We start from the raw sequence: 57,034 nt of genomic DNA, 5'->3' as shown, positions 1-57,034 counted from the left end.
TGGAGCACAAGATAAGCATGAGGCACTTTTCCCCATTTTGTGTCCTCCGCGCCTGAAACGCCGGCTTCTGCAACAGCCGGATGAGAAAGCAGCACAGACTCCACTTCAGCGGGATAAATATTTTCTCCGCCTGAAATGATAAGATCTGATCGCCTGTCTAATACATATAAAAACCCTTCACTGTCCAAATAACCGAGATCGCCTGTTTTCAGCCAGCCATTTTGAAAGGATGCTTTATTTGCGCTTTCCCGGTTGAAATAGCTTTTCATGACATTCGGGCCTTTCACCATAATTTCACCGTGTTCAAACGGCTCACACGCTTTTCCGTCCCGCTCAATTTTGATTTCGCATGAAAACAGCGGTTTTCCTGCTGATCCGAGCTTTTCCATACTGAATTCCGGCGAGAGAGTAACGATTTGTGAGCACGTCTCCGTCATTCCGTATGATTGAAAGACGGGGAAGCCTTTCTCTCGGCATTCTTCCAGCAAAGGAAGCGGCGCAGGACCTCCGCCGAGCAGGATGCATCTGAGGGATGACGGGCAGTAGCTTATTTCTGCTAAAAGACTTGCCAGCATTGTCTGCACCGCAGAAATAATCGTAACTTGATGCCTGTCGATAGAATCCAATACATCACTTACGGAAAAACGCTGGTGAAGCACGACCGTCATTCCGTAAATCACAGATTTAAATAATGCGGACAGTCCGCTGATATGAAAGAGCGGCAGCGTGATAAGCCAGCGGTCTTGTTCTGTTATACCCAAATTAAGAGCAGAAGACACCGCACTGAAATAATGATTTCCAAACGTTTGCTGAACTCCCTTGGGCTTGCCGGTTGTCCCGGAGGTATACATGAGAGTCGCCGTTGCGTCCATTTGCATGTATGGCTCAATTTCAATATCCTGTGCATCTTCTTTTACCAGTTCATCCACATTAACGGTTTCAACCATATGCTCATAATCCTGCATGTCAAAACTTTCATCCGTCAGTAAAAAGCGGGCGCCGGAATCCTCCAGCTGGAACAGCCTTTCATGTTTAGACAGCTTTGTATTGAGCAGCACCGCTTTTACGCCGAGCAAAAAGCACGCGTGTACGGCATATACCATCTCCGCCCGGTTTCCGAGCAGAAGAGCCGCGGTGTCCCCTTTTCGAAAAGAATGAGCGGAAAGCTGGGACGCCATTCGTTTGGATGCGGCAAATAATGCAGCAAATGTCACGGTTTGATCTCCATAAATGAGAGCGATTCTCTCAGGTGTTAGCTGTGCCCGTTGCAGGAGCCAGTTGGGCTGTTCTGTCAGCATGTCATCATCTCCGAGGTAAAATTACTTTATTGAAAAGAAAACAGCTTGGACCGCAATGGCTCAAGCTGTTCGTTTCATACGTATCTGCTGATCACGGAAAACGCGGGAATTGACCGAAATCCGGTTTGCGTTTTTCCTTAAAGGAATCACGGCCTTCTTTTGCTTCATCAGTTGTGTAGTAAAGAAGGGTTGCATCCCCTGCAAACTGCTGAATTCCAGCAAGTCCGTCTGTGTCCGCGTTAAACGCAGCTTTAAGAAAACGAAGTGCGGTCGGGCTTTTCTCAAGCATTTCTTCACACCATTTAATCGTTTCTTCTTCAAGCTGTTCCAAAGGAACAACTGTGTTGACAAGTCCCATATCCAGCGCTTCCTGCGCGTTGTACTGACGGCACAGGTACCAGATTTCACGGGCTTTTTTATGTCCTACGATTCGAGCCAGGTAGCCTGAACCGTAACCTGCGTCAAAGCTTCCCACTTTAGGGCCGGTTTGTCCAAAAATCGCATTGTCGGCAGCGATTGTCAAATCACATACGATATGAAGCACGTGTCCTCCGCCGATCGCATATCCGGATACCATCGCAACAACAGGTTTCGGGATGACGCGGATTAAACGCTGAAGATCCAATACGTTTAAACGCGGAATTTGGTCGTCGCCTACATAACCGCCGTGTCCGCGCACTTTTTGGTCTCCGCCAGAACAAAACGCTTTGTCTCCGGCACCGGCAAGCACGATAACGCCGATGTTTTGATCATCTCTCGCGCGAGCAAATGCATCAATCATTTCAGCAACCGTCTTAGGGGTAAACGCATTATGTACCTCAGGGCGGTTGATAGTTATTTTTGCAATACCATTATACGATTCATACAGTATTTCATCGTATGTACGTTCAGTTTTCCATTCTACAGCCATGATATGACCTCCTCTATTTTTCCATATGAACGAGTTATAAGTTTGTTAAAAACCCACTCACTATTTTACCAAAAAAACGCGGCTGTTCCACATGCACTGTATGGCCTGCTTCAGGAACAATCTCTATTCTACTAGATGGAAGCTTCTTATGCACCTCTTGATTAATGGCGCAAAACTTTTCGTCCCATTCTCCGCAGATGAGAAGCACAGGCGCCGCAATATCTTTTAACCGGCTCCACCAGGAAGGCTGAGAACCGGTGCCCATACCGATTAAACTGTTGGCCAGTCCAATGTTATTATTTCTCAGACGGCCCGACCGTATCCTTTGCCGAACGTCTTCAGCAAGCCGCTGCTGCGTCGAAAACAAAGGGATGCCTTCCCAATAGTCCACAAAGGCTTTGATCCCGTCACGCAAAATAAAATCGGCAAGCTTCCGATCCCGCAAGATTCGTTCTTTCCGTTCCCCGAGGGTTTTAAGGCCGGGTGTCGTGCTTTCGAGCACAAGCGCTGATATCCGTTCGGGGTATGTCATGGCAAAGGAATATGCAAGCCTTCCCCCCATAGAATAACCAATAAGTTTCACTTTGTGAAGTTTTAAATGATCAAATATTTCGGCAAGGTCTGAAACTTGCCGGCTCGTGCTATACCTTTTTCCATTCAGCGGGGCATCACTTTCTCCGTGTCCTAAGCAATCAATTTTGATGACACGGGAATCAGGCAGCAACTGGTCCAGAAAGGCCCAGGATTGTTTGCTGCCGGTAAACCCGTGCAGACAGACTATGGTATCAGAAGCATTCGGCCGATCATCTGTCACAGCATAGCGGACGCCGTCTGCAACAGTTATGCTTACAGTTCCCATTGTTTTTTCACTTCCCGCACAGCCTCATTCAGCATATCACGATGAAGCTGAACTCTTGATTGGCGATCAGTCTTGATTTCTATAATGTGAAGGCCGGGCTTGTCAGCCTGCGGTGCGTATGATGCTTTAAATTCATCCCACGAAGCCGGGCATGAATACGTGCCCCCGTAAAGCTCAGCCGCATGCTTGAAATCAAGCCCGGTCGGCGTGCCGAACAAATCTTCAAAGTGTGTCTTTTCAGATGCCTGCGGCAAAAATGAAAAAATCCCTCCGCCGTCATTGTTCACGAGGATCACAGTAAGCGGAATACCCAGTTTTTTAGCCGCCAGCAGCCCGTTTAAATCATGATAAAAAGACAAATCCCCGATCACGAGTGTCACAGGTGCTTTTGTTCCTTCACAAACACCCATGGCAGAAGAGACAACACCATCAATCCCATTTGCGCCACGGTTTGAATAGATACGGAAATTGCGGTCCTGATTTTCGAAAAACGTATCGACATCCCTGATTGGCATGCTGTTTCCGACAAACAGCGAGCTATTTTCAGGCACAAGATGCTGGAGGATTCGATAGAGGTTGCCCTCAAATGAAACCTCTTCACTGCTGACCGTTTGCAGATATTCACGGAAACGCTGATTCACGATCTGCCATTTTTCCAGCCATTCCGATGTTCGATCCATTCCAGTATGTTCAGCCATGATCGCGTCGGCAAAACTAGACGGGCTGCAGTGAATCATATGTGCGCTTGCCTGTGTCGGCTCTCTCCAGCCGCCATCCTCATCAATCACAATCTGCTGAATGGCCGGGTCATCCTTCAGCCACAAAAAAACCGGCTTTGAAACAGGCATCGGTCCGAAACGGATCACGACATCAGGCCGCAGTGCTGACTTCAGCTCATCATCTTTCAAAAATGAGTCATAAGCATCTATAACGGTGCTTTTATCATGGACGCCGTTCCGCAGGTTAGACAGCGGGTCAGCTAAAATTGGATAATGCAGCGCTTTTGACAACTCCACAATTTTTTGCTGATCAGCATCACTGTGGAGTTCCCCGCAGACAATCATGCCTTTTTCGGCCTCTTTCAACATCATAGCCACGTCAGACAGAGAGTCCCGGTCCACGGATTGCGTACCCGTTTTCACTGACACGTGACGCCCAGTTCTCATTCTTTCAAACGGCTGATCAGAAAGGTCAGGCATCAGCGGCTCACGAAGAGGTACATTCACGTGCACAGGCCCCATTGGACGCTTTTGCGCTTCCCCGGCGGCACGGCCTGCCAGCGTTCGGATATATCTCAGCATATGCGGCGACTCTTCGGGAAGAGCAGAGTCTGTGAAAAACTTAACAAAGTTACCGAATAAGAAGTGCTGATTAATGGCCTGCGGTGCGCCTACTTCACGCAGCTCGTGCGGCCGATCAGCAGTTAACACTATAATCGGTACTCTTGAATAATGGGCTTCAATCACAGCCGGATAAAAGTTGGCCGCGGCTGTTCCTGATGTGCAAATCAGAAGCACGGGACGCTGCTGTGCTTTTGCCAGCCCTAATGCAAAAAATCCGGCAGATCTTTCATCAATTTGGATATGGACGTTGATATCAGGATGCGCGGCAGCAAGAATAGCCAGCGGAGTAGATCTTGAGCCCGGACAAACGACAGCGTCCGTAATTCCGGAAAGGGCGAATTCATCAATAAAGCTTCCGATGTAATGAGTAATCGGGTTCACTGTCAACGTCTCTCACCTCCCAGTGCAGAGATCATCGGCTTTAACTTAATCTGTGTTTCTTCGTATTCCGATTGCGGTTCAGAGTCTTCCACAATGCCGCACCCGGCAAACAGGCGTGCTGTGCTGCCTTCAATCAGCCCTGAACGGATGGCAACAGCAAATTCTCCGTTATCCTGACTGTCAATCCAGCCGACAGGAGCCGCATACCAGCCGCGGGACATCGGTTCGATCTCTCTGATCACTTCTACAGCTTTTTTCTGAGGTGCTCCCCCAAGCGCCGGTGTGGGATGCAGTTTCTCAATTAAGTCAAAAAGCGAAGCAGACGCGTGAAGCTGTCCGACAATTGGCGTAAATAAGTGCTGGACGCTTTTCGTTTTGTACAATACAGGTTCGTCAGGCTTTTCAACGTCAGAACAGCTTGATACAAAAGCGTTATGAATCATGCCTACAACAATATCATGCTCCAGCAGATTTTTCTCATCGTTTAATAATTCAAGGCCGATGCGGCGGTCTTCTTCTTCATCGGAGCCGCGCTTTATGGAACCTGCCAGACAAGTAGACATGACAGTGTTGCCGTCTCTTTTGATCAGTCTTTCCGGGGATGCGCCGACAAAGGTTTTGCCTTCTTGTTCGATTGCAAAAACATAGCTTGTCTGCTGATCGGTCAAAAGCGTTTTAAGCACCGGTTCCATTTTGACCGGACCGTCAAACGTGAGCAGCAGCTCTCTGGCAAGAACCACTTTATCATATTGATTCTCTTTAATTTGGCTTGTTGCCGTTTCGATTGCTTTCAGCCAATCAGACTTATCCAGCTCCTGAGATGCTGTCATCACAGCCTGATCTTCTTGATTTAAATCGGGGACCATAAATTCCGCTGCAAAAGCTTTTAAGCCTTCCAAAACAGCTTCTGCATCATCTTCTCCGCTGACCCATCTGTTGACTGTTAAAAACGAACTGTCATTAGACATTGTCAGCATAAGCGAAGGCACAAAGAAATCCCCTTCCGAGAAATGGTCCCATTGAGTACCTCTTTCTTCGTAAGGGTCAAAGGAAAAGCCTCCGAATAAGACAGGTCCCACTGCAGGATGCTGCAGCTTTTCTTCTTCATAAATATGAAAAGCCGTCTTTTTAAAGCGCTCCCATTGTTCAAAAACCTCGCGATACCGCTCGTCGTTTTTTTGATTCGTCTGGAAAACAGCTTCTTTGCCAAGACCGACTATTGTCAATTCACTTTCAGGTTCTGACCAAAAAAATCGATTGCCTGTATATTTTTTTGCTCCGTAATTGAAAAATGATAGAGGGTCAAGAGACTCAATTTGTCTCGAATAGCTTATTAAGACAGCATGGTTGACTTCTTTGGCTTTATGTAATGCATGTAGAACTTCCTTTCGGAACGTACGCTGCACCGTTGTCACCATGAGACATTCCTCCATAATTCTTAAAATGCTTTTAATACCATACACCTGTGTCTACATTGTGTCAAATACACAGATCATGCAGTCCAAATGGCCTGCCTTACCTATTATAAACCTAATTGCAGAAATGAAAAAGAAACAAACCTTAAATTTCTTTCTCCACTGATAGCAAAGCTTGTATCCGCTTACCATATAAGGAAAATCTCCTATATTCCTCCACAAGGGATTTATGAAAGTTCTCAGGCGATCTGTCCATACTAAAGGTATGCATTACAGAGAAACGAGGCGATCATATTGCTTACAAACGAACAGCTTCAGCATTTAAAAAAGGAACTTGAACAAACGAAAGAAGATATATTGAACCGCTTCAAAGACAATGACCATTTTCAGCTCAATTCCGCTTTTCCATATGATTCGTGGGGTGAGCTTTCTGCTTATGACAATCACCCAGGCGATCAGGCGACAGAGCTTTATGAGCGCGAAAAAGACATTGCTCTTGATTTGCATGAACGGGAGCATCTCCGGGACATTGAGCATTCATTGAAGGCGATAGAAAACGGCACGTACGGGATTTGTGAGGTCAGCGGAAAGGAAATTCCTTATGAACGCCTAGAAGCGCTTCCGACTGCTACAACGCTCGCGGAATATTCATCACAGGATGTTGTTTCCAAAGACCGTCCGATCGAAGAAGAAACACCCTTCGGGCAATTTGAATTTGACGATGATGAAGAAATCAGAGCGCCTTACGACAGTGAAGATTCCTACCAGGACGTTGAAAAATACGGAAACTCAGAAACACCGCAGGACATGGAAAATCCGCCGCTCAACTATGATGATATGACGATGAATGCCGAAGAAAATATCGGCAATACAGAATCATATGAGAATTTCATTGCCACAGATATTACCGGCAAAGAAATTACAGTGTATCCAAGCAGGGCACATGAACGTTATGAGGAAGAGCTGGATGAAGAAGGCATCATGACGACGTTTGGCGATCTCCATGCAGATTGAACCCCCAGGCAAAGGGGGTTCTCTTTTGTGTTTTCATAAATGACCGCATTACAGCAGCTCTCTACATCATCTCTCCCGCATATCAGGAGTTTGATCTATCCAAGTTAAAGGGTAAAGCTACATGTAAAATAAATACATACCGGAGGGAAATATATGAAAAAGATGTTCGGCGCAATCGTAGTTTTTATCATTACATACGCACTGTTTTCAGCCGCAGACTTTCTATTTCCGATCGACCAAAGTTGGTATCATTCACTGAAAAAGCCAGACTGGACGCCAAGCGGGTCAACGATCGGCATCATCTGGGCCGTCCTGTTTGCACTGATTTCTCTTTCAGCTGCCATTGTTTTTGCCAAATGTTCATTTAAAAAAGCCAAAAGCTTTTGGCTGGCGTTTTTGATCAATTATGTGCTTAATCAGGCATTCAGTTATTTTCAGTTTACGCAAAAGAATCTCCTTGCCGCATCCATTGACTGCCTGCTTGTCGCCATAACAGCGCTGGTTGTAATCATCATTGCAAAAGTATACAGCAGGGCCGCAAGCTGGCTTCTAGTGCCTTATTTTTTATGGAGTGCCTTTGCAACTGTCTTATCCTTTACGATCTATTCAATGAATCTTTGAACAAAAAAAGCCGCTCAAACAGCGGCTTTTTTACATCATCGGCTTAATTCTCCAAATGTGTTTCGCATATTCGTGAATCGTCCGGTCGCTTGAAAAATAACCTGAATGGGCAATGTTTAAAATCGAACGCTCTGACCACTTTCGCCGATCTTGATAATCGGCTTGAATACGCTCCTGGGCATCCGCGTATGAACTGAAATCCTTCAATACAAAATACTCGTCATTATGCGGCAGCAGCGAATCATAGATGGATTCAAATTCATCGGCTTCACCTTCAAAAAAACCGTTGATCAGCTGATCTGCTACCTGCCTGATTCTGCGGTCATGCTGATAATACTCCCTTGATCTGTAGCCTCCGTTTTCCTGGTAGGAAAGAACGTCATCCGCTTTCAAACCAAAAGTGTAAACACAATCAGTTCCGACCCGTTGCAGAATTTCAATATTCGCCCCGTCATGCGTGCCGATTGTCAGCGCGCCATTCATCATAAACTTCATATTTCCTGTACCGGACGCTTCCTTGCTTGCAGTCGAAATTTGTTCACTTACATCTGATGCCGGAAAAATCTGCTCCGCCATAGAGACCCTGTAATTTTCTAAAAAAACGACCTTGAGCAGCTGCCTCACCGCCGGGTCATAATTTACTTTCTCCGCAACGGAATGAATCAGTTTAATAATTTTCTTCGCGTAATGATAGCTTGGTGAAGCCTTTGCTCCGAAAATAAAGGTTTGCGGATAAATAGAAAATCCCGAATCCTCCTTCAGGCGGTTATACAAATACATAATATGAAGAACATTCAGCAGCTGCCGTTTATACGCATGAAGCCGTTTCACCTGTACGTCAAATATGCTGTCCGGATTTACAGCCACTCCGGCCGTGCAAAAAATCAGATCAGCAAGCTCTTGCTTTTTTCTGCTTTTGTTGTTTTGGAACTGCTCAATAAAAGCGGGATCAGTAGCGTATGGTTCCAGCCGAATCAAGGATTCAGGCTGTTTTATCCATTCATCGCCTATCGCATCCGTTATCATCGCAGACAAGCCGGGATTGGCTTTTAACAGCCAGCGCCTATGGGCAATTCCATTTGTTTTATTGTTAAACCGATTCGGAAACATCAAATGAAAATGACGCATCTCTCGTTCCTTTAGAATGTCGGAATGAATTTTGGCAACTCCGTTTACACTGTAGCTTCCCACTATTGCGAGATGAGCCATTTTGACAACTCCGTGCGCCGTAATCGCCATATCCTCTATCCTTTTCCAGTCACCGGGATACTTCTCCCAAACCGCTCTGCAAAACCTCTCATTAATCTCTTCAATAATCATATACATTCGTGGGAGCAACGGCTTAAATAAATGAATCGGCCATTTTTCAAGCGCTTCTGACAGTGTCGTATGATTCGTATAGGAAATTGTATGTACCGTGATATGCCAGGCATCTTCCCAGCTCATGTTTTCTTCATCAAGCAAAATCCGCATCAGTTCAGGCACAGCAAGTGCAGGATGGGTGTCATTAATATGAATGCTTACTTTTTTATGCAGACCATATAATGATTGATTCGTTTTGCGGTAATTGTTCACAATGCTTTTTAAACTTGCACATACTAAAAAATACTGCTGCTTCAGCCGTAATATCTTACCCTCGTCATGCGTGTCATCAGGGTATAAAAATTCAGATACAGCTTCTGTTTCCCGTTTATAAGACAAAATATTGCCGCCATGATAATGCGCATAAGGTTCGGCGTTCCAAAGTCTTAATGTGTTGACTGTGCCCGTATCGTATCCGATGATCGGGATATCATAAGGAACGGCGGTAATGATTGTTGCTTGCTCATGACGAAAATGCAGACGGCCGTTTTTTTCAGTCATATGCACCTCGCCCCAAAACGGCACGTCAACCGCTTGATCAGCATTTCTTACTTCCCACACATTTCCGTTTTTCAGCCATTGCTCAGGCAGCTCAACCTGATGCCCGTCAACAATTTTTTGTTCAAATAAACCATGCTTATAGCGAATCCCCATCCCATGCCCAGGCAAGTTTAACGAAGCCAGAGAATCTAAGAAACAAGCTGCCAATCGCCCCAGACCTCCATTCCCAAGCCCTGCATCACTCTCCATATAAAGGATCTCGTCTAAACTGATGCCGATCTCTTTCAGACCCGCTTCCACTACATCCCGAATACCGAGATTCATTAAATTTTGTTCAAGGAGCTGTCCGAGAAGAAATTCAATCGACAAATAGTATGTCTGCTTTCCGGAATTGGACCTGCTTCTTTCATTTGTCTGGATCCAATCAGCGCTGATGTACTCTCTGATCATATTGCCTAAGGTTTTATATTGATCAAGCCTGGAAGAGTCCTTAAAGCTTTTCCCGCACGTCATTTCCAGACGCTTTAAAAATAAGGCTACAAAGCGTTCTTTACTCGAGAACATCCCGTCCACTCCTTGTCACATGCTCGAAAATGCGCTGATACTGTTTGGCTGATTGTTTCCAGCTGTAATCTGCATTCATTGCGGTCTTCATGATGCTCTTCCATACATCCTTTTGGCGATAAAACGACAGCGCCCTCTCGATCGTAAATTTCAGATCGTGAGCATTAAAGGCTGAGAACGTAAAACCGTTGCCTGTGCCCTCTTCCTCCCGGTAGGAACGGACAGTGTCATAGAGCCCGCCTGTTTCTCTGACAATCGGAATAGCGCCATATTGAAGCGCGATCATCTGCCCCAGGCCGCACGGCTCAAATTTCGACGGCATCAGAAACAAATCCGAGCCCGCATAAATCTGATGGGCAAGCGGCTCATCAAACCCAATATACGCCCTGCATTTATCGTGAAATGCAAATTCAATGTACCGGAAGTAGTCCTCAAATTCCCGTTCCCCCGTACCGAGCACAATCAGCTGTATGTCTCTCTCCTCCAGCAGCTCGTGCATCATTCTCTTAACAAGATCAAGCCCCTTCTGTTTGGTCAGCCTTGTTACCATACTGATCAGCGGAATATCTTTTCGTTCCGGAAGGCCCATCCGCCGCTGGAGCTTCGTTTTATTTTCTTCCTTTAAATCAAGACGTTCAGGATCGTAATGCATCTCAATATACGGATCGCTCTCTGTCTGATAGAAAGAGTCATCAATACCGTTTAAGATCCCTGTTAAATCTTTTTCCCTATGCTGCAAAACTGGCTCAAGCTGCTCGCCGTAATACGGCGTTAAGATTTCATTTCTATAAGTCGGGCTCACCGTTGTTACATGATCAGCAGCGAGAATCCCTGCTTTCATAAAATTAACAAATCCATTGCATTCTAATCTCTCATAATGAAAATGACTCATGTCCAGACCGAGCAAGTCATGTGTCACCTCAGGCGGGAATATACCTTGAAACTGCAAGTTATGGATCGTGAGCACACTTTTCATCTGCTTATAAAAAGGGCGCTTGCTGTATTCCTCTTTCAACAAGTAATTGACCATCGCTGTATGCCAGTCATGAGTATGAATGATATCGGCTTGAAAACTCACTGCTTCTGCCGCTTCCAGCACAGCTCTTGAAAAATAAGCAAACCGCTCCCCATCGTCAAAATGCCCGTACAGGGAATCCCTTGAGAAATAATATTTATTGTCGATAAAATAATAATTCACACCATCTTCAGCCAAATGTTCAATCCCGCAATATTGCTGACGCCAGCCAACAGCAACCGTACATTCAGCTGTTTTCTTCATACGCTTTTTCCAAGGATCAGGAATTTGACTGTATTTCGGCATGATCACCGCTACGTCGTTCCCAAGACGAGAAAGCACTTTGGGCAGCGCGCCGGCCACATCGGCCAGGCCTCCTGATTTTACAAACGGAGTACATTCTGAGACAGCAAATAACACCTTCAAGAATTCATCAGCTCTCCTTGCACCAAACCTTTTTTTAATACGAGCGGCTGCTCCTCCGTTCCCGCAGCTTCAGTTGTATTGCCGATTTTGACATCTTTATCAGCAATCACCTGCTCCAGCAAACAATCCTCACCAATCTGCGTTTTTTGCATAATAATGCAGTTTTTCAGCTTTGTGCCTTTCCCGACATGCACCGCCCTGAACAAAATGCAGTTTTCGACCTCCCCCTCAAGCACACAGCCGTTTGCCACTAAAGAATTTCTAACAGTGCTGTTCTTCCCGTATTTCGTTGGGGGCTCATCCTTCACTTTTGTATAAATCGGCTGCTGAGGCAAAAACACCTGCTGCCAAAAACGCGGCTGAATAAGCTCCATACTGTGGGTATAATACTTTTCTACAGAATCAATAACAGCTGCATACCCCGAATATTCATATGGGCAAATGGTCAATGCGGGGGCTTCTTTTTCAACAACCTCCTGAATGGTTCTGTATCCTTTTTCAATATGTCCGTAAATCAGATCTTTCAAGAGTTCAGAAGACATGATATAGATTTGCAGCGACTGACCGTCCTGAAAGACCTCGGTAATGTCACAGCCCGCCTCCTGATGTCTTTTCAGCACGTATTGAAATTGAATGTTGCATACAGTATGGCTGTTGGTGATGACGGCATATTGCTGTGTGCTTCTATGAAAGTAATCAAGATGATCAGAAAACTGGCGAAATGAACCGAATTCATTATACTCATCATGCAAATGCGGTGACGGAAAAAAAAAGAGGCCGTCCTTTTTTCGGTGCAAATCCCATTCCTTCCCTGCTCCAAGATGATCCATAAGAGACCGGTAGCGATATTTCGGAAAAATCGCCACACTCCTAATGTCCCCATTCACCATATTGGACAGCATAAAATCTATCAAGCGGTATCTGCCAGCAAAAGGAATCGCACCAAGCGACCGCTGTGCGGTTAAATCCTGAAGAGAATGCTTATATGTGGTTTCATCTATAACACCTAACATTTGATTATTGATCAACTGATTCTGCCTCCTCTTCAGTCATTAAATCAATTCTTTCTCTACAAATTCCTCCGAAACAAGCAGTACCTCCTGAATGTCTTTTTCAGATTTAATCACTGCGCCATCCGGAAGCACTAAGCCCTTGGGCACGATAGCATTCTCAATCACGACATGCTCACCGATTGTCACATCCGGCATAATCACTGAACGCTTGACCGTTGCGTGCTTACCGACGGTGACACCTTGAAATAGAACGGAGTGAGACACATTCCCATAAACAACACACCCCTCATTCACAAGTGAGTCATGAACCTGCGCCTCAGGCGAAATAAATTGCGGAGGCTGATTCGGATTGACAGAGTAAATCTTCCAATTGCGTTCAAACAGCCTTAGCTCAGACTGGTCTTTCAGCAAATCCATATTGGCTTCCCATAAGCTCTGCACCGTGCCGACATCCTTCCAATATCCTTTAAACGGATAAGCGGAAAGCTTCTTTTTCTCCTCCAAAAGCAAAGGAATGATGTCTTTGCCGAAGTCATGGCTTGAATACGGATTCCGGTCATCCATCTCAAGGTATTGCTTCAAGAGCGGCCAATTGAAAATATAAATACCCATGGATGCCAAATTGCTCTTTGGAAATTTAGGCTTTTCATCAAAATGTGTGATTATCCCGTCTTCATTTGTCTTCATGATGCCGAATCGGCTCGCTTCTTCCCATCCTACTTCAATCACGGAGATGGTCACATCCGCTTTCTTTTCAATATGAAAATCAAGCATTTTGCCGTAGTCCATTTTATAAATGTGATCGCCTGATAAGATCAGCACATACTCAGGATCGTACTGGTTCAGGTAATTGAGATTTTCATAAATTGCGCTTGCCGTCCCTTTATACCATTTCACTTCGGATGACTCGGCATAAGGAGGCAATACCGTAACGCCGCCATTGTGCCTGTCAAGATCCCATGCACTGCCAATGCCAATATAGGAATTCAGCTCCAGCGGCTGATATTGCGTTAAGATGCCTACTGTGTCTATGCCTGAATTCGAACAGTTGCTGAGCGTAAAATCAATAATCCTGTATTTTCCCCCAAAAGATACGGCCGGTTTTGCCATGTTTTTTGTTAATCCGCTGAGACGGCTGCCCTTCCCGCCGGCAAGGAGCATAGCCACACATTGTTTTTTCATTCATTTATCTCTCCTCTTTTTTTCACCGCCCGCATAATCGAAATGCCATAAGGGGGGATTGTCATTGTGATATAGCACGGTTTGTGATGAACAGCTCCAGCTTTGGCTGCCAACGGCTTTTTATTCAATTGACCTGAGCCCCCATATTTTTCATTGTCACTGTTCAACACTTCGATATATTGGGTAAGAAAGGGAACGCCAACATCATATTGATGATAGACCGAGGGTGTAAAATTACATAAGATGATAAGCGCCTCACCGTGCCGTCTGCCATACCGAATAAAAGAAAAGATTGATTGCTCCTCATTGTGGACATCAATCCATTCAAATGACTGAGCACGATGGTCATTTTCATAAAGGATTTTGCTTTTTTGATAAAAGCGGAGAAGATCTTGAGTAAAAACACTTGCTTTTTGATGCATGGGGAAGGAGTTCAAAAACCAATCAAGCTGTTCTGTATCTTTCCATTCATCGAATTGGGCAAATTCTGATCCCATAAAAATGAGTTTTTTTCCGGGATGAGCCGTCATATAACCGAGTAAAAGCCGATATTGGGCAAATTTCTGCCAATAGTCGCCAGGCATTTTATGAAGAAGTGATTTTTTTCCATAGACGACTTCGTCATGAGAAAATGGCAATACAAAATGTTCACTAAACGCATAAAGCAAGGAAAAAGACACAAGCTGATGGCAGTGCCGCCTTTGTTCAGCAGGCGTCTCCATATATTTCAGCACATCATTCATCCAGCCCATATTCCATTTAAAATGAAAGCCGAGTCCCCCTTCCTCAACAGAACCTGTTACTTGAGGCCATTCGGTGGAATCTTCCGCTATCATCATGACATGCGGATATGCCTCTCGCATTGTTTGATTTAGCTTTTTTAAAAATTCAACTGCATAGAGATTCGTATGGCGTTCATCCTGATTTGGCCAATACAGCATATTAGCCACGGCATCGACCCTAAAGCCATCTATATGATAGAATTCCGCCCAGTACAACGCATTAGAAATTAAAAAACTATGAACTTCCGGTTTTCCTAAATCAAAGTTAGCGGTGCCCCACAGCCAGTTCTCCCTGTCACGCTCTTTTTGATATTCGTAAAGAGGCGCTCCATCAAACATATAAAGCCCATGCGAATCTTTACAAAAATGTCCGGGGACCCAATCAAGTATGACGCCGATGTTTGCCTGATGGCATTCATCAACAAACCTCATCAAATCATGAGGCGTGCCAAATCGGCTTGTCGGGCTGTAATACCCCGTTGCTTGATAACCCCAAGAGCGATCATAAGGATGTTCATAAACGGGCAGCAGCTCGATATGGGTAAATCCCTGCTCTTTGATATAAGGAATAAGAAACTGGCCTAATTCTTCATAGGAGTAAAGCGTGCCATCGGGATGCTTCTTCCATGAACCAAGATGAAGCTCATAAATAAAAACCGGCTTTTCATATATCGTTTTAGCTTTCTGCTTCTTCTGCCACTTTTGATCATGCCAGCTGTACCCTGCAAGATCGTAAGTAAGAGACGCCGTATTCGGTCTTACTTCTGAATAAAAAGCATACGGGTCTGCCTTCAGCATGGTCTCACCGCTATTTGTCACGATTTCATACTTATATCGTTCCTTTTCTTTCAAACCTGGAACAAATAACGTCCAAATGCCATGATCATTAACTTTCTGCATAACATGAAGCTCACCTGACCAGCTGTTAAAATCTCCAGCCACTCGAACTTCTGACGCATGCGGCGCCCACACACAAAATTCATACCCGCTTTGGCCATTCAGCTCGCGATAATGCGAGCCAAACAGCTGATAGCTTTTAAACAGACTGCCTTCGTGAAAAAGATAAACATCATGTGCTGTTGGGCTGGCAGCGGCCATGTAATCATCCTTTCTGACATCATAGTTTTCATTTATATTATTTATTCGTAGAAATAAAAAAAAGCCCTTTCTAGAAAGCGCTTATATTTATTGACATAAAACTTCATTTTCTGAAGAAAAACAAAAGATATGGAGTTTTTTGTTGTAAATTTGATATAGAATAAAAAACAAAATCAGACGCATATCATATAGTTTTAGAAAACAAAAAAACCTTGCAGGATATGCAAGGTTTCAGGATGACCCGTACGGGATTCGAACCCGTGTTACCGCCGTGAAAGGGCGGTGTCTTAACCGCTTGACCAACGGGCCGTCATGGCGGAGAAGGAGGGATTTGAACCCTCGCGCCGCTTACACGACCTACACCCTTAGCAGGGGCGCCTCTTCAGCCACTTGAGTACTTCTCCATATGGCTCCACAGGCAGGATTCGAACCTGCGACCGATCGGTTAACAGCCGATAGCTCTACCACTGAGCTACTGTGGAACGTAAAAGTCATGGTATGGTGGGCCTGAATGGACTCGAACCATCGACCTCACGCTTATCAGGCGTGCGCTCTAACCAGCTGAGCTACAGGCCCATGACGATATAGAAATGGAGCGGGTGATGGGAATCGAACCCACGACATCAGCTTGGAAGGCTGAGGTTTTACCACTAAACTACACCCGCAATTTTTTGGGGCGATTGATGGGAATCGAACCCACGAATGCCAGAGCCACAATCTGGTGCGTTAACCACTTCGCCACAACCGCCAAAATATATATATTTGTAAATGGTGGCTCGGGACGGAATCGAACCGCCGACACACGGATTTTCAGTCCGTTGCTCTACCAACTGAGCTACCGAGCCTTATTATTTAAATGGCGGTCCGGACGGGACTCGAACCCGCGACCTCCTGCGTGACAGGCAGGCATTCTAACCAACTGAACTACCGGACCATTTTAATTAGTTGCACCCATCGGGCGCTCCTTATTTAAAAGGATATATTTGTTTGGTTGCGGGGGCAGGATTTGAACCTGCGACCTTCGGGTTATGAGCCCGACGAGCTACCGAACTGCTCCACCCCGCGATGATAAAATGTAAGAATATATATGGCGGAGGAAGAGGGATTCGAACCCCCGCGGGCTTTGACACCCCTGTCGGTTTTCAAGACCGATCCCTTCAGCCAGACTTGGGTATTCCTCCGTATTGTGGTGGACCTTGTAGGACTCGAACCTACGACCGGACGGTTATGAGCCGTCTGCTCTAACCAACTGAGCTAAAGGTCCTTTGGTAGCGGCGGAGGGGATCGAACCCCCGACCTCACGGGTATGAACCGTACGCTCTAGCCAGCTGAGCTACACCGCCAAATCATATATTGAAATCAAGTGGAGCCTAGCGGGATCGAACCGCTGACCTCCTGCGTGCAAAGCAGGCGCTCTCCCAGCTGAGCTAAGGCCCCAAGAATGGTCGGGAAGACAGGATTCGAACCTGCGACCCCATGGTCCCAAACCATGTGCTCTACCAAGCTGAGCTACTTCCCGATTTCATGTAGATCATGGCGCGCCCGAGAGGAGTCGAACCCCTAACCTTTTGATCCGTAGTCAAACGCTCTATCCAATTGAGCTACGGGCGCAAATTATAATGCCGAGGGCCGGACTTGAACCGGCACGGTAGTCACCTACCGCAGGATTTTAAGTCCTGTGTGTCTGCCAATTCCACCACCCCGGCATGGATGGTATAGTTGGAGCGGAAGACGGGATTCGAACCCGCGACCCCCACCTTGGCAAGGTGGTGTTCTACCACTGAACTACTTCCGCAGAAATGATGCGGATGAAGGGACTTGAACCCCCACGTCTGTAAAGACACTAGAGCCTGATTCTAGCGCGTCTGCCAATTCCGCCACATCCGCAACATATAAATGGTGAGCCATGAAGGACTCGAACCTTCGACCCTCTGATTAAAAGTCAGATGCTCTACCAACTGAGCTAATGGCTCTTCTTACAAGAGACTTGAATATTATATCATATAAAAGTGGTGCCGGCAAGAGGACTTGAACCCCCAACCTACTGATTACAAGTCAGTTGCTCTACCAATTGAGCTACACCGGCTCATATGTAAACATATTATGTATAGTAAGAATGGTGGAGGATGACGGGCTCGAACCGCCGACCCTCTGCTTGTAAGGCAGATGCTCTCCCAGCTGAGCTAATCCTCCATAATTGCACTAACGTGCAATTGCTTGGCGGCGTCCTACTCTCACAGGGGGAAACCCCCGACTACCATCGGCGCTGAAGAGCTTAACTTCCGTGTTCGGCATGGGAACGGGTGTGACCTCTTCGCTATCGCCACCAAACAATTTGAGAGTGTTCTCTCAAAACTAGATAACAGGTGTGACATCATTAGAAATTAGGTTAAGTCCTCGATCGATTAGTATCTGTCAGCTCCATGTGTCGCCACACTTCCACCTCAGACCTATCAACCTGATCATCTTTCAGGGATCTTACTTCCTTGCGGAATGGGAAATCTCATCTTGAGGGGGGCTTCATGCTTAGATGCTTTCAGCACTTATCCCGTCCGCACATAGCTACCCAGCGATGCCCTTGGCAGAACAACTGGTACACCAGCGGTGCGTCCATCCCGGTCCTCTCGTACTAAGGACAGCTCCTCTCAAATTTCCTGCGCCCGCGACGGATAGGGACCGAACTGTCTCACGACGTTCTGAACCCAGCTCGCGTACCGCTTTAATGGGCGAACAGCCCAACCCTTGGGACCGACTACAGCCCCAGGATGCGATGAGCCGACATCGAGGTGCCAAACCTCCCCGTCGATGTGGACTCTTGGGGGAGATAAGCCTGTTATCCCCGGGGTAGCTTTTATCCGTTGAGCGATGGCCCTTCCATGCGGAACCACCGGATCACTAAGCCCGACTTTCGTCCCTGCTCGACTTGTAGGTCTCGCAGTCAAGCTCCCTTGTGCCTTTACACTCTGCGAATGATTTCCAACCATTCTGAGGGAACCTTTGGGCGCCTCCGTTACCTTTTAGGAGGCGACCGCCCCAGTCAAACTGCCCACCTGACACTGTCTCCCCGCCCGATAAGGGCGGCGGGTTAGAAGGTCAATACAGCCAGGGTAGTATCCCACCGATGCCTCCACCGAAGCTGGCGCTCCGGTTTCCAAGGCTCCTACCTATCCTGTACAAGCTGTACCAACATTCAATATCAGGCTGCAGTAAAGCTCCACGGGGTCTTTCCGTCCTGTCGCGGGTAACCTGCATCTTCACAGGTACTATAATTTCACCGAGTCTCTCGTTGAGACAGTGCCCAGATCGTTGCGCCTTTCGTGCGGGTCGGAACTTACCCGACAAGGAATTTCGCTACCTTAGGACCGTTATAGTTACGGCCGCCGTTTACTGGGGCTTCAATTCGCACCTTCGCTTACGCTAAGCGCTCCTCTTAACCTTCCAGCACCGGGCAGGCGTCAGCCCCTATACTTCGCCTTACGGCTTCGCAGAGACCTGTGTTTTTGCTAAACAGTCGCCTGGGCCTATTCACTGCGGCTCTCTCGGGCTTGCACCCTAACAGAGCACCCCTTCTCCCGAAGTTACGGGGTCATTTTGCCGAGTTCCTTAACGAGAGTTCTCTCGATCACCTTAGGATTCTCTCCTCGCCTACCTGTGTCGGTTTGCGGTACGGGCACCTCTCACCTCGCTAGAGGCTTTTCTTGGCAGTGTGGAATCAGGAACTTCGCTACTATATTTCGCTCGCCATCACAGCTCAGCCTTATGGGAAACGGATTTGCCTATTTCCCAGCCTAACTGCTTGGACGCGGATATCCAATACCGCGCTTACCCTATCCTCCTGCGTCCCCCCATTGCTCAAATGGTGAGGAGGTGGTACAGGAATATCAACCTGTTGTCCATCGCCTACGCCTTTCGGCCTCGGCTTAGGTCCCGACTAACCCTGAGCGGACGAGCCTTCCTCAGGAAACCTTAGGCATTCGGTGGAGGGGATTCTCACCCCTCTTTCGCTACTCATACCGGCATTCTCACTTCTAAGCGCTCCACCAGTCCTTCCGGTCTGGCTTCACAGCCCTTAGAACGCTCTCCTACCACTGTTCGAAGAACAGTCCGCAGCTTCGGTGATACGTTTAGCCCCGGTACATTTTCGGCGCAGAGTCACTCGACCAGTGAGCTATTACGCACTCTTTAAATGGTGGCTGCTTCTAAGCCAACATCCTGGTTGTCTAAGCAACTCCACATCCTTTTCCACTTAACGTATACTTTGGGACCTTAGCTGGCGGTCTGGGCTGTTTCCCTTTCGACTACGGATCTTATCACTCGCAGTCTGACTCCCAAGGATAAGTCATTGGCATTCGGAGTTTGACTGAATTCGGTAACCCGGTAGGGGCCCCTAGTCCAATCAGTGCTCTACCTCCAAGACTCTTACCTTGAGGCTAGCCCTAAAGCTATTTCGGAGAGAACCAGCTATCTCCAGGTTCGATTGGCATTTCACCCCTACCCACACCTCATCCCCGCACTTTTCAACGTGCGTGGGTTCGGGCCTCCATTCAGTGTTACCTGAACTTCACCCTGGACATGGGTAGATCACCTGGTTTCGGGTCTACGACCACGTACTCATGCGCCCTATTCAGACTCGCTTTCGCTGCGGCTCCGCATCTTCTGCTTAACCTTGCACGGGATCGTAACTCGCCGGTTCATTCTACAAAAGGCACGCCATCACCCGTTAACGGGCTCTGACTACTTGTAGGCACACGGTTTCAGGATCTCTTTCACTCCCCTTCCGGGGTGCTTTTCACCTTTCCCTCACGGTACTGGTTCACTATCGGTCACTAGGGAGTATTTAGCCTTGGGAGATGGTCCTCCCGGATTCCGACGGAATTTCACGTGTTCCGCCGTACTCAGGATCCACTCTGGAGAGAACGAAGTTTTGACTACAGGGCTGTTACCTCCTATGGCGGGCCTTTCCAGACCTCTTCATCTACCTCGTTCCTTTGTAACTCCGTATAGAGTGTCCTACAACCCCAAGAGGCAAGCCTCTTGGTTTGGGCTAATCCCGTTTCGCTCGCCGCTACTCAGGGAATCGCATTTGCTTTCTCTTCCTCCGGGTACTTAGATGTTTCAGTTCCCCGGGTCTGCCTTCTCATATCCTATGAATTCAGATATGGATACCACTCCATTACGAGTGGTGGGTTTCCCCATTCGGAAATCTCCGGATCAAAGCTTGCTTACAGCTCCCCGAAGCATATCGGTGTTCGTCCCGTCCTTCATCGGCTCCTAGTGCCAAGGCATCCACCGTGCGCCCTTTCTAACTTAACCGTTAAAAAGAATCACTATGTGATATCTTGTGTTACTAATTGAATGTGATGTCTACTGTTATCTAGTTTTCAAAGAACACGTTTCGAAGGAATGATCCTTCAAAACTAAACAAGACAGGGAACGTTCTGTTTATAAGACCCAAGGTCTTATATTCCGTAAATATCCTTAGAAAGGAGGTGATCCAGCCGCACCTTCCGATACGGCTACCTTGTTACGACTTCACCCCAATCATCTGTCCCACCTTCGGCGGCTGGCTCCATAAAGGTTACCTCACCGACTTCGGGTGTTACAAACTCTCGTGGTGTGACGGGCGGTGTGTACAAGGCCCGGGAACGTATTCACCGCGGCATGCTGATCCGCGATTACTAGCGATTCCAGCTTCACGCAGTCGAGTTGCAGACTGCGATCCGAACTGAGAACAGATTTGTGGGATTGGCTTAACCTCGCGGTTTCGCTGCCCTTTGTTCTGTCCATTGTAGCACGTGTGTAGCCCAGGTCATAAGGGGCATGATGATTTGACGTCATCCCCACCTTCCTCCGGTTTGTCACCGGCAGTCACCTTAGAGTGCCCAACTGAATGCTGGCAACTAAGATCAAGGGTTGCGCTCGTTGCGGGACTTAACCCAACATCTCACGACACGAGCTGACGACAACCATGCACCACCTGTCACTCTGCCCCCGAAGGGGACGTCCTATCTCTAGGATTGTCAGAGGATGTCAAGACCTGGTAAGGTTCTTCGCGTTGCTTCGAATTAAACCACATGCTCCACCGCTTGTGCGGGCCCCCGTCAATTCCTTTGAGTTTCAGTCTTGCGACCGTACTCCCCAGGCGGAGTGCTTAATGCGTTAGCTGCAGCACTAAGGGGCGGAAACCCCCTAACACTTAGCACTCATCGTTTACGGCGTGGACTACCAGGGTATCTAATCCTGTTCGCTCCCCACGCTTTCGCTCCTCAGCGTCAGTTACAGACCAGAGAGTCGCCTTCGCCACTGGTGTTCCTCCACATCTCTACGCATTTCACCGCTACACGTGGAATTCCACTCTCCTCTTCTGCACTCAAGTTCCCCAGTTTCCAATGACCCTCCCCGGTTGAGCCGGGGGCTTTCACATCAGACTTAAGGAACCGCCTGCGAGCCCTTTACGCCCAATAATTCCGGACAACGCTTGCCACCTACGTATTACCGCGGCTGCTGGCACGTAGTTAGCCGTGGCTTTCTGGTTAGGTACCGTCAAGGTACCGCCCTATTCGAACGGTACTTGTTCTTCCCTAACAACAGAGCTTTACGATCCGAAAACCTTCATCACTCACGCGGCGTTGCTCCGTCAGACTTTCGTCCATTGCGGAAGATTCCCTACTGCTGCCTCCCGTAGGAGTCTGGGCCGTGTCTCAGTCCCAGTGTGGCCGATCACCCTCTCAGGTCGGCTACGCATCGTTGCCTTGGTGAGCCATTACCTCACCAACTAGCTAATGCGCCGCGGGTCCATCTGTAAGTGGTAGCCGAAGCCACCTTTTATGTTTGAACCATGCGGTTCAAACAAGCATCCGGTATTAGCCCCGGTTTCCCGGAGTTATCCCAGTCTTACAGGCAGGTTACCCACGTGTTACTCACCCGTCCGCCGCTAACATCAGGGAGCAAGCTCCCATCTGTCCGCTCGACTTGCATGTATTAGGCACGCCGCCAGCGTTCGTCCTGAGCCAGGATCAAACTCTCCGATAAATGGATCGCAGATTAAGTTCACCACATCCTGTGGCAACATCTGCGTGATCTGCATCGTGCAGACCTCAGTTTGACTGACTACGCACATTGCTGTGCGATTTATAATAAAACTTGAATTAACAGGTACGTTTTGTCTTGTTTAGTTTTCAAAGATCATCACCGCTCTCAATGAAGCAGCTTTACCAATATAACACTCAGCTTCTTAATTGTCAACAACTTTTTTAAAAGTTGTTTAAAGCTTCTTGTTTTGTCTGCTGTTCATCAGCGACGTTTAATAATATAACACCTATAATTATTTATTGCAATAGTTTTTTAAAAAAATCTATAAAACAATAAAACTGTAATCTTTCTTTATTCTATCTAACTTGTAATGCTTTATAAAACATTTATCTATTAAAGAACATTTACTACAGGCAATGTCATCTTGTTGTTTTAACCTTTTTCTTGTATAGTAGAAACGAACTAAATATCCGATGACCACAAGGGGAGCATAAAAGCTGAGAGTGAGCGGTTTCGTTCTGACCCTTTGAACCTGTTAGTTAACGCTGGCGTAGGGATGTGGCAAAGTCAAATGAATTGCAGATTGTAAAGCAGTGCGTGGAACTTTCCTCATCCTTCCGCGTGCTGCTTTTTTGTTGTCCTTTTGGATTGTCTATCGATGGAAGGGGATTTTTATGGCTCAATCAAGACAACTGGTACGTCTTATTGAAATTGCAATCATGACTGCTGCTGCTGTCATTTTAGACATCGTTTCCGGAATGTTCCTCCGTATGCCTCAAGGAGGGTCGGTATCCATCATGATGATTCCGATTTTTTTGATTTCTTTTCGCTGGGGAGTTAAAGCGGGGCTTACAACCGGTCTATTGACAGGTCTCGTTCAAATTGCGATCGGAAATCTATTTCTTCAGCACCCTGTTCAGCTGTTGCTTGATTACATGGCAGCGTTCGCCGCTGTCGGCATAAGCGGCTTTTTCGCTTCCGCTGTCCGCAAATCCGCCTTATCAAAAGCAAAAGGGAAATTGATCGTATCAATTATTTGCGCAGTTTTTATCGGCAGTTTTCTGCGTTATGCTGCACACGTGATTTCAGGGGCTGTATTTTTCGGCAGCTTTGCACCAAAAGGAACGCCGGTATGGCTCTACTCATTAACTTATAATGCTACTTATATGATTCCGTCATTCATCATCTGTGCGATTGCCCTTTGTTTATTGTTCATGACAGCTCCGCGCTTGCTGAAAACCGAAAAGGCTTAATCTAACAACCCCCAGCGGCCGTTCCGCTGGGGGTTGTTTTTTATCTTCCGTTAAGCAGATTTTTTAATGAAGCAAGATCCGGCCAGCCGAATCCTATTTCTTTCATGCTTTCTCCTGCGATTTCAAAACTATCCTCGGCTGCTCTTTCAGGTGAAAACGACTGATAAAAATTAATCGAAGGATTCTCTTCTACGACCCAAACAAACATGCTCGTAAAGCCCTGATCAAGCAAAAAATCTGTACCCTTTGTCAAAAGCGCTCTGCCTGCACCTTGCCGCTGTTTTTCTTTTAAAAGGTAAATGGCATACAACTCTCCGTCATAGCCTTTCTGCTCTGAACGAATTGAACCAAAAGATGCAAAGCCGAATACCGAGCCTTTTTCATCTTCTGCCACAAAAACCCCCTTTAATGAACGGCTTTTCCATTTGGCTTCAAAATCCTTGTAGTTCAAACCATTTAAGTATTCAGCGGAGACAATGCCGCTGTATGTTGTCACCCAGCTGTCAACATGCACTTTTGCGATTGCCTTTATATCATCTAGTCGTGCTTCTCTTATAGTCACCATTCATTCTCTAATCCTTTCCGCAATGGTTATTCAGATTTTTGAACAGGTTTTGTTTCTTTTAATTCATTTGTCAGTTCGTTGATGCTCTGTTTGATGTTGCCTTTTCCTGAAAAGTTCTCAATCATTTCTTTTACGTCGATTCCCGAAGACGCTTTTAAGCTTTCTTGCAGACTGGACATTAAATTTGTCGCATAGCTTGTGACTTTGTTGGCGCCGCTTGAATCACCGTTTCCTCCTGTATCAACAACGGTGATCTTATCAATATTTGAAAGCGGTGCTGATACCTGTTTCGCGTATTCCGGAAGCATTTTGACAATCATATCGAAAATCGCAGCCTGACCGTACTGCTCAAAGGCAGCGGCAATTTTTTCTTTCGCTTCCGCTTCCGCAAGACCTTTTAAGCGAATAACCTCAGCCTCTGTCTCACCTTTTGCTTTTTCAGCTTCTGCTTTTGCAAGGCCGTCAATTCTGACCCTTTCAGCTTCAGCCTTCGCCATCGCTTCTATGCTGTATTTCTTGGCATCGGCTTGGGCTAGCTGTTTGGCTTTTTCAGCAGCGGCAGATTGCTCAACTGAATAGCGGTCTGCATCGGCTTTTTTCTTCACTTCAGAATCATACTGGCGTTCACGGCGGAGAATTTCTTTTTCTTCTAATTCAATTTGTTTTTGGCGTTCTATAATCTTGACCTGCATTTCCTGCTCAGTCACCTGCTGGCGTGCTTTGGCTGTTTCCAAATCGTATGCCTGGTCAGCGTTGGCTTTTGCTGTATCTTGATCTCGCCGGTATTCAGCCATTTTAAGCTGATTGATTTTTTCAGCTTCGGCAATTTCCGTCGCTCGTTCAAGCTCTGATTTTTTGGCTTCTTTATCGGCTTCCGCCCTCTTAATTCTTGTTTCTTTATCGGCCTCTGCGGTTGCAATGTCAGCATCACGTTTTACCTGCGCAATTCTCGGTTTACCTAGTGATTCAAGATAGCCGTTTTTATCACGGACATCTTTAATGGTAAAGGAGACAATCACAAGACCCATCTTCGCAAGATCCTGTGAAGCGACACGCTGCACTTCTTGAGAGAATTTTTCGCGGTTTTTATAAATTTCTTCTACTGTCATAGACCCGAGAATGGAACGGAGGTGGCCTTCCAGTACCTCACGGGCCTCCTGCTCACGGTCTTCTTTTGACTTTCCTAAAAATTGTTCGGCTGCTGTGGCGATTTCTCCAATAGAGCCGCCGATTTTAATAATTGCAGTTCCGTCTGCCATTACAGGCACACCTTGCTCGGTATACACTTCAGGTGTCGATACATCGAGTTTGCTTGATAACAGACTTAGCGGCTCAGCCTGCTGAAAAACCGGAAGAACAAAGGTTCCTCCTCCGCGAACAATCTTCAGGCGGTTGCCTCCCTCATCAACGTGAACATTTTTATTTCCAAGATAACTTCCTGTAACAATTAACGCTTCATCAGGCCCTGCCGTACGATATTTTGTAATAAATACCGCTATAAGTGCGATGAGTAAAAAGAATACAACTGCGATGACGATGATAATCGGCATTGTCATATGACATTCCTCCTTATTTTATAAAGGTTCATGCGGAGTAACTGAAAGAACTCCTTTTTTGACATCCACAACTAAGACGACTGTTCCGTAACTGATCTGTTCATTTTCAAAGCTGATCGCTGATTTTGAAATCGTACCGCCTATCCCTTCAATCAGTACTTCTCCAAATCCATCAACCGGAACAGCGGTTATGACTTTTCCGAGTCTGCCTCTAAGATCATCTTCCCGATAAGTCAATGATTCTTCTGCCGATGATAAAGGGACAAGCACAAATAAATGGAGCAATATCACCAGCAGCACCGAAAGAAGACAGGATATTAGAGCAATAATCAGGCTGGAGAGGGGGAAAACTGTTTCGCCTATATATCCAGATGCGGAGAAAAATGTGAAAAATGAGAGCACCAATGTCGGGTGTAATAACGGAATAGCTTCGGACAGCCCTTCAAACACATCTCCGAAAAATAAAAATAGCAGCGTGAGGCTTCCGGCTATGATAAGGGTGTAAAGGTAAATCGTTTGGACAGGAATACCGTATAACTCCAATTTTCTCATCCTTTCTAAGCTGCTACTTTAACCGACGGCCGTCGTTACCTTTTATACGAGATACAGAGGGAAAGGTTTCAAAATTTTTCGATAAATGCTTCCCCGCGAAGCACTTTATAAATGATAAATGCTCTTATATATGGTAATGTTTTTTCAGGAGGAGATATGATGAGTATCTTTAATGAAGCCAGATTAGAAACATGGAATGAAGTAAAAGGACTTTCCGATGAAAAGCTGAATCAGAAGCCTTCTTCTGATGAATGGAGTATACGGGAAGTTCTTGATCATTTGAAGAAAATTGATATGACCGCCCAAAACATGCTGAAAGAACGAGTAAAGGAAGCGCCTGTTAAGGAGATTGAGGAAAAACCGCTTACGGCCGCACAGGATAGAAGCAATAAACGGAAAGCGCCGGCCCATCTTGAACCGGATCATGATTTTATTTCAGGCAGCCAAATGAAACGGGAGCTTGATGTTGTAAGGGAGCAGCTGACAGCTGTTATTGCCTCTCTTAAAGAAGAAGATTTTGAGAGAGTATTGCCGCATCCCTTGTTTCAAGAGCTGACCGTCAGACAATGGATCGAATTTATCGGCCATCACGATAAACGCCACCTCAGCCAGATCAAAGAAATTAAAGAGAAAATAGAAAGAGTCTGATTTATTCAGACTCTTTCTGCTTTTTGTTTGATGTTCCGCTGGTATGAATAAACGATTATTTCGTCACCCGCATACACGGCACCGGGTCTCTCGACAATACATACAATGCCCCTTATCCCCAACGCATGGCGGACAAAAGCCGGTGCAAGCTTTGGCTTGTCCGGATAATAAGACTGGATGACTTCACCCGGCTGGATACACGGATCATTTTCTCCCTCACACAGTAAAGCGGCGCCGCTCGGAAATATAATCCGGCTTCCTTCTTTTAATGTTGTGAAATCAGGTATACCGCTAATTGCAACATTTGCACCGAGCCATTCGGGAAAAATACTCGGGACTCCCATTTTCAAAGCAATTTCGTCACATTCTTCTGTTGAAACAATTGAAATTTGTCTGCGGTTAAAAATTTCTGTTCCTCTTGAAAACATTGGCTCTCGGGCCCCAGCTTTTTTTGTCAGGCCGAAATGTAAGTCGCCGGGAATGCCGCCATAATCAAAATCGAGCTTGTCCATTTGTTTTGTTATAAAGCTTTCTGTATCTGCAACATATAAGCCTTCCGTTTTTGCGGTCATGCGTTTCCACATAAGCTTGCACCGTCCTTCATCTCTAGGATTGTCACTTATGTTCAATTATCCAAAAAAATCCCGCTCTGTAAAGGAGCGGGATCATCGCATTATACAGTTTTTGGCGTAAGATTAAAGCAGCGTTTGTAGATCCAGTTATATGCTTTCTCATTTAAATCTCTAGGATTTCCGAAGGTTTGCGGATCTTTCATTGCTTCTTTTGACAAGCGCTCGATCATGTCCGGCGATACCCCTTGTTCTTCTAAAGTCGGTACTTCTAACTCTTTCACAAGATCGTACATCCAGTTGACAGATGCTTTTGCAGCTTCTTCTGTTGTCATATTGCTTGTATCAATGCCGAACGCTTTTGCGATACGGGCAAATTTCTCCGGATAGCCCTTCCAGTTGTATTCCATAACAGGGCCCATCATTGCCGCTACACATTGACCGTGAGCGACCGGGATGATACCGCCGAGTGTTTGGCTCATGGCGTGAGCAGCACCCGCTGATTCACTGCCGTAAGAAAGACCGGCAAGCATAGCAGCTTGCGCCATTCCGTATCTGGCTTCGAGATCTTCTCCATCAGCAAATGCTCTCTTAATGTAGTGAGCGGCATATTCAATCGCCATCAACGCCACTGCGTCTGTAATCGGCTGCGCAAATTTCATTGTGTAGCACTCAATGGCGTGAGCAAGAGCATCAATCCCCGTCATTGCTGTTACGTGCGGCGGCATTGAGACGTGAAGCTCTGGGTCAATCACAGTCAAATGCGCGGCAATCAGCGGACCGCCTGTGTTAAATTTGAATTCTCTTTCTTCATCTGTAATAACCGCCCATTGCGTTACCTCTGAGCCTGTTCCAGCGGTTGTCGGAATTGTCGTAAGCGGAGGAATGCGGTTCTCCAGCGGTTTCTTTCCTTCAGCGGCTTCATAATCAAGTACGCTTCCCTCGTGAGTCGCTTCTACTCCAATGGCCTTCGCTGTGTCCATGGAGCTTCCGCCTCCGACTGCCACCAAGCCGTTGCAGTTCTCTTTTTTGTAAAGCTCAGAACCTTCATTTACAAGCCGTACAGGAGGGTTTGGCTCAACTTTATTAAAGAGCACCACTTCAATGCCTGCCCCTTTTAATGACTCGATGACAGGATCTGCGACGCCGGCTTTATAAATTCCAGGGTCTGTAACAAGCAATGCTTTTGAAACACCCAGTCCAGCTACTTCTTTTCCTACATGGTTGACGGCGCCAATTCCGTGCTTAATCACAGTCGGAATTTCAAATGTGTGAAATTTATGCATGCTTTCTACTTTCATATTTAATGTCATAATCAATCTCCCCTTCTTATGAATTGAACCAATTAACCGCTGCCGGTTTTGTGTTGCGATAGACATGTTTGACTTCTGTGTACTCTTCAAGCCCTATTTTTCCAAGTTCCCGTCCGAACCCGGATTGCTTATAGCCGCCCCATGGCGCCTGCGCAAAGTACGGATGGAAATCGTTAATCCAAACCGTTCCCATTCTCAAACGGGCTGCTACACGTTCACACTTTTCAATATCTTTCGACCATACAGCTCCGGCCAATCCGTAAATCGTATCATTCGCCAGTGAGATTACTTCTTCCTCAGAACTGAATGTTTCGACTGTTAATACTGGCCCAAATACTTCTTCCTGAACAATTCTCATGTCAGATTTACAGTTTGAGAAAATGGTAGGTTCATAGAAAAAACCGTTTTGAAGTGCTGGATCTTCCGGACGTTTGCCGCCAGTCTCCAGTTTTGCACCTTCTTCCAGTCCGATCTCTACATATTTTTCAACCTTTGCTCTGTGCTCCGCGGAGATAAGCGGACCGCTTTCTGTCTCTTCGTGAAAACCGTTTCCGAGTTTAATGCGTTTCGCCCGTTTGACAAGCTCTGCTAAAAATTGGTCATGAATATCTTCTTCTACAAGCAGTCGGGACCCGGCGGAGCATACTTGGCCGGCGTGGAAAAATACGGCGTTTAGCGCCTGATCAACCGCGACTTCCAGGTCTGCGTCTTTGAAGATGATATTTGGATTTTTCCCTCCAAGCTCAAGCGCAATTTTTTTAACGTTGCCGCTTGCCGCCCGCATGATTTTTTTGCCTGTTTCAATTCCGCCTGTAAACGAAATTAAGTCAACATCTTTGTTTACAGCAAGCTCGTCACCCACTGTGGCGCCCGGTCCCAACACAAGGTTTGCGACACCTTTTGGAACCCCGGCTTCCTCCATCAGCTTAAAGACTTTCATTGTCGTCAGCGGTGTGATCTCACTCGGCTTCATGACAATTGTATTGCCTGCCGCTAAAGCCGGGGCGATTTTCCAGCTTGCTTGCAGAAGCGGATAATTCCACGGCGTGATTTGCCCGCATACGCCAATTGGCTCTCTGATGATTTTGCTTTCTGAATCAGGGATTGGAGATGAGATGATCTCTCCTCCATCTTTATCTGCCAGACCAGCATAATACTGAAAAACATTGGCGATATCGTCCATATCGGCTTTGCTTTCCTCAAGTGTTTTTCCTGTATCAAGGGATTCGAGCTCAGCCAGCTCGTCTAGATCGCGTCTGATTAATTCCGCAATTTTCAGAACTATTTTTCCGCGTTCAAGCCCTGAAAGAGAAGGCCACTCTCCTGCGTCAAAAGCTCTTCGTGCAGCAGCGATTGCTTTAACGGCATCCTCACGTCCGCCCTCGCTAACTGTTGCAATTTCTTCTTGATTAAATGGATTAATAATACTGCGGACCTGCCCTTTTTCGGCACTGATCCATTCACCGTCAATGTATAATGTTTGACTCATCTAAGTCCTCCTTGACGAAAATAAAGTTTGTTAAATAAAAATTTAATGTTTTTAACAACCTTAATCTAACATATGGTTTTTAAACTGTCAAAGCCCTAATTGTGATTTTCATTTTGACTTTTCTCTAGGTTTCGTTAAGATAAAGAACATAAAGAAATGACTTAACAAATTTAATTTTCTAAAGGAAAAGAGGGTCAGTATGGATGAAAATCCAGAATTTGCAGCTATAGAACAGGCACGGGATCTTGTTATTGACTCCATTGCTGAAACAATGGATCTTTACGGAATTACCCGAAGTGTCGGGATATTATATGGAACGATGTACATGCGGGACGAGATGACGCTTGACGAAATGCGGGAGGAGCTGCAAATGAGCAAGCCCAGCATGAGCACAGGTGTCAAAAAGCTTCAGGATTTAAATGTCGTGAAAAAGACATTTCACCGAGGCATCCGTAAGCACACATTTGTAGCCGAAAAAGATTTCTTTAAATTTTTCACAAATTTCTTTCCGCCAAAATGGGAACGGGAAGTTCAGGTGAATGTATCAGCAATTGAGGAGGCTCAGGCTGATTTACAAGAGATATTGCATAAGGAAGAACTCAATGAGGAAACGAAGAATGAAGCGCAGCGTTTATACGAGCAGCTGGAAAGTTCTAAAGCCTACTACGATTGGCTGAAACGTCTCGCTGAATCGGTGCAGAGCGGAGAGATCTTTAAATTTATACCAATTGAAACAAAATAATCGAAAAACGTCTGGAAAACCGGACGTTTTTTTGTTTTTCCGCTATATTTACTACAAATTTGAAAAATACGGGAAAAACACCCCATTTACTTCCATTTTATTTGATGGTAATTTTATGTAGGTAAAATTTGTATTTGGCCTTTAAGAGGAGGTGGAAAGCAGAGGCAGGCCTTTAATCTTTATCACTTATTAGGGGGAATTTTTGTTATGAAACGCAAGTTATTATCTTCTTTGGCCATCAGTGTATTAAGTCTCGGTTTACTCGTTTCTGCACCTTCAGCTTCTTTTGCAGCTGAATCTAAGTCATCTTCTGCTCATACTGAGTCTACGATGAGAGCCCAATCAACAGCTTCATTGTTTGCAACAATTAAAGGAGCGAGCAAAACAGAATGGTCTTTCTCTGATATCGAATTGACATACCGTCCAAACACGCTTCTCAGCCTTGGCGTGATGGAATTTACATTGCCAAGCGGATTTACAGCAAATACAAAAGATACGATGAACGGAAATGCATTGCGCGAAACACAGATCCTCAATAACGGTAAAACAGTAAGGGTACCTCTGGCTCTTGATTTATTAGGCGCTGGTGAATTCAAGTTAAAACTGAATAACAAAACGCTTCCTGCCGCTGGTACATATACTTTCCGTGCAGAGAACAAATCACTGAGCATCGGAAATAAATTTTACGCGGAAGCCAGCATCGAAGTGGCTAAGCGCAGCACACCTCCGACTCAGCCATGCGGCTGTAAATAATCACAGAGGGCCGGCTTAACGCCGGTCTTTTTTTTGACTCCTTTTCCTCTCCCTTTTCCCTCTATTTCCAGTTACCTTTTCACTTGTATTAAATTTAAATTGACAAACACTAGAAACAGGAGTAAATTCTTGAGTGTTCAATTTCATAAAGTCTCTTTTACCGCTTAATCAAACACGAACGGGGAAACCAATGATTGGCTGTTTCACAAAACGGCCTTGGGGTGAATCTTACTTAGTAAGAAGGGGTACTCTGAATCCCTAATCCGACAGCTAACCTCGTAGGCGTATACAGAGAGGAGGTCTATTTTGACCATTCTTTGTAATGGTCTTTTTTACTTCAAAACGCTAATTTTATTAAGGGAGTCTTGAACATTGGGAAGAATAAAAAACAAGCAATTTGCAGTAATCGGGCTTGGACGGTTCGGCGGAAGCATTTGCAAAGAGCTGCACAGAATGGGCCATGAGGTCCTTGCTATTGATATTAACGAAGAAAAGGTCAATGCCTTCGCTTCCTACGCAACCCATGCGGTCATTGCCAATGCCACTGAAGAAAACGAATTGCTTTCACTGGGAATTCGTAATTTTGAATATGTGGTCGTGGCTATAGGGGCTAATATTCAAGCCAGCACACTGACCACTTTGCTATTAAAAGAGCTTCACATTCCAAATATTTGGGTGAAAGCTCAAAATTATTATCACCATAAGGTGCTGGAAAAAATCGGCGCCGACCGCATTATTCATCCGGAAAAGGATATGGGCGTCAAAATCGCACAAAGTCTCTCTGATGAAAATGTCTTGAATTATATCGACTTATCTGATGATTACAGTATTGTTGAGCTGCTGGCAACACGAAAGCTGAATTCCAAATCCATTCATGATCTGAATGTTAGAGCGAAGTACGGATGTACCATCCTGGCAATTAAACATAATGGAGATGTTCGCCTTTCTCCTGCACCGGAAGAGGTGATTTACGAACAAGACTGCCTGGTGATGATGGGTCACAAAAAGGATATTAAACGCTTCGAAAACGAAGGGATGTAGACAAAGGTGGGACTTCATAAGGAAACTGTAATCAAGTGGGTTCGTTTTTCTCCCCCGCAAGTGCTTGCGATTGGTTTTTTTCTTACTATTATTATTGGCTCTCTTTTGTTAAAGCTCCCGATTTCTACTGCGAAGCCGTTGTCATGGATAGATGCCCTTTTTACAGCGGCTTCTGCTACAACTGTTACCGGGCTTGCAGTTGTTGACACTGGGACAGAATTTACGGTGTTCGGGCAAACTGTCATCATGGGTCTGATTCAAGTCGGCGGGCTTGGCTTTATGACATTTGCTGTTCTGATCGTCATGATTTTAGGAAAAAAAATCGGATTGAAAGAACGAATGCTGGTCCGGGAAGCCTTAAACCAGCCGACAATCGGCGGCGTGATAGGCCTTGTCAAAGTCCTGTTTCTATTTTCAATCAGTATCGAATTGATCGCCGCCCTGATCTTATCCATCCGGCTTGTGCCCCAGTATGGCTGGGCATCCGGATTGTTTGCCAGCGTGTTTCATGCAATATCGGCTTTTAACAATGCCGGTTTTTCTTTATGGCCGGATAATTTAATGAGCTACGTTGGTGATCCTGCAGTCAATCTTGTCATTACTATCTTATTTATCACAGGGGGCATCGGGTTTACGGTGCTATTTGACATCCTGAAAAATCGGCGTTTCAAAGCCTTTTCATTACATACAAAACTGATGCTAGCGGGAACGTTCGTTTTGAATATTGCTGCCACACTGATTATCTTTATTTTAGAGTACAGCAACCCCGGCACGCTTGGTTCCTTGCATTTGCCAGATAAACTGTGGGCTTCGTATTTTCAGGCAGTGACGCCGAGAACCGCGGGCTTCAACTCTGTGGATTTTGGCAGCATGAGAGAAGGCACCATTGTATTTGTCCTGCTGTTGATGTTTATCGGAGCGGGCAGCGCTTCAACGGCGAGCGGTATTAAGCTGACTACTTTTCTTGTGATTTTGATGTCTGTCATCGCTTATTTAAGAGGGCATAAAGAAACTGTTATTTTCCGCCGGACCATAAAATATCCGATCATTATTAAGGCCTTAGCAGTCAGTGTTATCAGTTTGTTCATCGTCTTTATAGGGATTTTCGCCTTGACCATTACAGAACAAGCGCCGTTTATACAGGTTGTTTTTGAAACTTTTTCAGCTTTCGGAACGGTCGGACTGACAATGGGGCTGACACCCGAACTGACAACAGCGGGGAAATGTATCATTATTGCGATTATGTTCATCGGAAGAATCGGTCCGTTGACGTTTGTTTTTTCATTTGCTAAAACAGAAAAATCAAATATTCGTTACCCTGACGGTGAGGTGTTTACTGGGTAATGTAAAAAAATCCGGCATATTACATGCCGGATTTTTTATGATTCAATATGAGATTGACTTTGTCTTTTTTCCTGCTCCGCGATGATATCATTATCTTCTGCGTTATCACGCGTCACTTTTTGTGTAAGGATCGCGCCGACCGCTACAAGGATCATCACTGCAATGTAGTAGCCTTTTTCATTGAGTTCGAGATTATCAGCGTTATAGAGTCCGATACAAAACAAAAATACTCCCGCAAAAAAAGTGAAATAAGCTAATACAGTAAAGGCAACCGTGTTTCTCCGTCTATATTTCTGCACCTTTGTTCCCTCCTGAAGCATAGTTATTAAGTGATAACTTCCGTGGAATATTATACCTCAAATTCCCCTGAATGGAACAAAAAAATAAAAATACCAGGAAAAACGGCTCAGGTTGCTTCCTTTATTTCAACAGCTGAGTCATCAATCCAGCCGACCAGTTTATTATTGACTTGGAATTGGTACCATGTGGACTGGCCTTTCTGTTTTTTAGATACAACCTTTATATCCTTGCCAACGTAAGATTGCGCAGAGGTCAGCTTAATGGATTGATCATCAGTAGAAGGCTTAGACCATACATCTTGAACGGCGCTGTCTTTGATGGAGCCTTTTAAATCCACAGATTTCAGAGATGGATTCACCTCATCGTATTCATCTAAATCGTACTTTTCCACAATGGCGCTGATTTTGTCAGCATATTCCGGATCTGTGGCATAGCCTGATGTTTGAAGAGCGCCTGCTGCTTCTTTATAATCCTCAGCTTCAAGCACCGGCTTATACTTCTTTTTATTCCACGATGTGCCTTGGACAAATAATTTGGCGTGATCATCCATTGATTCAAAAAACGTGCTGTATTTGCGGAATTTCGCGCGAATCGTTTTTCTTTCCCCTTTTTCAAATTCATCTGTATCCATGGTAACGTGATGTCCTTTATAATTTCCTTTTACGCCAAACAGGTTGTTGGCTTTAGAGGCAAGCTCGCTGTTTCCCCAGTCAGATTCGAGTATGGCCTGAGCTATCGTTATGCTGGGAAGGACATGATATTTTTCATATAAAATTTGAGCATGTCCGGAAAGGCTGTCAATAAATACTTGCTGTTCATCAATTTCTTCAGGTTCTTTGGATGTTTCAATTGGCTTTGAAAGAGTTGTCGCTAAAACAAACAAGGCTAGCGGAATCGATACAACGAAAAATAGAGAAATGAAGAGTCTACGTTTTTTCAGTTTTTTACGGGCCATGAAAACCTTCCTTCGATTTAAAAGATTACGAGTGTAAAAGAATCTACCTTTAAGAATTTTACTTGTACTTCTAATATTTTTCAATTCTTTAGGGATAAAGTTTGAGAGAGAACACACAAAAAGCCTTTCCCATCAAGGGAAAGGCAGTGATCATGTATCTATTTTTGTAAGACTGTGCTGTTTAAAATGTCTGAGCGCATCACGATATTCTTGATCATGTATGACTTTATGAGATTTTACGGCAGCCTTTGTCAGTCCATGTGCAGAAACAGCCGGTTTTTCCGGAGCGGATTTTCCTTTATCATGAGGCTTATGAGCCAGCTTGTGCCCCATTCCGGTGGCGTTCATACAAAACGATAAACAAACGAGCAGCACGCTCAGGATAAAAGAAATCAAAAACAGATCATGATAGGCAGTCATCATAGAATCCTGCATCGATCCGTTTTGTCTGGCAGCATCCTTTTTCGTGAAATAGCCGATCAGGATAGGCACACCCATATAGACAAACAATCTTAAAAACTGAACAGCTGTCATTCTTTTGACCAGATCAGGAAGCGGGCCGCCCATAGCGGCTCCCATTAGTCCTGCTGCGACCGTCAGGCCGGTTCCTGCTGCCAGCATGATGAACAGCGCCGCAAACACATAGAGAGACGATTGATATTGCATATGAAGCCATTGAACATTCACAAAAACGAGAATGAGAGAACCTATAATCCCCAGCATCCCTGGTCCGACTTTATCATATAACAGAGCACTCGCAATAGCTGCTATGGCCACTCCAATCAATAGAGTCATGTTTAAAAGAATGAGATGATCTCGGGATATATCATACATTTGACGAAGCAAGCCTTGAAAAGCTGCCAGACTGACAGCTACCGTAATCGTTCCTGCCGCTATGATAAATAAACCGAGCACAGGTTTAGGCAGCAGCATCTGTTTAATAGAGATGAAAGGGTTTTTCACCTTATATTCTACAAATAACAGAATGAGGAGCAAACATAAAGCAACCCCAAAACCAGCCCGTACATAACCTGATGAAAAGCCCCATTTTTGCAGAAAAATGAATGTAAACGCTGAGGCTGCGGCCACGCATACAGATAAAATGATCCCTGCTCTGTCGAGTGATGACTGTTCCTTTTCTGATCCCCCATGATGCTCATCATAGAGAAAGAAATAACTCACTGCGACGCCGACCAAAGACAGTGTGCCAAAGGTAAAAAACAGCCATCTCCAGTGACCGTAGCTCAACGCGATCGTTCCTAAAATCGAACCGATAATAACAGAGCCATAGAACCCGCCGATAAGCACCAGTAGTGCGTAATTCCGCCGGTCAATCGGAAATGACAGGACTAGCATCGGAATCATAATCATCAGCATGACACCTGTAGCCGCTCCCTGTAAAAAGCGTCCTGCCGCCATCCAGGCAATATCGCTTGAAAATGCGAAGAGCAGTGAGCCAAGTATAAAAACGGGTAATGAAGCCAGATAGATCGGACGGGCACCGAATTTTTTCCTTAGCAGCGGTCCTGCCGGAACTAATAAAGCGAAGGCCATATTGCCGATCAATATTGGATTTACTGATGTGAAGTCACTTGTTCCAACCGTCTTCTGAACAAGGCCTTGAACTGACGACAATGCCGTGTTAGACATCAATCCCGGCCCGACCGCTAAAACAGCGAGCAAAGAAATCAGCCAATAGTGTTTTGTCTTCATGTTGTCATTCCTTCCTATATGAATACATACGAAACACATCATTTTTTGAAAACAAAAGAAGCTAATAGATTTTGCATGCCATTAGCTTTCATTCGGATTCTCTCCCCATCATGGGAAATGATATTATTTTATGATAATATGTGAAAAAATGAGCATATACTCAAACATTATTCCAAACCGATTGTGTTTTGTCAATGGCGCAAATTTCAAGCACAAATCAAAAACCTGAACGGCTTTTGCCCGATATCGTGACTTATGAGTCCCTGCCTGCTCCCTCAAGCGATTTAAAGCAGGCCGTTTTAAAAGTAATCCTATCGGTCTTCGCTTGGGTAATGACGGCACCTTTCAATTCACTGTTTTCATCAAAATTCAAACTAATCAACCCGAATAAGTTGGTGATAAGAACAACATGTTGACCGCACATTTTTTTTGTTCACTAGGCGTTTGCCGCCTCTAAATTGTCTATGGGTAAATATCATGAACTAATCTGCGAAATACCAATGCCAGGCAATTTTAAATGATCCGGGAGGTAAAAACGAATGGAACTGTATGAGTGTATCGAAGAAATTTTTAGCGGCTTGAAAAATCCATCGGTTAAAGATTTGGCAGCTTCTTTAACACAAATTCCAAACGTGTCAAAATTGAGTCAACCATATATAAAGGAACCAGACCAGTACGCTTACGGCCGAAATGCCATCTATAGAAACAATGAATTAGAAATTATCGTGATTAACATTCCCCCAAACAAGGAGACAGCAGTCCACGATCATGGTCAATCCATTGGTTGTGCAATGGTGTTAGAAGGAAAACTTCTCAATTCTATTTATCGCTCAACCGGCGATCATGCAGAACTCTCCAATTCATATTTTGTCCACAAAGGAGAATGTCTTATATCAACCAAAGGTTTAATTCACAAAATGTCCAATCCGACTTCCGAACGAATGGTGTCTCTTCATGTTTACTCACCCCCTTTGGAAGACATGACGGTCTTTGAAGAACAAAGTGGTGTATTGGAAAATTCATGATTTATAGCCTGAACTACTTTACTTGATTAGTTTGTTATATGTCATTTTTCAAACGCAGGAGCCTAACGAAGGAATATCTGACCTTATCATTGGTTTATGAAATGCTCCTGGGGACATATGATTTCGGATCAACAGAAGGGTTCAGCGAATGAACCCTTTCTATTAAAAACAAAAAAACCCTTATAGAATAAGGGTTTACAGGTATGGAGCCAAGGGGGCTCGAACCCCTGACCTCTACGCTGCCAGTGTGGAGATGGGTTTCTGATACGAACAGATGTTTTATTCTCAAACCCTATTTTATAGGGTTTTCTTACATAAGTTTCTGATTAAAAATATTCTTTTTTGATTAAAAATGAGGAAGTTGGTCCCCAATTCGTCCCCATCTGTCCCCAAAAGGCATTATAACATACTTGTTTACGTCCCTATGTTGCTTAATTCCTTCCAATAATTTCTCCATTGATAAAAGAACATTCGTTCGCATATAATTTATTCAAGGAGATGATCGGAATGAGTCAAGGGATTTACGATAAGAGATGGGAACAAAAATTCATATTACCTGAACAAAGGGCTGCCCTTTTAAACAGAAAGAGAGAAGTCCAGAAGATCGAAAAACCCATTCTTGATGAATACCAGCTGGAGGAAATGGCACGTACTATTTGCGAAGCCATGGAGTTTAATTCTGCTCTGGTTATCAGAGTATACAGAGACGGCTTTATCGAGGAAATAACAGGACATGTTCATTACATAGATGACGTAAAACAGAAGCTGCACGTGAAAGATTTAAAAGGTGATACAAATTTTATTGGATTTGATTCAATTATAACTGTGGAGTGTATTAAGCAAGAAGAAATAAGTGGATAAGAAGCAGTAAAAAAAGCTCACCTATTGGTGTGCTTCCTCTTCTAATCTATAATTAGTACGGTCAACTACCCATTCCCGATTTAACATGACTGTTTCCTTAAATAATTCATACTCTTCGTTTTTCAAATTCCCAACTGGAGATTCAATCCTCATATTTTTGACATTGCTCCATGAAGTTTTATGTGTCCTTATATAACACTCTTCATTAAGCCCCAGTTTATTTTTCAAACCAGAATCTATATGTATATCATGTTTTGGATGAGGTAGTCTTTGTTTTAAAGTAGAGATCGGTAATATCTCATAATCAATACTCATAGGATTGGGGCAGTCGTCTTCAAATCCTATAACCAAAACAGGGCGAGCTTTCACTTTTATTTTTCTCGCCCTAGTATCATAATACTTTTCTAGAGATGTGAAAATTTTTCCTACATTATTTATTGGATCGGACAAAGATTAGTGCACCTCACAATCGATAAGTTGCTCATCATTAATCATTATATCGTTTATAATGTCTTCTTTCTTTATAATATCGGATCCGTTTTCGTCATCATGTAAACCTAACCTTGAAATTTTATAAGCAGTGTCTTCATGACTCAAATTCCTAAGGTATCCAGCTGTATACTTACCATAATCATGAATAACTTCCCTTAAAGTATATTCCTCCTCTAAGGTTAATTCGTCTTTGTAGAATTCCAGCATTTTAAAGCTGCCTCTTACCCTACGGCTTACCGGCCCATGAACCCATCCTTCAAAATCGTTATTAAATAACCATTCTCCGAATGTAGCATAATGATGTTTTTGAGCGAAATACAGCAGTTTGTGCATCTTCATTTCTGTTAAATCATTTTCACCATCAGAAACATTAAAAATTGATTTGTAAAGTGATTCTAGTGCTGCTGCAATTGGTAAAATGTCACGGGGCATATTAAACACCTCCATCAAATAAAAAGAAACTGTTTGTTTCTTTCTTATTCCATAATATGTGAAACTTGTTCGGATGTAAATAATAATGATTAAAACTTATTAACAATTTTTAAACCTTTTTAATCAGTTTTAAACCAAAAGTTTTATAAATGAGTTGTTCTGAATAAAACAAGAACCCTCCTCATCTGGAGAAGGGCTTCATTCATCATACGGCCGGTACTTCTTCCGGCCGGCTTCTAATTCTTTTTTCTTTTCCTCTAAATCAGTCCGAAGAAACAAACTAATGCCGCTCAACTTTTTAACTGGAATAAGCTTCCCGCTGCTTATAAGCTGGCTTATACGTGCCCGATTAACCCCGAGTAACTCTGCTGCCTCGTTAGTGGTAAGGACTTCACGTCTGATGAAGTCCTCGACCTCCTGACGGCTTTTTAGATGATGTTCCATGTTATCTTCTCCTTAAATCCTTAATGATCGTGTAAATGGTTAACGCTAAGACAAAGATCATAACGCCTGTTGTAAAAGGGTTTGTCCAAAATGAGCGCAGACCAATGGATGCAACACTAAGCAGTATCATGGAAAAAATGAATGTTTGTTTTCTCTTCATATTGTATGCTAGACTGTTTATAATTATATTGAGAAGCGAGCGACCAACTCGCTTCCCTTTACACTTAGTCCTTCTTATTATTTTTCTTTGCATCGTGTGATTGTTGGGCAATCCATGCGATTGATGCAACATAGAAGATAATTTGAAGGACTTTTAACATATTGTCTAGCATTTCCTCACCTCCTTATATTCTTATTATACACTACCTATAAACAATTGTATATAGATATTTGAAATAAAACTAGTATTTTTTCACCATATTGTTATAATTTTCTTATCCTGAATGAAAGGGGATGTTACTTTTGGCTGAAAGTTGTCAATGCGGTAAATGCGGAAAACGTGTAGAGTTTTTATACGGTTCTGGTTTTTGCGAAGAATGCGTAAAAGAAGAAGATTAAAAATAGAGCCCTCCCAATCGGAAGGGCTTTTATTATTTTAGAAGTGCTTCCAGTTTCGCCTTCGTTTTCGGTCCATAAATGCCGTCAGCCTTTAATCCATTCATCAGCTGGAATCGTCTGACGGCATCCGCTGTTTTCGGTCCATAATAGCTATCGATCCCAAAGTTTTTGGCTTTCTTATCCGGATAAAAATGCAGTGCAGCTAGTGCTGTTTGAATTTGCTTAACAGCATCACTATGCGTCAATGGGCTTCTTACTTTAAAGATGCCAGAAGGCAGATTAAAAGATGTTTTCTTTTTGCTTGAGCTTGATTTCTTCACTGCCTTGGACGAAGTTGTTTTCTTGCTGGATGATTTGCCGCCAAGTGCTTTTAGTTCAGCGTCAATCGCCGCTTTGACTTCATTCCAGCGCCCTTCCGATAAGATGCGATGCGGGCAATACTTTCCGCTCCAGTCTTGATGCTTTCGTACACGATCAATACCCCAGCCGCGCTCTTTAAGCAGTTGCGCCACAAACTTGATTGCCAACTTTTCAGCAGCGTAGTATTTAGCGCCTCCTGACTTGCTATAACAAATTTCGACACCAATCGACTTTCGATTCCCTGTACCGTTCGTCCCATCTCCTGTGTGCCATGCATTGCGATCTGTTGGGATGCCCTGCCTTACCTCTTTATCATCAACAGCAAAGTGAAAGCTCGTTGAACTGGTGTTTCCAATCATGTAGCTGACCTCATTAGCAGCAGATGCATCATTGTAAGTGTTATGAATGGTGATGTATTCCGCGGTCATCGGATTAGGACATTTCAAAGCGTATTTTGCTTCTGATACAAGGTTCTTTTTCACTACAATTGTCATGAAAATCTCTCCTATTCTGTTTTTGAAATAAAAAGAGCCGCTGGATTACCCAGCAGCTTGTTCATCTTTTTTTGTTGTTTGTTCGTTTTCTTCTTCAATTACATGAAGTCGGTCCGTAATCGCAGCCGGAATCTTAACGCCGATTTGTGCCAGGTTCTCCGTAATGGAAAGCCCCTCATTGGCGATATAAAAAAGAACGGTTCCAAATGTCAGGACGCCGTTCAGATTGAGAATTGTATCTATGATATTTGCCACAATAACCACCAAAAAGCTGAGCATTTTCCGGACGTAACCGAACCAAGCGCTCCGGCTCCGCAGCTTCTTAAATTTCCATGCCTTAATTACGCCTGTTATGACGTCAATTATGCTGAGGACCAGTAATAAATCGAGATATTTCACACCTCCGAACAGGTAAATCCTCGCTAAATCCAACGTTTCAAAATTGATAAACACAGTCGTTTCCTCCATTTCGTTTGATCACCTCCTTAGAGGCAAAATAAAAAAGCCGCTTCTCCGCCGCTTATTTTTTCTGATGATTTAGTTTTACAGGGCCTTTCAAGTTGTTCAGGTTCTTTTCTAACTTCTCAATATGTTCCTTCAGATGCTGGATTTCTTGCTCTTTTCCCGCTAAAAGCTGCTTATCTTTTTCTGAAAGGTACTGATACGACAAGACTACATCTTCAGCATCCATCCAATTCTGACGATAAGCTGCCGCTTTTCGTTCGAATAGCTCCGCTTTCGTTTCTAAATCCATTTCGTGTGTTTTCTTTTCTTCCATATTGATTCTCCTATTCTGTTTGGTCAGGATAAGCGTTTCCGCGCTCAAGGGCTGTTATTTCTTCAAATTCAGCTTGTGTAAGTCTCCCTATTTGTACATAAGTTTTTAACTCAATAGTTAAGACAGTTCCATTCCTCCAACAATCCTCAAAAAACCCGTAAAACGTGCTTCGGCCTTTCATTGAGATTCCCTCCGATTATTGCGACTGATTCGCCATTAAGACATTACATACACGTTGGAGATCCAATACTTGCTCTTTTAGCTGCTCGACTTCTGTCTTTTCATTATGTTGAGGTGTAATATCAATCGGTTCAAGTGTCATATTCGTTATTCTCCTTTCGGATATAAGTAGAATTCCCCTGTTCTCTCCCTGTCAGGCGTTACAGATATATGGAGGATCTGTTTCATTAATTGGTATTCGGTACTATCTATATAATCGCAAAAATAGCCGTCCTGGTCTGCTATCATGCGGAATAGTTTGTATTCCATAGTTCCAGTTGCTTTTACATAGACTATGTGAAGCCCATAGCCAAATGTATTCAAAGAATCAGAAACGATATTAAAATCAACTTTCCCCATAGAAAAAGTATTTTGTAGTCGCCCCTCATAGTAAGAGCATGGCGATAAATGAATACCCGTTTCAGTTTGCGTTAAGCTCAATCCTTCAATGTAAGAATAAACACTTGGATCGGCCCTTACTTCGTTTATCATCATCAACCGCCCCTGTTATCGTTTTTCATAAAGCACAAGTAACCGAATTGTCATGCTTTGCCCTGCTACACCGGAAGAGGTTCCAGTACCCCTTACATGAACAGTAAAACCGGCTGAACTCTGTTTTTCTATCCCAACTGTTACGGCGTTACTATAAGCACCATAAGCAGCTGGAAATACTGCAAAAATGTTTTCTACTTCGCCGCCGCGTCCGTCTGTAAAGTTGACTGTTGTCTTTCCATAAGCTGTCGAACCTCCACTCCCTGGTAATACAACTTGGACTTGTGTTACACATGCAACTAAATGATATTGTAAATAGCCGTGTATATCAGCGACCAGTGAGGTAACGTTACCTGCCATTAATGCTTGTCTTTCGTTAGGATTGGCGTTTCCGACTTGTATATCTGACCCGGCAGGCAGTTCGACTGGCGCGCCTTCAATCGCAAATCGCTTACCTGTTTTCATTTTTATTCCGCCGGGCACATTGACCTCTAGATTCGTTGGTTTCAAGCTTAATAACGTTGAACCCCCTGTTATAGTCGCTCTATTTTGGAAGTTGTTATAATACTTTGTTTCATCATCAGTTACTTCCATTGGATCGTATCTTCCGTCTAATTCAAAAATATTCTTTACTCTCGATGTGTTTGTTGTCGAGTTGGTCATAAGAAACTTTCCTGCGCCCCTTCCCGATGCGACCAATTCTCCAAACATTTCAACTATAGGCATGTCATTGGCGTCAGTAAATTTCCCTGCTCCTTTCACAGAAACTTTACCATCTCCAATACTTACACTTCTGTAAATTTGTTTCTGCGATCCGTCGAGATAGTCTTTTCCAGTCTCTTGATAGATCAAACTGGAACTTACATCAAGTAATGAATATTCTCCATATGTTCCGCTTGCCGTTGACCTCTTATACTGATATAACTTGTCTCCATCAAAATAAGAATCAAAATCCCGGTTAGTGTTCAACGCTTGGAATTTGCCGCCTTTGATTAATGAACCTGTGATATTGATTGAATTAATTGTACCGGAATTTATTTTGTCAGCTGACAGGTTGCCAATCTTGGCATTTGTAATGGCTCCGTCAATGATATGAACGGTATCAATTATCGCTGTTTTCAGGTGAGCTTTTGCGATAGCAGCGTTTTGAATGGCTGCTGTTCCGATTGCCGCCTCAGCAATTTGCGCGCTTGTTATGGCTGCTTTTTGGATGTGCGCTGTTCCTATCGCTGCCTCTTGTATATGAGCAGATCCGATAGAAAGGGATTGGATATAATCGCCGTCAATAACGTTGTCTGTCAGCTGTGTATCAAACGGGCTATACCCATAATCAGCAATGACATCACCTTTACGCACCTGAACTTTGCGAATAACAAAACTGCATGGTTCTGTGTTGCCGTTACGATTATAACCGCCGATTCCGATTGTATAATCAGATCCACTTTCCGGCGCCGTAAATTTGATATTCACTCTAACGAATTGATCAGATGGATAACTAGAAATGTCACTCAAATCACTGCCGCTTATTTTGGTGAATGTGTTGAATTTCTTTAAATGAATATAGTTTAGATCGGTTGTGTTGTTCCGTTTAACTTCAAAAGACAAGGTGTATACTTCATCTTTAACCAATGACATTCTTTGAATGTTTACAGGTGGTGTTCCATATCCGCAAACTCCAAAATTTGTTTTCGTTGTGTCACTAATCACTTGGGTAACAGTCATTTCGTTAAATTCTTTTTCTTCTACACTATGTTTAGTGCCGGAATAGTCGTAAAACCATTTCGCCTTTAAAAGAGAGCCTGGGAAGATATTACCTTGGTCAAAGTTGCGCGCTAGTTTATCAGCAGTGACCGCTAAGTTTGCCAGACGATCCGCAATAATGCTGTTGAACATAATATCATCAGTCAGAATCCTCTGAGTTTTTGCCGAGAACTCACCTGTGAACTCGCTTGCTTTACCGTGATAGTTAACCGCTCGTATGCGATAGTACCAAACGTTATCAACGCCAGCATTTTCATGTAGGTACCCGCTTTGTTTGCCTCGCCATAGCCGATTTTCGATAGATGGGATGAAACCTTTTATTTGTGATCCATAAACCTCATATGCAGCAATATAAGAAGAAGGGTCATAGTCCCAAGTGATGCTAGTACCTGAAAAAAGCCCCTTAACAGTTACATTAGAAGGGACTTTAGGGATAATGTCAGGGAAACTGCCATCAGTCACCTGAACATTGCGGTCAATGTTTTTTACTTTATCTTCTAAATCGTCTAGGCGCCTATCAGGTTGATAAACTTCTAAAAACTCGCCCATTTCAACGGTTTTTGTGCCTGCAGGATTTGAAATACTGTATCCAAGGGCGATAACTCGGGATTGAATTTGTATTGGATCTGCTTGTGTATCATCTATAGCAGTCCTGGTATCTCCAAGGGAAATATGATCAGTCGGAATGACCTTTAGTTCATATGTTGCTTGAGGTTTGGAAGCCGTATCCCTCAAATGTTCATATGTTTTCTGTAATAGCTCTTTTGGATCGGTTATGTTTTCATCCTGCCATTGACCAAAAGAGTTTATAAACGCTCCATCAGACTTTCTATAACCGTATTTCTCTTTTGCTCCTGGCAACTCAATCCACTTCTGACCTTTCGGCTTGTCTGCCGGATCACCGTTTGATACTTTCCATTCAACGTCTGCGAAGTCAATATAACGGGAATCCCCGCCATTTTCTGTCTCCACGCTGCCGCCCCATCCATATAGAGCAGAAACAGGATAAGCCATTTCAGTGACCGTAATACTTTCGACATTGTAGCCGACTTCGAAACGATCACCTTCATCATTTCCGCGCCGCTGCTCAATGTTGACAACACGTTCAATAATTTTGTTGTTTTCTTCGTCAAAATTGACAGTAAAACGCAGTTCTCCGCCCCATACCTCAATAATTTTAGTAATGGCTTCGTAAGCGCTGATATGATAAAAGTTTGTGGACTGTGTACCCGTTTGAGCTGTTACATTTCCCTTCCACCTTGTACCCTCTAAAACTCTATCCAGTGCATATTGTTGCGTTTTACCGGTTGGCCGTACGTCTTCCACAATAGCTTCAAGCAGCTCCATTTCAGCCGGTTCACAATGGGCGATTTTCTCTGCCCCGTTGTCTCCGTTGCCACGGTCAATTTCTCTGATTTTGAAGAGACGAAAAAAGCCGTCTTCATCTCTGAAAACGACTTGGTTTAATTTAGTTACATGTAGGCTATCTTCGTGTCTTGCGTCACAACTGAAAGAGAATTCTGTACCTTGATTCACCTTTTCCAGAAACTGATCAGAATAAAAGGTGCAGGCATCATCCTCCGCATCACTAGATAGGATTGCCAAAGGGTTATCGTATCTATCTAACACCCACATATCGGCCATTATAATCACCTACCTATTTATATTTCTCTGTTAAATGTATTTTACTTGGATGGCTGGCCCTAACCTTGACGTTTTTCTTTGACGGAATCTGAAAAAACCTCGATTTATAAAGGATGGCTGAACTCTTTTTGATTCCGCTGATCGTCACACGTCGCTTAGAAAAATCTATTTCGATATAATCACCCGCAATAAAGTTGAATTTCAGATATACGCCTTGGTATACACTGCCATCATCATTCAACAATTCAATGCTGTATGACGTGGCTGCAGCCGCAAGCGTGCATTTTACAACGGGTGAAGCCGGCGCGCTGCCGTTTGTTTTTACAGTCGTGCCCGCTGTCGGAATATCGAAAACAGTGTCCGGCCCGTACTTGTAAGGATCAGGGCAGATAAAATTTATCGTGCCCTTTCCGAATTTGAAAACCTCGTCCAGCTGCCCTTCACCATCAATAACGGCGTAATATGTTCTGTCAGGTTCATCAAGAAAGACTAAAGGGGCAGGCTTGTCAGTTACAAGCCATTCGGCCACTTCTTCTTTTGCTTTCTGCATGTCATCAACGCCCTTAATGACTACGGAAACAGGCAACGGACGGGCTTTTATTTTCTTTAGCTTCAGATATGCGCCAGGACGACCAGGGATTTCAACCATTTCCCACTCTATGGGCGCCCACATTGGCCGCTTTGTGTCTACCGTTGCATGAACAAAGGGTTTTGATACCCCGTTAAATGTCATTGTCATTTGTACCGCCTCTTATCTCTAAAAGCTTGGCGCTGTTGCGCTTGTGTCATGTCTTTTTGTGTTGCTGAAGCAAATTGCCGTCCGTTTACGCTAAGATCAGTGCGAATAGCTGGTATTTTCACCTCAATAGGGTGATTTAAAACAGCTTGAGAAAGTTGCTGAATAGCTTTCGCCAGCGCCGACAGATCAAAATTGTTATTGATGTTTGTTGGACTAATATTTCCTAGCGCACCGGAAATTCCAGCGGCCTTCTCTTTTGATGAAAGAGGAATGACTTTTGTTGTTGATCCAGTTGCATCTAATAATTCTGGACCGGCCTCCCCGACAATTGCTTTACCTCGTAATACACGGCCGCCTGTAGCCAACATTGGTATTTTAGGAATCGAAGGGATATTCACGCCTGGTATCTTATTTAAAACCTTCAGCTTGCTAGAGAACCCACCTGTGAAACTATTAATTTTTCCGATTATCCAGTTAATAGAGCTCCGAATGCCAGATTTTATGCCATCCCATACGCCCAACACACCAGACTTTATATTATTGAAGGCTGAAACAACTTTATTTTTGATATTATTTACGGGATTAACAACGTATGTTTTTATAAGATTCCACGCTGAACGTGCTGAACTTTTCATTCCATTCCAGATATTATTGACCACGTTTTTCATCCCGTTAAAAACTCTTGATGCTGTATTTTTTATCCCATTCCATAAGCTTGAAAAGAACGATTTAAGTCCATTCCAAATAGACTTCCCAGCAGATGATATCCCTTTCCAAATATTAACTAATGTACTTTTAATACCGTTCCAGATTCTAGAGAAAAGACTTTTATAGAAATTGAGTGCATTTGTAAAATATGTTTTCAGTGCATTCCAAACTGTTTTAGCCACAGAGGAAATTCCTTTCCATACAGTGGTTAAAACAGTCTTAATCCCATTCCAAATGGTTGTGAAAATCTTTTTAAACCCATTCAGAAGATTTGTGAAGAAGGTTTTCAAACCATTCCACACGCTTTTCCCAACTGTAACGATTCCATTCCAAACGGTAGTTGTTGCTGTTTTTATAGCATTCCAAACCGTAGTAAATATGATTTTTAAACCATTCAAAAAATTAGTAAAAAACGTTTTCAAACCGTCCCAGATTGCTTTTCCTGCTGTAACAATCCCATTCCATACTGCAGTGACAGCCGTTTTAATTCCATTCCACACGGTAGTAAAAATGGTTTTATAGAAATTTAGAAGAGTTGTAAAATATAATTTAAGTCCTTCCCAGATAGTTTGAGCCGCCACTACGATTCCGTTCCAAACAGCCTCTGCAAACGACTTTATAGCGTTCCATACTGTGGTGAAAATGGTTTTGTATAAGTTAAATTGAATAGTAAAGTATGTTTTTAGTCCATCCCAAATTGTTTTTGCAACCGAAACGATGCCGTCCCATAGCCCTTTAAAGAATTCAGAAATAGGCTCCCAATATTTGATGACTAAATAAACAGCCGCTGCAATGGCTGTTATCGCAATTAATATAGGGTTTGTCATAAAAAGCTTGGATACTACACCGAATACAGTTCCTATTGTTTTGATTGCCCCGCCTACTTTTGTTGCAACTGTTACGACTGTCCCAAAATTGGTGACGATAGCCGTTATAGCCGGCAACATCGATGATAGAACCATTAACAATGGACCGATTGCCGCAGCTATCCCACCCATAACGACTACCACAGTTTGTCCAGTAGGAGAAAGACTCTTAAACTTGTCAGATAACCCTTGGATTGCCTGTTGAACTATTGGCAAAGCTCTCTGAGCCATATCCAAAATAATTCTTCCAATGGGTTCTAATGCATCAGCTGCCTGTCTTAGAGTTGCTTGAAATTGCTGACCAAAGGACTGTTCTTGAGCTTTAGTAACTTTGTCCATTGCTCCTGCTGATTCATCAAGAGAACCCTTAATATTCCCCATGCTGTACATTGCGTCAGACTCTAAGTCTTCCCATTTAGTACCGAATAGGGCTACACCAATGTTATTCGCAGCAACTTGATCATCCATCCCTTTTAATTCGGGAAGAACTGCGTTCGCAACATCTTTTACAGTACCCTTCCCCTGCAAGAAGTCTTTCCAGACCTTTTGAGTCCCACTTGATAGTTGTCCCATTGCTTCTTCTGTGCTTTTTGATCCGTCTTTTACACGAATTTGAAACTCTTTAAAGACATCATTTACATAGTCGAGATTGTAGGCTCCGTTTTTAGAACCTTTTATCAATAGCTGGAAATATTCATCTGCAGAATACCCCATCTTTCCAAACAAGGGAGCATATTCACTGAGATTATCAAACATCTCATCAGAGAAATTAAGTCCATTTTGGGCTCCATAAGCCATCAAATCAAAGGCCTTTTTAGAGTCAATGCCAAAGGCTTTCATTAACTGGCCTCCGCCTCTTGTAACCTCATTTACATCAGCATCAAATGTTTTTGCAAGGGCCAGGGCGTTTTTAGTCGCTGTTTGTAGCTCAGCTTCACTATTTATGTTTTTCATGTTCTGCTTTGTTTTAATAAGAGCATCAGAAACTTCATCTAAACTTTCTCCAAAACCAGCTTTATAAATGTTTCTAGCTACATTTGTAAGATTTTCAGCTTCTTTCTTAGTGACACCTAATGACGACTGTATTTTGGCTTGTGCATCACCTACACTTTTAGCTGAGGAGATGGCGGCCGCGCCTAACCCTGCTAATGGGACAGTAATTGCCTTACTCATCGTCTCGCCTACGCTCTTCATTTTTTGAGCTCCACTTTGCATGCTAGCCTGTAGTCGTTGGAAGTCTCGCTCTGCTCCTTGTCTGTTTAAGGATGTATTAATCTCAATTCGGCCCGCTGCCGCCATAACTCTCACCGCCCTTTTTTCTTGTATTTGCTATCATGGAGAAATAAGTGTCCAATTTGGTTTCCAAATCTTCAAGCGTCTCTTCGTCCTCGAGACTGTAAAGGCGTTTGAGTTTAATCAACCGATCCCGTTCTTCTTTGTTGTGCTTAGTCGGTTTTGGCACTTCAGCAGCTCGAATACTCACGACCTCTTTAAATTTGGATTTATCTGAGAGGTTTTGGAGAAGAGCATTGAATTTATTCCAATGCAGAGTCCCTTGTAATTCGAATAAGTCCAAGTTATAGTCATACAAAAAAGACGCGTATATATAAGCCGCGTCTTTGTCCAGATCGTATAGTTTTTTATTCGGTGCATCGTTTTCCTGTTGTTCTTCTTCGTCGTCATCCTGCTTTTTCAGCCCGATGAAGTCATAAACAATAGTTTCGAGAGCCGCGTTTTTTTCTTCAATCTCAAGAAACTTTAAAATTTCCGGATTCATTGCAAACATTTCTAAAGCTATATCAAGCTTCTGCCCTTCACTAAACCTATCGTCTTTAAAGAGCTCGAAAAGCCTCATTACCCTGTCATAGGATAAATTCAAGTAAAGTATATTTTCGCCAATCATTATTTGATCGTCGAATCTTTCTGTCAGCTTAAAATCCATAAAACTTCACTACTTTGTATAGTATTTCTTGCCGCGATTCTGAAAATCTTGGAACTTTTCTTCTACCACTTCAAGTAGACTAAATACAATTTCTGCTACCACAAATACTGATCGGCCGGCCTGCTCATAAATATGACTGTATGTGCCTTCTCCTAAAAACATTTCAATAGCTTGTTTGGTCAATCGTTCATTTTCAAGCTCTAACTGCTCCAATTGTTTGTCAGAGGCGTTATTGACATTTACTTTTTCAAGCTTTTTCACAGCCGCATAATACTCTTTTGAAAAACTCTCGTATTTTTTCAAGGAATCATCATCAAAAGGAATCTGATAAATAGAATCCCCAATTTCAACCTCTTCATAGGATTTCTTGATTTCAATTTTACGAACAGCCATAGTTATTCCGCTCCTTTATAAATAAAAAAGGGCAGCCGTATGGCTAGCCCTCTGTTGTTGGTTCTGGTTTTGTACGAGTTACTAATGAATCTGATGGTTCAGAGACACCAGCAGCATTAACAGCGCGGATCACAAATGTATATTGTGTGTCCGGTTTTAAACCTGTTGATTGATATTTATTTTCTGTTACGTTATCAATTTTATTTCCGCTTCGGAAAATATCATATGAGTCAGCCCCATCTACTTTGTCCCAAGACAAGCTGATTTCATTTGTACCTGCCTCATAAGTTAGATTTTGGGGCGCATCAGGGTGTTTCAGTTACTTTTGGCACCCCGTTATAAGCGATTGTGACGCCGAACTCACCTTTTGCATTCGCATCACCAGAAGGTAGGGATATCTCAGTCATAGTCACATCACCCTCAACAATTACACCGGATGGATCTGTCCAGCGAAATTGTGTTTCCCTCTCAGATCCGTATTTCAACGCTTTTGAAGCAATAAAATTTTGCGCCGGATCATCATATTTCCGATGTCCGGAGAATGCAAGGGTTAACTGTCCCCCTGTTACTGTAGTGGATTTGTTTCCGTCACCGTCTAAATAAGATGTATCATCTGTTTCTTCATTCGGAGAAGGTTCAACGGATGAAAAGCCGGCTCCAACTCTTACCCATGTTGGTTCTGTGGCGTCCGGCGTTGTATTGATCTCAAATTTATGTTTTGCCTGAATGATAAAACTATCAGTACCTGGCATCATTTTGCCTCCCTTGCTTTGATAAATAACTCTGCATCAAAAGTGGATGCATACACATATTCCTGCTGCTCAGATTTCCCTAGAAAATTAGGCGTTGCAGAAATATTGCACTTAATAAATTCAAATGAATTGTCGCTACTTTGAACCTCGTTCTCTTGCAATCCAGATAAGAATTCGCCAATTTGAAGTAAAGAATTATATCCCACGAATTGCTGTTTATGCTTCACAAGAATCTGAAAGCGATAGGTTTTCTCTATGCTGCCATCCATGTAATAAACATTTTCTGCATCAGATGAGGGAATGGGCGTTAATGCAATGCTATTCCCTTCTTGAAGCATTGGAATGAGTATAGTGCTATACAAATTCATATTTCGCTCGATATGATCAATTAAACGATCAGGGAAATCCATTTTTTCACCTTCTTAAATAGGCGTTAACTGCATTTTGTCCAACTGTGATCCAATCACCTTTATGTTCTGTAGCTGCCACCTCAGCCCACCGCGCTTTCGCATTTGGGTTTCGATCTAGAGATACACGTCTTGCATTCCACACTTTGCTTGCATACTTAGTATCCCAGATTACTTTCCCGGAACCAGGATGCGAGGCTCGTATACCACTTCTTTTTAGCTCCCCAGTATCTTGCGGAGCATAGAAGTTACCGTCTTTTAAAACTTGTTGATCTATAGCAATTTGAGCGTGGTCTAAAGCAGCAGAAGTAGCATTTAAAACACCGCTTAAATTAATATTCACGTTAAAACCAGCCATTAGATCAACTCCACTTCATAATGATGCGGTAGATCACCATCAAAAGTATAAAATGGGCTCACCTTGTTGACTTTCATTGTGCGACCGTTGAAAATGACTTCTGATTTCTCTTTCATTTCCACAAACGGATTTGAATACTTGGCATCCAGAAACAATATAGATTGAGAGTTAACCTGTTCCCCTGTTGCTGTGACAGTAAGAGAAGTCGAAGGCTTTACAAGAACGTTAATAACAGGGACAACGTCAAGCCATCTTTCACCCCAGCGTTCATTTTGTTCATATTCTCTGTATTGCACAGAGTGAATAAGCAATTGTTTAGGAATCGGCCTAACCATGAGTAAAAACCTCAATACCTGAATACAAAAGCCCTGTAAACTGTAAGTAAGCTATAGTGGTAGGTGAAACCCTTTTTTGATTTCTAGTGAGCTCAGGATTCGATTTACTATAATTAAACCCTCCGATACTAACGCTAGACATGTCATCTGAAGCACCAATTGTGTCCCCACCATTCAACACGTAATATTCCACTTGAGCTGCCGTGGCCTTTTTCACGTTTTCATCAATGAAGCTGTTAGCCGCCAAGTTAATAGCTCCATTTTTAATACGAAAATTGGTCAATTGATCAATTAGGTCAGACGCTCGTCGAATATACTTATCTAAAACCTCGTCATTGCCCTCAGATTCGCCTACATACGTTTTTCGGTAATAATCAATATCAATATAACCCACTGGAGAAAAACCTCCTTAAAACGAAAGAGACAGCTTTATATTAAGCTGCCCCTCTCTAACTTGAACTTGATTCAGTTGTTGGTTCTTTTTGCGTCCGTGTGACAAGGTTTTCTGATTTATCAGAAGCACCCACTTCATTGACAGCTGCGACAGCGAATGTGTATTGAGTATCAGCCTTCAAACCACTAGAAACATACGTGGTTTCAGTAGTGTTATCAATTTTATTTCCGCTTCTGTATACGTCGTATGAAGTTGCCCCATCTACCGCATCCCAAGTGACGGTCACGCTATCAGTCGTAGCCGTGAACGATAGATTTTGGGGCGCATTAGGGAGTAGTTTGCTCAAGGGAGACAATAACGCCATCCTGTTTATTTTCTAACATGAATAGATCATGATAAATACGGTTTTGATAAAGGTATCCGTCACCTTCTATATGCTGCCCTGGCGCAAACAAATAAACAGAATTGAATTTTGCTTTCGCAATAACATTTGTTTTAGCAACGATCAGGAAGTTAATTTTCTTGGCTCCCTCTGCCGGTTTAAATCCTTCTGAGAAATCAAAAGAATCATAGAAACGTGATTCGTCCCAAACTTCAACTAAACGAACGCCATCGATAGATGAAACTCGTGTTTCTAATGTTCCATTATTATTAGTCACATCAATTTTACGAGTAAAATCCTTTGAGAGTTCCAGCGCATCCATTACCTCACTCGAAACGTACGCGATTAGGTTTCCTGGTCCATATTTTCTCAAAGGACGAATTGCAGCTTTTAATGTTGTGAAAATGTTCTCTTTGTCAATAGCGCCCGTCTCAATTTGTTTCCTATCGACAGCGTATTTGGCCAACTTCGAGAAACGATATGCATCGAGCTCCGGCGTAGCATGCTCTGTTGTGAATGTTGCAGTAACATTTGAAGCAGAAGCAGCCTGATTTGATTCATCGACATCTGCTTTGTCAACGAAAAATTCAATGTCTCGATCAAATTCAAGAGTATAAGGCTTCTCAGTTGTTGTAACGGTTCCTTCGTTGTACCCTTTATTTCTTGTATGCGGCTTATATCCTGTTGTAGACACTGATTGAACTTTAAATGTTTTTGCATCCAACCAGTTTACATTAGGCGTTTCTAATTCTGCTGTAAGTGCATCTTGCACCAATTTTTGATCTAAAGCGTCTTGATACTTTGATACATAGTTAATAGAGTTTGGCATTATTGAGTTCCTCCTTTAAGTCCTAATCCTGTAAGAAAGGCGTCCATTTTCCCGCCTTTGGATTGATGCTGCCCTTGAGAAAAGCGCGGCTTGTCTACCTGTGTTGTTACTTCACTATTTGTAAATTGCGGGTATTTCTCCACAACTTTTTTGATCGCCGTTTCGATATCTACATCATCATTCATCTGCGCTTTTGCAAGTAGAAGAACATCATCCAGCGATTCTTCATTCACACCAGCCTTAAAAGCTGACAGCTTGGCGTTAGCTTTGAAAAGTTCCTCATCTTTTTCTTTATTTGACTGCTCAAGCGCTTCATACGCTTCCTGTTGTTTCTGCTGCTCAGTCTTTTGAGATTCAAGATATTTTCTGTGATCTTCGACGGCAGCCTTTGCCTCATCGAAGTTTTCAAAGCCAAGTGATTTTAAAATCTCCTTTTTCACATCCTCATCTGAGGGCGTGGGGTCAGTTTGCTCTTCGTTACTTGGTTGTTCAGTTGGAGAGCTGGCCTGTACATCAGTATTACCTTCTTGATTAACTGTTTCATCGGTAGCCACCGAATCACCGTTCCCTACTTCTCCGCCAGTATCTTCTGAGAAAAACTGCAGATTCAATTTTAAAAGTGGGATTGTCATATATGTTCCTCCTTCTGTTTTAGGCATAATAAAAAAGATTGTTCTTTTAAGCCTGCAATCTTCTAAAAAGGCAATGAGTCAATAAACTTGTTCACGATATCTTCGGCGCTCGCGTCCGGTTTCCTCAATAAATGCACGCATAGCAGCTTGTCTTTTTCTGATTTTTAATTCTGCTTTAGCTGCCCCCTCTTCATCCCCGATAGCCTGAAGCATATTGGCTTCATTTTTGGCTTTTCGGATCTGCCTTTCAATATATCGTTGTTTTTGGCTCTGTTCATATGCTTTTGCATTCTCTCTTTGGTTATAGGGTTTATTTCTGCGTATTGAAACACCTTCGATATAGGCATATTTTTGATGACCGCAGTTAATCCCAAATAAGCCGTCTGGCTCTCCGTAACTTGTGGATGAGAGAGGCGGGTACCTCGGGTGATTGCCGGATAAAGAAAATACCTTCCCTTGATACCGGGCGCATTTCGGGCGAGCCCCTGAATGACTTGAAATTTCAACAAGATCGATACCGTAGCTCGCGCATCTATCTTCTTGCATTTGATTAGTTACATTATTTGAAACCGTCCTGATCACAGTTCCTACATGAGCCTCTGTACTCCACTTCCGGCCGGTCCTGCTTATAAATGCCGGGATTCCTTGTTTACTGTATTCAATACAGGCTGAGCGCAAAGCCTCTTGATGCGTTTTCAATCCACTCAGAACCTCAGCTGTTGTTTTATTTACAATATCCCTATAGACCTGTTGAGACTGAATAAGGATAGTTGAATTTGTGAGATTAAGTTTTGTTTTAGCCTGCTGATAGTAAGTATTTAACGTATCAATAATAGTCGGGTCTTCTTTAACTGGAGGAGCCTGCTTTAAATTTCCGCCTTTTGCAACACGTTGTAAAAAGCTTTCTTGCTCAGCAATTCCTGTAAACCCCGCATTTTCAAGAATAGAATATATCGTCTCCTCTGCTATCCCTGTCCTTTCAGATAACACTTCAATATTCTCCTTAGTAAGGGCCTGCAGCTGGTTGAGCTTTTGAAATTGCCATGAAAGAATGGTTTCCGATGTCTCTTCCTCATCAGTTTGCAATTTCGAAGCGATATTTTGAAGCAGTTCACTCTCCATAGCGTT

Annotated in this window: 53 protein-coding genes, 21 tRNA genes, 3 rRNA genes and 2 riboswitches (2 of these 79 only partly in view); of the genes, 10 read left to right on the top strand and 67 right to left on the bottom strand. The window is 43.7% G+C overall.

Translation table 11 applies throughout. The features are described 5' to 3' along the window. The 5 genes from DIC78_RS16175 to DIC78_RS16155 all read right to left on the bottom strand — a co-directional run. Positions 1-1,298, bottom strand: the 5' portion of a protein-coding gene (locus DIC78_RS16175; RefSeq protein ID WP_127696608.1) for an o-succinylbenzoate--CoA ligase. The gene continues 163 nt to the left of window position 1, outside the view; the window shows 1,298 of its 1,461 coding nt (coding positions 1-1,298); its start codon is at positions 1,296-1,298; its stop codon lies off the left edge, out of view. Positions 1,299-1,389: 91 nt separating this feature from the next. Further along, a complete protein-coding gene (menB, locus tag DIC78_RS16170; protein ID WP_095714585.1) occupies positions 1,390-2,208 on the bottom strand; it encodes a 1,4-dihydroxy-2-naphthoyl-CoA synthase in 819 nt (272 codons plus the stop codon). Between the two features lie 34 nt (positions 2,209-2,242). Beyond that, on the bottom strand, positions 2,243-3,067 hold the full coding sequence (gene menH / locus DIC78_RS16165; protein WP_127696607.1) for a 2-succinyl-6-hydroxy-2,4-cyclohexadiene-1-carboxylate synthase: 825 nt from the start codon (positions 3,065-3,067) through the stop codon (positions 2,243-2,245). Continuing rightward, positions 3,055-4,797: a 2-succinyl-5-enolpyruvyl-6-hydroxy-3-cyclohexene-1-carboxylic-acid synthase gene (gene menD / locus DIC78_RS16160; RefSeq protein ID WP_127696606.1), complete on the bottom strand. Its 1,743-nt coding sequence runs from the start codon at positions 4,795-4,797 to the stop codon at positions 3,055-3,057. Before menD ends, menH begins: the two co-directional genes overlap by 13 nt. After that, positions 4,794-6,209 (bottom strand): isochorismate synthase, encoded by a 1,416-nt coding sequence (locus DIC78_RS16155; RefSeq protein WP_127696605.1) that lies wholly within the window; start codon positions 6,207-6,209, stop codon positions 4,794-4,796. Before DIC78_RS16155 ends, menD begins: the two co-directional genes overlap by 4 nt. Positions 6,210-6,500: 291 nt before the next feature. Here DIC78_RS16155 and DIC78_RS16150 point away from each other — a divergent pair, with 291 nt between their 5' ends. Further along, complete coding sequence (locus DIC78_RS16150; RefSeq protein WP_127696604.1) at positions 6,501-7,220, top strand: yteA family sporulation protein; 720 nt, start codon at positions 6,501-6,503, stop codon at positions 7,218-7,220. 153 nt (positions 7,221-7,373) lie between these two features. Beyond that, the gene (locus DIC78_RS16145; protein WP_106020319.1) at positions 7,374-7,841 is read left to right on the top strand and encodes a TspO/MBR family protein; all 468 of its coding nucleotides are present in this window, start codon (positions 7,374-7,376) and stop codon (positions 7,839-7,841) included. A 30-nt stretch (positions 7,842-7,871) separates the two neighbouring features. On the opposite strand, the gene glgP is transcribed toward DIC78_RS16145, so the two are convergent. The 29 genes from glgP to DIC78_RS16000 all read right to left on the bottom strand — a co-directional run bounded on the left by glgP (position 7,872) and on the right by DIC78_RS16000 (position 22,816). After that, positions 7,872-10,268 (bottom strand): glycogen phosphorylase GlgP, encoded by a 2,397-nt coding sequence (glgP, locus tag DIC78_RS16140; protein ID WP_127696603.1) that lies wholly within the window; start codon positions 10,266-10,268, stop codon positions 7,872-7,874. Beyond that, on the bottom strand, positions 10,255-11,709 hold the full coding sequence (gene glgA, locus DIC78_RS16135) for a glycogen synthase GlgA (RefSeq protein ID WP_127696602.1): 1,455 nt from the start codon (positions 11,707-11,709) through the stop codon (positions 10,255-10,257). The genes glgP and glgA overlap by 14 nt, the downstream gene beginning before the upstream one ends. Then, complete coding sequence (glgD, locus tag DIC78_RS16130) at positions 11,706-12,737, bottom strand: glucose-1-phosphate adenylyltransferase subunit GlgD (RefSeq protein WP_127696601.1); 1,032 nt, start codon at positions 12,735-12,737, stop codon at positions 11,706-11,708. The genes glgA and glgD overlap by 4 nt, the downstream gene beginning before the upstream one ends. A 24-nt stretch (positions 12,738-12,761) precedes the next feature. After that, entirely contained in the window at positions 12,762-13,904 is a 1,143-nt protein-coding gene (locus DIC78_RS16125; RefSeq protein WP_024122609.1) for a glucose-1-phosphate adenylyltransferase, read from the bottom strand. Next, positions 13,901-15,784, bottom strand: coding sequence for a 1,4-alpha-glucan branching enzyme (gene glgB / locus DIC78_RS16120; protein WP_127696600.1), 1,884 nt, complete (start codon positions 15,782-15,784; stop codon positions 13,901-13,903). The genes DIC78_RS16125 and glgB overlap by 4 nt, the downstream gene beginning before the upstream one ends. A gap of 237 nt (positions 15,785-16,021) precedes the next feature. After that, positions 16,022-16,093: transfer RNA gene (locus DIC78_RS16115), tRNA-Glu, on the bottom strand. Between the two features lie 4 nt (positions 16,094-16,097). Continuing rightward, a tRNA-Ser gene (locus tag DIC78_RS16110) sits at positions 16,098-16,188 on the bottom strand. Positions 16,189-16,191: 3 nt separating this feature from the next. Then, a tRNA-Asn gene (locus tag DIC78_RS16105) sits at positions 16,192-16,266 on the bottom strand. A gap of 17 nt (positions 16,267-16,283) precedes the next feature. Beyond that, a tRNA-Ile gene (locus DIC78_RS16100) sits at positions 16,284-16,360 on the bottom strand. Between the two features lie 15 nt (positions 16,361-16,375). Continuing rightward, positions 16,376-16,449 (bottom strand) — tRNA-Gly (locus DIC78_RS16095). A gap of 7 nt (positions 16,450-16,456) precedes the next feature. After that, positions 16,457-16,532: transfer RNA gene (locus DIC78_RS16090), tRNA-His, on the bottom strand. A gap of 21 nt (positions 16,533-16,553) precedes the next feature. Further along, a tRNA-Phe gene (locus DIC78_RS16085) sits at positions 16,554-16,629 on the bottom strand. Between the two features lie 12 nt (positions 16,630-16,641). Then, positions 16,642-16,718: transfer RNA gene (locus tag DIC78_RS16080), tRNA-Asp, on the bottom strand. A gap of 54 nt (positions 16,719-16,772) precedes the next feature. Then, positions 16,773-16,849, bottom strand: a tRNA-Met gene (locus tag DIC78_RS16075). A gap of 23 nt (positions 16,850-16,872) precedes the next feature. After that, positions 16,873-16,965, bottom strand: a tRNA-Ser gene (locus DIC78_RS16070). Positions 16,966-16,971: 6 nt separating this feature from the next. Beyond that, positions 16,972-17,048, bottom strand: a tRNA-Ile gene (locus DIC78_RS16065). A gap of 2 nt (positions 17,049-17,050) precedes the next feature. After that, a tRNA-Met gene (locus DIC78_RS16060) sits at positions 17,051-17,127 on the bottom strand. Positions 17,128-17,148: 21 nt separating this feature from the next. Continuing rightward, positions 17,149-17,221, bottom strand: a tRNA-Ala gene (locus tag DIC78_RS16055). Between the two features lie 5 nt (positions 17,222-17,226). Continuing rightward, positions 17,227-17,303 (bottom strand) — tRNA-Pro (locus tag DIC78_RS16050). A gap of 15 nt (positions 17,304-17,318) precedes the next feature. After that, positions 17,319-17,395: transfer RNA gene (locus DIC78_RS16045), tRNA-Arg, on the bottom strand. A 9-nt stretch (positions 17,396-17,404) separates the two neighbouring features. Then, positions 17,405-17,490: transfer RNA gene (locus DIC78_RS16040), tRNA-Leu, on the bottom strand. A gap of 14 nt (positions 17,491-17,504) precedes the next feature. Continuing rightward, positions 17,505-17,579 (bottom strand) — tRNA-Gly (locus DIC78_RS16035). A gap of 8 nt (positions 17,580-17,587) precedes the next feature. Beyond that, positions 17,588-17,671, bottom strand: a tRNA-Leu gene (locus tag DIC78_RS16030). 10 nt (positions 17,672-17,681) lie between these two features. Next, positions 17,682-17,757, bottom strand: a tRNA-Lys gene (locus DIC78_RS16025). 37 nt (positions 17,758-17,794) lie between these two features. After that, positions 17,795-17,870: transfer RNA gene (locus DIC78_RS16020), tRNA-Thr, on the bottom strand. Positions 17,871-17,901: 31 nt separating this feature from the next. Then, positions 17,902-17,977 (bottom strand) — tRNA-Val (locus DIC78_RS16015). 22 nt (positions 17,978-17,999) lie between these two features. Beyond that, positions 18,000-18,115, bottom strand: a 5S ribosomal RNA gene (gene rrf, locus DIC78_RS16010). Positions 18,116-18,169: 54 nt separating this feature from the next. Next, a 23S ribosomal RNA gene (locus DIC78_RS16005) occupies positions 18,170-21,097 on the bottom strand. Positions 21,098-21,266: 169 nt separating this feature from the next. After that, positions 21,267-22,816: ribosomal RNA gene (locus DIC78_RS16000) — 16S ribosomal RNA — on the bottom strand. The 16S, 23S and 5S rRNA genes sit together here with 21 tRNA genes alongside, the layout of an rRNA operon. A gap of 472 nt (positions 22,817-23,288) precedes the next feature. After that, positions 23,289-23,390: riboswitch (TPP riboswitch) on the top strand. Between the two features lie 100 nt (positions 23,391-23,490). On the opposite strand from DIC78_RS16000, the gene thiT reads away from it, so the two are divergent. Further along, positions 23,491-24,069 carry an energy-coupled thiamine transporter ThiT gene (thiT, locus tag DIC78_RS15995; RefSeq protein ID WP_106019446.1) on the top strand — a complete coding sequence of 193 codons (579 nt, stop codon included), beginning with the start codon at positions 23,491-23,493 and terminating at the stop codon, positions 24,067-24,069. 40 nt (positions 24,070-24,109) lie between these two features. Here the strand turns inward: thiT and DIC78_RS15990 are convergent, their stop codons facing one another. Genes DIC78_RS15990 through DIC78_RS15980 form a run of 3 tightly spaced genes read right to left on the bottom strand, consistent with a single transcriptional unit; the run spans position 24,110 to position 26,733 of the window. Then, positions 24,110-24,634 (bottom strand): GNAT family N-acetyltransferase, encoded by a 525-nt coding sequence (locus DIC78_RS15990; RefSeq protein ID WP_127696599.1) that lies wholly within the window; start codon positions 24,632-24,634, stop codon positions 24,110-24,112. Positions 24,635-24,660: 26 nt separating this feature from the next. After that, entirely contained in the window at positions 24,661-26,190 is a 1,530-nt protein-coding gene (gene floT, locus DIC78_RS15985; RefSeq protein ID WP_059292679.1) for a flotillin lipid rafts scaffold protein FloT, read from the bottom strand. 18 nt (positions 26,191-26,208) lie between these two features. Continuing rightward, complete coding sequence (locus tag DIC78_RS15980; RefSeq protein WP_127696598.1) at positions 26,209-26,733, bottom strand: NfeD family membrane protein; 525 nt, start codon at positions 26,731-26,733, stop codon at positions 26,209-26,211. Between the two features lie 168 nt (positions 26,734-26,901). Between DIC78_RS15980 and DIC78_RS15975 the strand changes: the two genes are divergently transcribed. Continuing rightward, the gene (locus DIC78_RS15975; protein WP_127696597.1) at positions 26,902-27,390 is read left to right on the top strand and encodes a DinB family protein; all 489 of its coding nucleotides are present in this window, start codon (positions 26,902-26,904) and stop codon (positions 27,388-27,390) included. Between the two features lie 5 nt (positions 27,391-27,395). Here DIC78_RS15975 and DIC78_RS15970 read toward each other — a convergent pair whose 3' ends face one another. The 3 genes from DIC78_RS15970 to betB form a co-directional block, all read right to left on the bottom strand. Further along, the gene (locus DIC78_RS15970) at positions 27,396-27,974 is read right to left on the bottom strand and encodes an MOSC domain-containing protein (protein ID WP_127696596.1); all 579 of its coding nucleotides are present in this window, start codon (positions 27,972-27,974) and stop codon (positions 27,396-27,398) included. Positions 27,975-28,063: 89 nt separating this feature from the next. Continuing rightward, positions 28,064-29,272 carry a choline dehydrogenase gene (gene gbsB / locus DIC78_RS15965; protein ID WP_095713945.1) on the bottom strand — a complete coding sequence of 403 codons (1,209 nt, stop codon included), beginning with the start codon at positions 29,270-29,272 and terminating at the stop codon, positions 28,064-28,066. 16 nt (positions 29,273-29,288) lie between these two features. Beyond that, a complete protein-coding gene (betB, locus tag DIC78_RS15960) occupies positions 29,289-30,761 on the bottom strand; it encodes a betaine-aldehyde dehydrogenase (protein ID WP_127696595.1) in 1,473 nt (490 codons plus the stop codon). Between the two features lie 199 nt (positions 30,762-30,960). On the opposite strand from betB, the gene cudC reads away from it, so the two are divergent. The 4 genes from cudC to ktrB all read left to right on the top strand — a co-directional run bounded on the left by cudC (position 30,961) and on the right by ktrB (position 34,641). Beyond that, on the top strand, positions 30,961-31,503 hold the full coding sequence (gene cudC, locus DIC78_RS15955; protein ID WP_106019451.1) for a transcriptional regulator GbsR: 543 nt from the start codon (positions 30,961-30,963) through the stop codon (positions 31,501-31,503). Between the two features lie 207 nt (positions 31,504-31,710). Further along, positions 31,711-32,256, top strand: a complete 546-nt coding sequence (gene bslA, locus DIC78_RS15950) for a biofilm surface layer hydrophobin BslA (protein WP_101864219.1) — start codon at positions 31,711-31,713, stop codon at positions 32,254-32,256. A 151-nt stretch (positions 32,257-32,407) separates the two neighbouring features. Then, positions 32,408-32,557, top strand: a riboswitch (cyclic di-AMP (ydaO/yuaA leader). A 71-nt stretch (positions 32,558-32,628) separates the two neighbouring features. Beyond that, the gene (ktrA, locus tag DIC78_RS15945) at positions 32,629-33,297 is read left to right on the top strand and encodes a potassium uptake protein KtrA (RefSeq protein WP_024122619.1); all 669 of its coding nucleotides are present in this window, start codon (positions 32,629-32,631) and stop codon (positions 33,295-33,297) included. Positions 33,298-33,303: 6 nt separating this feature from the next. After that, complete coding sequence (gene ktrB, locus DIC78_RS15940; RefSeq protein ID WP_101864218.1) at positions 33,304-34,641, top strand: Ktr system potassium transporter KtrB; 1,338 nt, start codon at positions 33,304-33,306, stop codon at positions 34,639-34,641. A 35-nt stretch (positions 34,642-34,676) separates the two neighbouring features. On the opposite strand, the gene DIC78_RS15935 is transcribed toward ktrB, so the two are convergent. From DIC78_RS15935 to DIC78_RS15925, 3 genes are all read right to left on the bottom strand, one after another. Further along, a complete protein-coding gene (locus tag DIC78_RS15935; RefSeq protein WP_024122620.1) occupies positions 34,677-34,940 on the bottom strand; it encodes a YiaA/YiaB family inner membrane protein in 264 nt (87 codons plus the stop codon). A gap of 107 nt (positions 34,941-35,047) precedes the next feature. Next, entirely contained in the window at positions 35,048-35,896 is an 849-nt protein-coding gene (locus DIC78_RS15930; protein WP_106019453.1) for a glucosaminidase domain-containing protein, read from the bottom strand. 150 nt (positions 35,897-36,046) lie between these two features. Then, a complete protein-coding gene (locus DIC78_RS15925) occupies positions 36,047-37,609 on the bottom strand; it encodes an MFS transporter (protein WP_127696594.1) in 1,563 nt (520 codons plus the stop codon). A 539-nt stretch (positions 37,610-38,148) separates the two neighbouring features. On the opposite strand from DIC78_RS15925, the gene DIC78_RS15920 reads away from it, so the two are divergent. After that, on the top strand, positions 38,149-38,634 hold the full coding sequence (locus tag DIC78_RS15920) for a cysteine dioxygenase (RefSeq protein WP_127696593.1): 486 nt from the start codon (positions 38,149-38,151) through the stop codon (positions 38,632-38,634). A 507-nt stretch (positions 38,635-39,141) separates the two neighbouring features. Continuing rightward, positions 39,142-39,495, top strand: coding sequence for a YolD-like family protein (locus tag DIC78_RS15915; RefSeq protein WP_127696592.1), 354 nt, complete (start codon positions 39,142-39,144; stop codon positions 39,493-39,495). A gap of 21 nt (positions 39,496-39,516) precedes the next feature. Here DIC78_RS15915 and DIC78_RS15910 read toward each other — a convergent pair whose 3' ends face one another. From DIC78_RS15910 to DIC78_RS15800, 24 genes are all read right to left on the bottom strand, one after another. Continuing rightward, a complete protein-coding gene (locus DIC78_RS15910; RefSeq protein WP_127696591.1) occupies positions 39,517-39,945 on the bottom strand; it encodes a hypothetical protein in 429 nt (142 codons plus the stop codon). 3 nt (positions 39,946-39,948) lie between these two features. Continuing rightward, the gene (locus DIC78_RS15905; protein WP_127696590.1) at positions 39,949-40,419 is read right to left on the bottom strand and encodes a Panacea domain-containing protein; all 471 of its coding nucleotides are present in this window, start codon (positions 40,417-40,419) and stop codon (positions 39,949-39,951) included. 198 nt (positions 40,420-40,617) lie between these two features. Continuing rightward, the gene (locus tag DIC78_RS15900; protein WP_127696589.1) at positions 40,618-40,863 is read right to left on the bottom strand and encodes a helix-turn-helix domain-containing protein; all 246 of its coding nucleotides are present in this window, start codon (positions 40,861-40,863) and stop codon (positions 40,618-40,620) included. A 590-nt stretch (positions 40,864-41,453) separates the two neighbouring features. Beyond that, the gene (locus tag DIC78_RS15895; protein ID WP_127696588.1) at positions 41,454-42,275 is read right to left on the bottom strand and encodes a peptidoglycan recognition protein family protein; all 822 of its coding nucleotides are present in this window, start codon (positions 42,273-42,275) and stop codon (positions 41,454-41,456) included. Between the two features lie 45 nt (positions 42,276-42,320). Then, on the bottom strand, positions 42,321-42,743 hold the full coding sequence (locus DIC78_RS15890) for a phage holin family protein (protein WP_103803604.1): 423 nt from the start codon (positions 42,741-42,743) through the stop codon (positions 42,321-42,323). Positions 42,744-42,795: 52 nt separating this feature from the next. Then, a complete protein-coding gene (locus DIC78_RS15885; protein WP_127696587.1) occupies positions 42,796-43,053 on the bottom strand; it encodes a hypothetical protein in 258 nt (85 codons plus the stop codon). Between the two features lie 10 nt (positions 43,054-43,063). Further along, positions 43,064-43,234 (bottom strand): XkdX family protein, encoded by a 171-nt coding sequence (locus DIC78_RS21895; protein WP_127696586.1) that lies wholly within the window; start codon positions 43,232-43,234, stop codon positions 43,064-43,066. A 15-nt stretch (positions 43,235-43,249) separates the two neighbouring features. Further along, entirely contained in the window at positions 43,250-43,375 is a 126-nt protein-coding gene (locus tag DIC78_RS22005; protein ID WP_276317326.1) for a hypothetical protein, read from the bottom strand. A 5-nt stretch (positions 43,376-43,380) separates the two neighbouring features. Then, positions 43,381-43,764 carry a hypothetical protein gene (locus tag DIC78_RS15875; protein ID WP_127696585.1) on the bottom strand — a complete coding sequence of 128 codons (384 nt, stop codon included), beginning with the start codon at positions 43,762-43,764 and terminating at the stop codon, positions 43,381-43,383. A 15-nt stretch (positions 43,765-43,779) separates the two neighbouring features. Next, positions 43,780-47,169, bottom strand: a complete 3,390-nt coding sequence (locus DIC78_RS15870; protein WP_127696584.1) for a phage tail spike protein — start codon at positions 47,167-47,169, stop codon at positions 43,780-43,782. Between the two features lie 13 nt (positions 47,170-47,182). Beyond that, positions 47,183-47,908 (bottom strand): distal tail protein Dit, encoded by a 726-nt coding sequence (locus DIC78_RS15865; RefSeq protein ID WP_127696583.1) that lies wholly within the window; start codon positions 47,906-47,908, stop codon positions 47,183-47,185. Beyond that, positions 47,905-50,676, bottom strand: a complete 2,772-nt coding sequence (locus DIC78_RS15860; RefSeq protein ID WP_240671129.1) for a phage tail tape measure protein — start codon at positions 50,674-50,676, stop codon at positions 47,905-47,907. The genes DIC78_RS15865 and DIC78_RS15860 overlap by 4 nt, the downstream gene beginning before the upstream one ends. An 82-nt stretch (positions 50,677-50,758) precedes the next feature. After that, on the bottom strand, positions 50,759-51,424 hold the full coding sequence (locus DIC78_RS15855) for a Gp15 family bacteriophage protein (RefSeq protein WP_127696582.1): 666 nt from the start codon (positions 51,422-51,424) through the stop codon (positions 50,759-50,761). Between the two features lie 9 nt (positions 51,425-51,433). Then, a complete protein-coding gene (locus tag DIC78_RS15850; protein WP_015382956.1) occupies positions 51,434-51,817 on the bottom strand; it encodes a phage tail assembly chaperone in 384 nt (127 codons plus the stop codon). 43 nt (positions 51,818-51,860) lie between these two features. Beyond that, positions 51,861-52,076 carry a fibronectin type III domain-containing protein gene (locus DIC78_RS15845; protein ID WP_240671128.1) on the bottom strand — a complete coding sequence of 72 codons (216 nt, stop codon included), beginning with the start codon at positions 52,074-52,076 and terminating at the stop codon, positions 51,861-51,863. Between the two features lie 46 nt (positions 52,077-52,122). After that, positions 52,123-52,569, bottom strand: a complete 447-nt coding sequence (locus DIC78_RS15840; protein ID WP_041517720.1) for a phage tail tube protein — start codon at positions 52,567-52,569, stop codon at positions 52,123-52,125. Next, complete coding sequence (locus tag DIC78_RS15835; RefSeq protein ID WP_127696581.1) at positions 52,569-52,979, bottom strand: phage tail terminator protein; 411 nt, start codon at positions 52,977-52,979, stop codon at positions 52,569-52,571. Before DIC78_RS15835 ends, DIC78_RS15840 begins: the two co-directional genes overlap by 1 nt. Positions 52,980-52,983: 4 nt before the next feature. Beyond that, positions 52,984-53,334, bottom strand: coding sequence for a minor capsid protein (locus DIC78_RS15830; protein ID WP_127696580.1), 351 nt, complete (start codon positions 53,332-53,334; stop codon positions 52,984-52,986). Next, entirely contained in the window at positions 53,334-53,669 is a 336-nt protein-coding gene (locus DIC78_RS15825) for a putative minor capsid protein (protein ID WP_127696579.1), read from the bottom strand. The genes DIC78_RS15830 and DIC78_RS15825 overlap by 1 nt, the downstream gene beginning before the upstream one ends. Further along, positions 53,662-54,063, bottom strand: coding sequence for a head-tail connector protein (locus DIC78_RS15820; RefSeq protein WP_127696578.1), 402 nt, complete (start codon positions 54,061-54,063; stop codon positions 53,662-53,664). Before DIC78_RS15820 ends, DIC78_RS15825 begins: the two co-directional genes overlap by 8 nt. Positions 54,064-54,118: 55 nt before the next feature. Then, entirely contained in the window at positions 54,119-54,427 is a 309-nt protein-coding gene (locus DIC78_RS15815; RefSeq protein ID WP_127696577.1) for a fibronectin type III domain-containing protein, read from the bottom strand. After that, positions 54,390-55,274, bottom strand: a complete 885-nt coding sequence (locus tag DIC78_RS15810) for a hypothetical protein (RefSeq protein ID WP_127696576.1) — start codon at positions 55,272-55,274, stop codon at positions 54,390-54,392. Before DIC78_RS15810 ends, DIC78_RS15815 begins: the two co-directional genes overlap by 38 nt. Then, a complete protein-coding gene (locus DIC78_RS15805) occupies positions 55,274-55,906 on the bottom strand; it encodes a hypothetical protein (RefSeq protein WP_240671127.1) in 633 nt (210 codons plus the stop codon). The genes DIC78_RS15810 and DIC78_RS15805 overlap by 1 nt, the downstream gene beginning before the upstream one ends. A gap of 78 nt (positions 55,907-55,984) precedes the next feature. Then, on the bottom strand, positions 55,985-57,034 hold the 3' portion of the coding sequence (locus DIC78_RS15800) for a phage minor capsid protein (RefSeq protein WP_127696574.1). Its footprint extends 57 nt past the window's final position; only the last 1,050 of its 1,107 coding nucleotides appear in the window; the start codon falls outside the window, past its right edge; it ends in the stop codon at positions 55,985-55,987.

Source organism: Bacillus halotolerans, assembly GCF_004006435.1.
GTDB lineage: Bacteria > Bacillota > Bacilli > Bacillales > Bacillaceae > Bacillus > Bacillus halotolerans.
This window is presented reverse-complemented; position numbering and strand designations above follow the sequence as displayed.

Bases quoted from the DNA above. Each gene is read 5' to 3' on its own strand.
- menB (WP_095714585.1), bottom strand. From the start codon at position 2,208: ATGGCTGTAGAATGGAAAACTGAACGTACATACGATGAAATACTGTAT.
- menH (WP_127696607.1), bottom strand. From the start codon at position 3,067: ATGGGAACTGTAAGCATAACTGTTGCAGACGGCGTCCGCTATGCTGTG.
- DIC78_RS16155 (WP_127696605.1), bottom strand. From the start codon at position 6,209: ATGGTGACAACGGTGCAGCGTACGTTCCGAAAGGAAGTTCTACATGCA.
- DIC78_RS16145 (WP_106020319.1), top strand. From the start codon at position 7,374: ATGAAAAAGATGTTCGGCGCAATCGTAGTTTTTATCATTACATACGCA.
- glgP (WP_127696603.1), bottom strand. From the start codon at position 10,268: ATGTTCTCGAGTAAAGAACGCTTTGTAGCCTTATTTTTAAAGCGTCTG.
- DIC78_RS16125 (WP_024122609.1), bottom strand. From the start codon at position 13,904: ATGAAAAAACAATGTGTGGCTATGCTCCTTGCCGGCGGGAAGGGCAGC.
- glgB (WP_127696600.1), bottom strand. From the start codon at position 15,784: ATGGCCGCTGCCAGCCCAACAGCACATGATGTTTATCTTTTTCACGAA.
- thiT (WP_106019446.1), top strand. From the start codon at position 23,491: ATGGCTCAATCAAGACAACTGGTACGTCTTATTGAAATTGCAATCATG.
- DIC78_RS15990 (WP_127696599.1), bottom strand. From the start codon at position 24,634: ATGGTGACTATAAGAGAAGCACGACTAGATGATATAAAGGCAATCGCA.
- floT (WP_059292679.1), bottom strand. From the start codon at position 26,190: ATGACAATGCCGATTATCATCGTCATCGCAGTTGTATTCTTTTTACTC.
- DIC78_RS15975 (WP_127696597.1), top strand. From the start codon at position 26,902: ATGAGTATCTTTAATGAAGCCAGATTAGAAACATGGAATGAAGTAAAA.
- DIC78_RS15970 (WP_127696596.1), bottom strand. From the start codon at position 27,974: ATGTGGAAACGCATGACCGCAAAAACGGAAGGCTTATATGTTGCAGAT.
- gbsB (WP_095713945.1), bottom strand. From the start codon at position 29,272: ATGACATTAAATATGAAAGTAGAAAGCATGCATAAATTTCACACATTT.
- betB (WP_127696595.1), bottom strand. From the start codon at position 30,761: ATGAGTCAAACATTATACATTGACGGTGAATGGATCAGTGCCGAAAAA.
- cudC (WP_106019451.1), top strand. From the start codon at position 30,961: ATGGATGAAAATCCAGAATTTGCAGCTATAGAACAGGCACGGGATCTT.
- bslA (WP_101864219.1), top strand. From the start codon at position 31,711: ATGAAACGCAAGTTATTATCTTCTTTGGCCATCAGTGTATTAAGTCTC.
- DIC78_RS15930 (WP_106019453.1), bottom strand. From the start codon at position 35,896: ATGGCCCGTAAAAAACTGAAAAAACGTAGACTCTTCATTTCTCTATTT.
- DIC78_RS15925 (WP_127696594.1), bottom strand. From the start codon at position 37,609: ATGAAGACAAAACACTATTGGCTGATTTCTTTGCTCGCTGTTTTAGCG.
- DIC78_RS15920 (WP_127696593.1), top strand. From the start codon at position 38,149: ATGGAACTGTATGAGTGTATCGAAGAAATTTTTAGCGGCTTGAAAAAT.
- DIC78_RS15915 (WP_127696592.1), top strand. From the start codon at position 39,142: ATGAGTCAAGGGATTTACGATAAGAGATGGGAACAAAAATTCATATTA.
- DIC78_RS15905 (WP_127696590.1), bottom strand. From the start codon at position 40,419: ATGCCCCGTGACATTTTACCAATTGCAGCAGCACTAGAATCACTTTAC.
- DIC78_RS15900 (WP_127696589.1), bottom strand. From the start codon at position 40,863: ATGGAACATCATCTAAAAAGCCGTCAGGAGGTCGAGGACTTCATCAGA.
- DIC78_RS15895 (WP_127696588.1), bottom strand. From the start codon at position 42,275: ATGACAATTGTAGTGAAAAAGAACCTTGTATCAGAAGCAAAATACGCT.
- DIC78_RS15890 (WP_103803604.1), bottom strand. From the start codon at position 42,743: ATGGAGGAAACGACTGTGTTTATCAATTTTGAAACGTTGGATTTAGCG.
- DIC78_RS15885 (WP_127696587.1), bottom strand. From the start codon at position 43,053: ATGGAAGAAAAGAAAACACACGAAATGGATTTAGAAACGAAAGCGGAG.
- DIC78_RS21895 (WP_127696586.1), bottom strand. From the start codon at position 43,234: ATGAAAGGCCGAAGCACGTTTTACGGGTTTTTTGAGGATTGTTGGAGG.
- DIC78_RS22005 (WP_276317326.1), bottom strand. From the start codon at position 43,375: ATGACACTTGAACCGATTGATATTACACCTCAACATAATGAAAAGACA.
- DIC78_RS15875 (WP_127696585.1), bottom strand. From the start codon at position 43,764: ATGATAAACGAAGTAAGGGCCGATCCAAGTGTTTATTCTTACATTGAA.
- DIC78_RS15870 (WP_127696584.1), bottom strand. From the start codon at position 47,169: ATGGCCGATATGTGGGTGTTAGATAGATACGATAACCCTTTGGCAATC.
- DIC78_RS15865 (WP_127696583.1), bottom strand. From the start codon at position 47,908: ATGACAATGACATTTAACGGGGTATCAAAACCCTTTGTTCATGCAACG.
- DIC78_RS15860 (WP_240671129.1), bottom strand. From the start codon at position 50,676: ATGAAGAGCGTAGGCGAGACGATGAGTAAGGCAATTACTGTCCCATTA.
- DIC78_RS15855 (WP_127696582.1), bottom strand. From the start codon at position 51,424: ATGGATTTTAAGCTGACAGAAAGATTCGACGATCAAATAATGATTGGC.
- DIC78_RS15850 (WP_015382956.1), bottom strand. From the start codon at position 51,817: ATGGCTGTTCGTAAAATTGAAATCAAGAAATCCTATGAAGAGGTTGAA.
- DIC78_RS15840 (WP_041517720.1), bottom strand. From the start codon at position 52,569: ATGCCAGGTACTGATAGTTTTATCATTCAGGCAAAACATAAATTTGAG.
- DIC78_RS15835 (WP_127696581.1), bottom strand. From the start codon at position 52,979: ATGGATTTCCCTGATCGTTTAATTGATCATATCGAGCGAAATATGAAT.
- DIC78_RS15830 (WP_127696580.1), bottom strand. From the start codon at position 53,334: ATGGCTGGTTTTAACGTGAATATTAATTTAAGCGGTGTTTTAAATGCT.
- DIC78_RS15825 (WP_127696579.1), bottom strand. From the start codon at position 53,669: ATGGTTAGGCCGATTCCTAAACAATTGCTTATTCACTCTGTGCAATAC.
- DIC78_RS15815 (WP_127696577.1), bottom strand. From the start codon at position 54,427: ATGGCGTTATTGTCTCCCTTGAGCAAACTACTCCCTAATGCGCCCCAA.
- DIC78_RS15810 (WP_127696576.1), bottom strand. From the start codon at position 55,274: ATGCCAAACTCTATTAACTATGTATCAAAGTATCAAGACGCTTTAGAT.
- DIC78_RS15805 (WP_240671127.1), bottom strand. From the start codon at position 55,906: ATGACAATCCCACTTTTAAAATTGAATCTGCAGTTTTTCTCAGAAGAT.